Source organism: Streptomyces sp. NPDC044921, from assembly GCF_056432865.1.
Map to the genome: position 1 here is coordinate 113,945 of NZ_JBWKIF010000008.1, position 57,671 is coordinate 171,615.

Here is a 57,671-nt window from a genome sequence, read left to right on the forward strand (position 1 = left end):
GGCAGACAGCGGTACGTCACCCTCCGCGCCGTCACCGCCCGCGACGCCCTGATCGAGTCCGTGAGGTCCCGCCGGCCCCGGCCGTCACCACCCGCCCGGCGTCTCCTCCCCGCCACCGCGGTCGCGGCCTTGGCCGGCATCCAGCTCTGGGCCCTCACCCTGTCCCCCTTCGCCGACCTCGTCCTGGCCCACCGCGCCTACCACCTGCGGGACTTCGCGAGCCTCTGCGCCCACCGCGGCACCTCGTTCCCCGAGTCGGCCCCGCGCACCCCGACCGGCCCCCACCCCGCGGCCCTCTTCGCCGAGGAGCACGGCAGCGACCCGGTCGCCACGTCCACGGGCGGCGCCGCCAGGACGACGACGGCCCGGCCGGACCCCGGCGACATCCAACTGGTGGCGTGCAGCCGACTGGTCCGACGCCAGGTCGACATGGTCTGCACCTACGACGGCGGCGAGTCGAAGCTGACCTCCTACCGGGCCCGCTACCGCATCGACGTCTACGAGGCGCGGACCGGCCGCAGAACCGCCGGCCACACCGTGGACGCCGACGACGACGAACCCTGCCCGTACTGGCTGGCGCTCGACCGGGAGCGCGGCCGTGAGGAAGTGACCGCCGCTCCGGCCGAGGAGGAGTACCAGGCCCTCATCGACCGCATCGCCGCCGGCCGGTCCCCGTAGCCGCGTGCGGCGCGAGCACCCGGGCAGGTCCCGGAACGGGAACACCGAGCGGCCGGGGAAGTTGGGTCTCGTTTTGGGGCCACGGACCCATCCCGCCCCGTGGGCCCCTCCCTACCCTCGGGCCGAGTCGTAGACCGAGTGCGGAGGTGGGGGCATGGCCTCGATCGGGGGAGCGCCGGGTGGTCCGGGCGCGTCGGGTGCGGCGGGCGCCGGCCGCATACCCGGCGGCGGAGGGCGCTTGCCCCTGCCCGGCTCGCTCGCCACCGCACTGGCCCTGATCCACGCCCTCTTCGCGGTCACCGTCCTGGGCGGGCTCGGCGTCCTGCTCACCGCCTCCTCGTACGACGCCGTCGACGGCGGCGTCATCGCCCTCACCGCCTACGCGGCCGCCCCCGGCACGCTCGGCTGGTGGCTCGCCCGGCGCACCTGGCAGGGCGGCACCGGAGTCAGGGCGGGCCTGATCGCCGTGCAGGCCTGGCTGATCGCCGGCGCCGTGTCCTCCCTCATCGACGGATCACCGCGCGGTTTCACCCAGCTCTTCCTCCCCCTCCTCGTCCTGTACTTCCTCACCCGCGAGGACAGCAGCGCCTGGTACCGCCTCCCCGTCCCGGACCGTGCCGGACGGCGCCCGTTCTCCCTGCCCCGGATGATCCGCTGGCGTCGCGACGAGGGCCAGACGGCGGTGGAGTACGCGGGCCTGATCGCGATCGTCGTGGCGATCGTCGCCGCCCTCCTGGTCAGTGGCCTGGGCACCCGGATCCAGAGCGGCCTCCAGTCGGCGGTCTGCGAGGTCACCGGCACGGCCTGCCCGTCCCCGGCCGCCGACAGCGGCACGGACACCTCCGCCGCCCGTCCCGACACGGCGGGCGGTCCGCGGAACGGGCCGGGTGCCGACGCGCACGACCGGCCTGCGGACCGCCCACAGCCCGAGGCGGACGGCAGCCGGGACAACGCCGGGAAGGAGGACAACGGCGGCGGCCAGGACGATGACCAGAGCCAGAACGAGGGCGAGAACGAGGGCGAGAACGAGGGCGAGGACGGGGGCGGGAACGGAGGCGACGACGGGTGTTTCTCCGGCGTTGGCGCCTTCTTCGGCTGCGCCGGTGACCAGCTGAAGCAGGTCGGCGAAGGCCTCGTCGTCGACGGCATCGGCGGCGATCTCAAGGGCGTCTGGGACACCGTCACCAACCCGCTCGACTCCCTGAAGGGCCTGCGGGACTACGGCGGCGTCATAGCCGACCAGTGGTCCCGGGACGCCAAGGACGCGGGCGACAAGTGGGCCAGGGGCGACTACTTCGACGCGCTCACCGACTGGGGCGGCGCCACTCTCGGCTCGGGCGGCAAGGTCCTGGACGACCTGTTCATCGGGGACGAGGTCCGCGACCAGTGGAACCAGGGCAACGAGACCCGCGCGGTCACCACGGTCGTATGGAACGTCGGCTCGCTGTTCATTCCCGGCTACGGCGAGGCCAAGCTCGTCGGGAAAGCCGGCAGGCTGGGCAGACTCGGGAAGCTGGGCGACCTGGGCAAGCTCACGGAGAGGGCGGCCGACGCGGCGGCGGACGCCGGCAAGGCCGCCCGGGCGGGTGACGTCAAGGGCGCCGAGAAGGCCGCGAAGGAGGCCGACGAGGCGGCGGACGAAGCCGAGGAGAAGGCCCGCGAAACCGGCTGCACCATCGCCGCCCCGCCCCGCCGAGTCCCCTACGGCGGCCCCCGGCACCAGCCGGCGCCTCTCACCGGCTCCTCCGGCACCGGCACCACGGTACTGGCGGCCGGCCGCTCCGCCGCACAGGCCGTCGCACGGGCTGAGGAAGGCTGCGACGAGGAGGCCGGGCAACAGGCGCAGGAGGCCCGGAAGAAGGCCGACGAGGCGGAACGGCTGACACTCGAAGCCCGCGCCGAGGCCGCGAAGGCCGCGCTCCGCGAGCAGGGCTCCTCCGTCCCCGGCGACCAGATCGACGGGCTCGTCGACCGTGCCAAGGACGACCCGGATCCGGCCAAGGCCGAGATCGGCAGGCAGGACGCGGCCGACGCGCTCGACGAGATCACCGACCTGGCCCGCCGCGACAACGTCAACCCCGACGCCGCCGCGGCCCTGCAGGGCAAGGTCGTGAACGCGTCGGACGCCAACAAGCTGGCCGAGGCGCGTGCGGAGGTGAACGCCGTGCGCCGCGCCGCCGACGACGCGGCCCCCGGCACCCGCGTGGACGCCGGCGTCGGCGGCAAGATGAACCGGCAGGAGGCCGACCTGGGCAACGGGGAGAAGGTCGACCTGGACGGGATCCCCGACGCCGACGTGGTCTACCGGGACCGCGACGGCACCGTCCACGTCAAGGAGGTCAAGAACGCCGGCTCCGCCACACGCAAGGCCGACTTCGCCCACCAGGTCGAACGGCTGAAGAAGTGGGCCGGCAAGGAGCCCGGCCGCAAGGCCACCGTGGAGATCGAGACGACGGATCGCTGGACGTCGATCTTCAGCGAGTTCAAGCCCGCCCGCAACGGCGGACCGGCGAAGGACACCAGGACCGCGGCCGGGGAGATGGCCAGGAACGACGTCGACGTGCGCGTGGCCGGCCAGGACCTGTCCGCCGACCAGCTGGGCAGGATGCAGCGCGCCATCGACGAACGCACCGCGAACGGCACGATGGACTGGTCGAGGATGAAGGACCCGGAGAGCGCCAAGGCGTACCTGGGCATCAGCTGAACGGACGACGGAGGCACGAGCATGGCGGGACGGCGGGGATGAGCGAGCCGGGCGGGGAGCCGAGCAGCGAGGAGACGTGGGACCCGCGGGTCGCGCGCTGGCACGATCCGGAGGGCGACTACGTCCTGCCCCGCGCCCTGCGGACCCTGCCGCCGCCCTGGGACGCGTACGACTGGAGCCGGATCGCGCGACTGCCGCGTACGGAGGAGCACCTGGCGGAGGCCCGGCGGGTGCTGACCGTCCTCCTGGAGGACCCGGACCTGTCCCCGTCCGTGCCCCGGCCCCCGTCGCCCGGGCTGCTGCGGCACGCCTGGGAGGAGTTCCACCGGGCCGTGGGGGAGCGCATGCCCCGCACCGGCGACGTGACCTGGTCCGGTGTGGACGAGGTGGTCCGCGCCTGGCGGGACCGGCCCGGGCTGTACCCGCTGCAACGGCACGTCGTACGGCACGTCGAGGCGGCGATGCTGGCCCTGATCCCGTCCCTGCGCGACGACATCGCCGACTCGGTGTTCCGCTGGCTGGCCCTCGACGCGGATCCGGGCCGTTTCGCCGGCTGGGCGGTGGGACTGGCCGAGCGTTGCGTGACGGAGGACATCGGCGCCGACTCGGCCATCGGACTCCTGGGCGCCATGCGCACCCGGGAGGCCAGAGCGGCCTTGCGGCGCCTGTCGGCGAAGCCGGACGGCCCGGCCGGCTGGGACAACGCGGAAGCGGCGCAGAGCATGCTCTCCGACCTGGACAGCGAGGAAACACCCCCCGGGAGCGCAACGTGATCGCGAACCTCTTCACCGTCGCGCAGCCGCCCCCGGCGACCCTGCGCCGGGCCTGACCGACGTGCCGGCGATCCCACCCGAGGCCGTCGACGTCGCCGACCCGGACGGCGACCAGGCAGGACGGCACTGGAACGCCCCGGTCTCACAGAGGAGGACCTGGCCTCGCCCTGGCCGCCGGAACGCGCGGTACCGTCCTCCACCCCGCGCTCCATCCGCACCTGCCGAGCGCCTACCGGGCCGCCCCGCCGGACGGACGCTCCGTCCGATGCCGCCTGGAGGCGGTCGACGTCCCCGACGGCACGGCCTGCCGGGTGGACGCGGCCGAGGACGAGATCCCGGGCCTGCCCCGGGCGGGACGGGGAGCACCGAAGGCCGCGTGCACCACGCCCTGCGCGTGTGGGAGCGCCTGGTCCGCCGGCTGGAGAAGGACTGGGCCCCCACGGGGCGGTACGGACACCGCTGGTGGTGGCACCGGCCCCCCGCCACACGCCCTGGTGACCCCCGGCCGCGAGTCCTACTCGGTGACAGCCGAGGTGACGACCTCCACCCGCACCCCTTCCCGCACCCCCCACTCAGCCATCACCCCGGCCTGCGCCTCCACCACGTGCCGCGCCCGCAGCCGGGGCATCCCCAACCGGCCCGGCCGCATGGTCCGCACGGCGAGGACCCTCAACTCACGGTCGAGATAGGCGACGTCGATCGGCATGCGCATCCGGAAGGTGTGCACACTGTTGGCGGGGGAGAGCAGAATCGCCCCGTCGATCGAGTCCCGCCCCAACAGCCCCCTGGTCCGCGCCCGGTAGGAACCGGCGATCTCCAACGCCACACGGACACCGCCGACCGCCCCGGACCCCCCGGGCACGACCAACTCCCCACGTCCGTCCCGCCACTTCCGCGCCACCCCGGGCCCCTTCCACCGCGCGACGGCGACACGCCACCGCAGACCACCGGACGGAACCGAACGTAACCCCGCGCGAGGGAGCCCCACATGGGCCCACGGACCCATGTGCTCCTGAAAACGGACGGGCGTGTTATGCAACCGTTACGGCCCACACCTGCGGCCGGGACACCGATTCCTCCCCATACACCCCGCCCGTTCCCAAGCTTCACCCTGGTGTGGCCCCACCCCGCTGGATAGCGTTGGTTCGCTCAAGAGAAGCCTCGCCTCTGACCGGGAGCCGACCGTGAACCGCCGCCCCACCCTCCTCGCAGCGCTCACGCTGACCGCCGCCGCGGCCCTGACGCTGTCCGCGTGCGGGAGCGACGACAGCCCCAAGGGCAAGGACAGCGACAGGATCGCGGGAGCCGATACGGCAGACGGGGTCTCGGCGTCCGCGTCCGCGACCGCGTCGGCCTCCGCCGGACGGCCAAAGATCGAGCTGCCGTCCGACCTGTCCTACACCTTCGACTGGCCCAGGACCGGCGACAAGGAGAAGGACGCGATCCTGGCCGACAGCGAGCAGTCGATCAAGGCCGTCGACCTGGCGATCGTCAACCAGAACGCGCTCGACAAGCCCTACCTCTACTACTACGAGGGTGAGGCGGCCGCCTCCACGCAGAAGTTCATCCAGAACTACGTCGACCACAAGGCCGCCATCACCGGCACCTACCGCTTCTACGCGCCCGAGGTCGCCGTCGACAAGGACGGCACGGCGTCCTTCAGCTACTGCGAGGACCAAGGCAAGGCCTACGTGAAGTACCTCAAGAACGACGAGGTCAAGAAGACCCGGGTGACCGCCAAGAGCTACGTCGTCTACCACACGTCGCTCAAGAAGAACGACAAGGGCGTCTGGGTGGTCCGGAAGATGGTCTCGCAGAGTGGGAGCCCCAAGTGCCAGCCGTGATACGTCCGTCGGACAGGGCCTGGACGGTGGTCACCGCCACCGTGTGCTGCTCGCTCCTCATGCTCCCCGGAGGCGTGGCGCGAGCCGACGACACCCTGGGCGGCGCCACACAGGGCACCAACCAGGGTGCCCGCACCGGCGAGGACGGCACGGTTTCCGTGACCGTCGGCGGTGTCGTCTTCGACCGTTCCAAGAACGGCGGCGGCGACTCCGCGGGCGCGCTCACGTCGGCCACGTCCTGGACGCCCCCGCCGTGCTGGTACGCCCCCAAGTACACGCCGGAGCAGCTCCAGAAGGAGATGGAGCCCATCTGGGAGGCCGGTTCGACGGGCCACGAATGGGACGCACGACAGCGCGACCGCTACGTCAACGGCCACCCGTACGAGGACTTCAACAAGGACAAGACCGGCAAGGGCTACTTCTGGGACTCGTTCGTCAACGAGGACTTCCCGCCCGGCTGGGACTCCTGCGACGAGGAGCCCTTCTGGGTGGACCAGGGCGCCCCGCCTCCCGCCGGCATCGAGAACGCGGTGACGCCCGAGATCCTCGCCGAACTGGCCTACGCCGAGATCCGCGTCCCCGCCACGAAGGTGACCCTGGCCCCGGCCGCCGCGACCAAGGTCAACCTGCCGACCTGGGCCTGGCTGGACGCCGCCGACTTCAAGCCGGTCTCCGTCACCGCGTCCGTACCGGTGATCGGCATCAGCGCGACCGCGACGGCCGAACCGGTGTCGCTCAGGATCCGGCCCGGCACCGAGGACGCCGTGACCTACCCGGCGTCCGGCGTCTGCGAGATCGTCGACGGCCGCATCGGCGAGCCCTACGCCAAGGGCAAGGCCGACCGCACGCCGCCCTGCGGAGTGCGCTACCTGCGCTCCTCGGGCGACGGCACGTACCCCCTCCAGGCCACCGTCACCTGGAAGATCCAGTGGACCGGCACGGGCGGCGCGGGCGGCGACCTCCCCGACGGCACGTTCGGCGCGACCCAGGACGTCGTCGTGCAGGAGATCCAGGCCGTCAACCGCTGAGCCGAGCCCCACGCCCCGCTGAGGCGGTGGAGCGGGTGTCATCAGGGTCGGCCGGTGGAGGCGGAGTTGGGTGCCTGCCGGTCTGGGTAGGAAGCCCTCCGTGACCACACTCGGCGCCGTCTTCCGTCCCCAACTCGCCCCCGAGCGGCTGCGGTCGGTCTGTGAGGTGGCGGACGCCGCGGGACTCGAACAGCTCTGGCTCTGGGAGGACTGTTTCCGGGAAGGCGGTGTCTCCACCGCCGCCGCTGCCCTCGCCTGGACCGAGCGGGTACGGGTCGGGGTCGGACTGTTGCCGGTGCCTTTGCGCAACGTGGCCGTGACCGCCATGGAGGTCGCCTCGCTGCACCGGATGTTCCCGGGCCGGGCCGTTGTCGGTGTCGGGCACGGTGTGCAGGACTGGATGGGGCAGGTCGGCGCCCGGGCCGAGTCGCCGGTCACGCTGTTGCGGGAGTATCTCGTCGCGCTGCGGGCCCTGCTCGCCGGGGAGCGGGTCACCACCGACGGGCGGTACGTCCGGCTCGACGACGTCGCCCTCGACTGGCCCCCGGGGCAGGGCGAGGCCGGGGTGTTCGCGGGGGCCACCGGGCCGCGTTCGGTGCGGCTCAGTGGCGAGGCCGCCGACGGCACCATCCTCACCGCCGCCACCCACGCCGACGGTGTGCGCAAGGCGCGGCAGCTCGTCGAGGAGGGGCGTGCGGCCGCCGGCCGGCACGGCGGAACGGCGCATCACATCGTGGTCTACCTCCTCACCGCCACCGGGCCGGACGCCACCGCCCGGCTGCGCGCGGAACTGGCGGCCGAAGGGCTGGGATCCGTCCCGGACCTGGGCGTCGCCGGGGACGCCGGCGCCGTCGCCAAGGCCGTGCGGCGACTGGCCGAGGCCGGAGCCGACACGGTGGTGCTGCAGCCGACCGGGGACGAGCCCGACCCGGAGGGGTTCGTCCGGTTCGCGGCCGAGGAGGTGCGTCCGCTGGTGGTGTGAGCGCCGATGGTCAGTGGCGCCTGCCACACTCCGGGGCATGCGGGATTCACCCCCAGGCCGCGCGAGGCGTTGCTGCGGCACTGGAAGACCAACGTCCTCGGCGACGCCGCCCATCCCGGGGAGAAGGCCGGATTCCGGCGGTCCGGCACCGTCCGCCACGGCGACGACGAGCACGTTCTGATGGTCCTCCCGTGACGCCTCCGGCAGACGCTCCCTCCCAGGCGCGCCCGGAAATGCCGCGCGTGCCGGATCGCGCCCTGCCACCATTCCGCCATGGCCACCGACCACCGCACCAGGCTCCCCGCCCGGGACACCACCTACGAGGCCCTCGTCGCTGAAGGCGCCCGCGTACCCGTCGAAGGCTGGGACTTCTCCTGGTTCGCGGGACGGGCCACCGAGGCGCGGCCCTCGTGGGGGTACGCCGTGTCGATGGCCGAGCGGCTGGGCCGGGCGAGTGCCGCGCTCGACGTGCAGACCGGGGGCGGGGAAGTACTCGACTTCGCCCTGAGCGAGGCCGGTCCGCGCCGGCCTCCGCTCACCGTCGCCACCGAGGGCTGGCCGCCGAACGTCGCCAAGGCCACCGCCCTGCTCGCACCGCAGGGCGTCGCCGTGGTGGCCGCCGCCGAGGACGCCCCGCTGCCCTTCGCCGACGACGCCTTCGACCTGGTCGTGAGCCGTCACCCCGTCCGGCCTCAGTGGGAGGAGATCGCCCGCGTGCTGCGGCCGGGTGGGACGTACTTCGCCCAGCACGTCGGCCCGGCCAGCGTCTTCGAACTCGTCGAGTACTTCCTCGGACCCCAGCCGGAGGAGGTCCGCGGGGCGCGTGACCCCCGGCGCGAACGGGCCGACGCCGAGGCCGCCGGGCTGGACGTCGTCGACCTGCGGGCGGAGCGGCTGCGGATGGAGTTCCACGACATCGGCGCGGTCGTGCACTTCCTGCGCAAGGTGGTGTGGATGGTCCCGGGCTTCACCGTCGAGGCGTACGAGCCGCGGCTGCGGGCGCTGCACGAACGGATCCGGGCCGAGGGACCCTTCGCCGCGCACAGCACCCGCCACCTGTTCGAGGCCCGCAAGCCGACCGCACCGACCCGAGGTGGACGTGCCTGACAGGGAGGTCGACCTGCCTGCGGTCAGATGCGCCGCACGGCGGTGGGCCGCCGCGGGGCGACACCTCGGCGGCGGAGTGCACTGCGCGCGGGCTCCCCTCATCGCCGCCCCCGCGGCCGGAAACTGCCGCTCCGCTCGCCGCGCGCTCGCCGCTTCCCGGGTGATGCGCACCGTGCTCGCCATGAGCCGACCGTAGGGAAACGAGGACAGATCCCGTCCTCTACGGCTCGCCGTGGGCGCCTCTCGGCTCGCTCCGCGCAGCTCCGCGGCGCACTCGGGGCGCGTCGGCCGTCACCGGCTTCCCTCACTCCCCTTCCGCATCTTCCGTCGAGGGTTTTCACATCGTTATCCTGCTGGCTCGCTTCCGGGCCGCCCCATCACGTAAGTTCGGACCAAGGTAATTCGCGTGAGCAAAGCTGCGCGGGCGGTACCGCGCAGTGGAGGGGGCTGCGCGGTGCCGGAGCCTCCCTTCGGGGGAGTGGCGGGGCGGCCTCGGCGGTCAAGCGGGCGTTCGCCGTCCGGTTCACCCGTCAGGGGGACAGCCGGACAAGTCGCCGAGCGGGCCCCAAGGTGCGGCAAATCCTCCGGATCCTGCCCCAGGTCGCCCGATTCCCCTGCGTACAGGCCTTCTTTCGGCCACGCGCCGACCGTGAACGACGGGTTCCGCGGTCATCGCCGCGTCGCCGGACGGCTCCGGAGAGTAGTTGTGGCCCGCCGATGCGCGCAGCATCACTTACAAAGGGTTATGGTGGAAGCCCCCCCTCGGGCCGGTCCGTCTCCCCCCCACGGACCGGCCCGTTTTTTCTTGCCGGGCGAGGCGGCCCGAACCAGCGGCCGGAACCTTACGTTCCGCACCCGTGGGCGGCCCAGGGCGGCAGCGGGGGTAGGCTTCGCCTCCGGGGAACTGCCATACGGGCAGGGACCGCCCGCGGCCACGACCGGGCCGCACGCCGCGGCCTGTCCGATCCGCACGGAGGGGCTGACGATCACGTGAACCTGCGCGACAAGCTGCGTGGCCTGCTGGTCAGGCTGTACGCACGCCGGGTGGAAGGCCACCTGGACCACGCTCAGGTGCCCAAGCACATCGGCGTCATCATGGACGGCAACCGGCGCTGGGCGAAGGCCGCCGGATCCAGCACCGTCCACGGACACCGGGCCGGTGCCGAGAAGATCGAGGAGTTCCTCGGCTGGTGCTCCGAGACCGACGTCGAGGTCGTCACCCTCTGGCTGCTGTCCACGGACAACTTCGACCGTCCGCAGGAGGAGCTCGTCCCACTGCTCGGCATCATCGAGGACGTGGTGCGCACGCTCGCCGCCGACGGCCGCTGGCGCGTCCACCACGTGGGCACGCCCGACCTGCTGCCCGCCGGGATGCAGACGGTCCTCAAGGAGGCCGAGGAATCCACCGCGCACATCGACGGGATACTGGTCAACGTCGCCATCGGCTACGGCGGCCGTCAGGAGATCGCCGACGCCGTGCGCTCCATGCTGCTCGAGGCGCAGGACAAGGGCACCTCGATGGAGGAGCTCGCCGACGCCGTCGACATCGACATGATCGGGCGTCACCTCTACACGAGCGACCAGCCCGACCCCGACCTGGTGATCCGCACCAGCGGCGAGCAGCGGCTGTCCGGATTCATGCTCTGGCAGACCGCGCACTCCGAGTACTACTTCTGCGACGTGTTCTGGCCGGCCTTCCGCAAGGTGGACTTCCTGCGCGCCATGCGCGACTACGCCGCCCGCCACCGCCGCTACGGCGGCTGAACACGCCTCACCGGCGGCATCGGGGGCAGCACCGCGGCGACGCCCTCCCCTTGGCGCACCCACCGACGGGCTGACGCGACACCTCGGGACTCACCGCGACCGCGCGGTGGAGCGCGGCGCCGGACGCAGGCGCCGACCGCACCGGCGCCGAGAACCGCTTGCGGGCCCCGGACGTCCCACGTCGGGCCTCTCCCCGGAACCACACCGAAGACGCACGTCACACGGAGTTCACCGGCCCGCCGTCATATGCCGTGGCATGGCGACGCTCGTTCGAGGGCATAACCCAGTCAGGTCGACGCCCGAACCACGGGTGTCGGATCTCAGCGGACGGCACGGGGCCGTCCGCCCGGGAGGCCCTTTGCACCAGCCCGATCGTGCGGTCACAGCACGGACGCAGGCGGAGGGCCGGTTCTCGGCCCATGCAGGGCGGCCGACAACCGGTCCAGCTCCACTCCGTCGCTCCCCGACCTCATCCGAGGGGGTACGTCCTTCCGTGGTGACCAGCACAAAGCGCCACAAGCCCGACCGGCGCACCTATGTCCTCGACACCAGCGTCCTGCTGGCCGACCCGAACGCCCTGCACCGCTTCGACGAGCACGAGGTCGTGCTCCCCATCGTCGTGGTGACGGAGCTGGAGGCGAAGAGGCACCATCCCGAACTCGGCTACTTCGCCCGGCAGGCCCTGCGCCTGCTCGACGACCTCCGGGTGCGGTACGGCCGCCTCGACGCCCCCATCCCCACGGGGGACCTGGGCGGGACCGTGCGTGTCGAGCTCAACCACTCGGACCCCAGCGTGCTGCCCAGCGGCTACCGCCTGGGGGACAACGACTCCCGCATCCTCGCGGTCGCCCGCAACCTGCAGGCCGAGGGGTTCGACGTCACCGTCGTCTCCAAGGACCTCCCGCTCAGGATCAAGGCGTCCTCCGTCGGACTCCTCGCCGAGGAGTACCGCGCGGAGCTCGCCATCACGGACTCCTCCGGCTGGACCGGCATGTCCGAACTGACCCTGCCCGGCGAGCAGGTGGACATCCTCTTCGAGGAGGGTCAGGTCCACGTCCCCGAGGCCGCCGACCTGCCGGTGCACACGGGTCTGATGATCCAGTCGGAGCGCGGCAAGGCCCTCGGGCGGGTCACGCCCGAGGGCAACATCCGGGTCGTGCGCGGGGACCGGGAGGCGTTCGGCATCAAGGGCCGCAGCGCCGAGCAGCGGATCGCGCTGGACCTGCTGCTCGACCCGGACGTCGGGATCGTGTCGATGGGCGGCCGGGCCGGCACCGGCAAGTCGGCGCTGGCGCTGTGCGCGGGGCTGGAGGCGGTGCTGGAGCGCCGTCAGCACCAGAAGGTGATGGTCTTCCGCCCGCTGTACGCGGTGGGCGGGCAGGAGCTCGGTTATCTGCCCGGCACCGAGGCGGAGAAGATGAGCCCTTGGGCGCAGGCGGTGTTCGACACGCTGTCCGCGGTCACCAGCCGGGAGGTCATCGAGGAGGTCACGGCGCGCGGGATGCTGGAGGTCCTGCCGCTGACGCACATCCGCGGACGCTCGCTGCACGACGCGTTCGTCATCGTGGACGAGGCGCAGTCCCTGGAGAAGAACGTCCTTCTCACCGTTCTGTCCCGGATCGGGGCCAATTCACGCGTGGTCCTCACCCACGACGTGGCCCAGCGGGACAATCTGCGGGTCGGCCGCTACGACGGTGTCGTCGCCGTCGTGGAGAAGCTGAAGGGGCATCCGCTCTTCGCGCACGTGACCCTGACCCGGTCCGAGCGGTCCCAGATCGCCGCCCTTGTGACCGAAATGCTCGAAGACGGGCAGATGTGACCGTCACGCCGCAATAAGGGGTGATTGCGCAGGAGTTGGCGCCGTCCGGAAAGGCGAAGAGCCTAGCCGGGCGGCGCCTTCGTGTGGGGACTTTCCTGTGAATCTCCCGCGCCAAACGGGATGTGAGCTTTCACACGCAACTCGGAATTGCCTTGCCCCGTCGGGTTACGGCAGAGTCTCACTCCTGTCAGGCCCCGCATACGACACAGCTGTACCCCCAGCGGTACGGCACCCCGTAGAGCACACGCCAACTCCATAGCGATGTCGTATGCCGCCCGAGCACCACGCGGCACTCCCCTCGCGGGAGTTGCCCACCGGGCCCGCGCCTCCCGTGACCCCGCAGTTGGGGAGGCCAGTGCCAGGGGCACGATTGCGTCCGCGAGGGTCACCGAAGCGGGCGATGCTGGAAGGAAACCGTGTGAGCCGGATCTCGGTCCGGGGATTCGCAGTGGCCTCGGCCACGGCGGTCACCGCTGTCGGAAGCGTCGTCGGCGTTGCCTCGGGCAGCACCGCGCAGAACAACGACGCCGAAGCGACGGCAAGCGGCGCCACGCTGCTCGCGGACATCCCCGCGGGCCAGCAGGCCCAGGTGCAGACCGCGTCCCTGACGCAGCAGGCCGACGCGCAGGCCATCGCAGCGGACGCGAGCGCGAAGAAGGACGCCGAGGAGGCCGCCCGCAAGGCAGCCGCCGAGACGGCCATCGCCAAGAAGAAGGCCGCCGAGGAGGCAGCCGAGAAGGCCGCCAAGGAGGCCAAGGAGCGCGCGGAGGCCAAGGAAGCCGCCAGCCGCTCCAAGGACATCTCCGACTTCCCCGTCGCGTCCTCCTACAGCATCGCCCAGATCCAGGCGATGGCGCGGCAGATGGTGCCGGCGGGCCAGTTCCAGTGCTTCAGCAACATCGTGGACCACGAGTCCGACTGGAACTACAAGGCGGTCAACCCCTCCTCGGGCGCCTACGGCCTCTTTCAGGCGCTGCCCGGTTCCAAGATGTCGTCCGTCGGCGCCGACTGGCGGACCAACCCGGCCACCCAGATCAAGTGGGGCCTGAACTACATGAACGACCGCTACGGCAGCCCCTGTGAGGCCTGGTCGTTCTGGCAGGCCAACCACTGGTACTGAGCCGACCGGCCGACCTTTCGGCCCTCTCCTCCCACGCGAGCCCCGCACCGTCGTACGGTGCGGGGCTCGCGCGATGTACGGTCGGACGCGGACGACTCCGGGGGAGTGATGCGCCAGGACGGGGGAAAAGGACGGATCATGTCGCGAGTGCCAGGGTGGCTCGGCCGGCTCGGTGCCGGACTGACCGAGATGAGCGAGCGGTACAACGAACGCCGCGCCGCCGCGGAGCGGGAGCAGGACGATCCCGACTCCGTCCCGCGGCCCGACGAACTGGTGCCGCCGCCCCCCGACTACGCTCCCGACGTCCCGGCCCGGCCCGACCCGGCGCTCGCCGTGCCGTGGGGCGTGCGGGTCGCGGCGGAGGCCGGCTGGCGGCTGCTCGTCCTCGCGGGCACGCTGTGGGTGCTGATGCGGGTCATCAGCGCCGTCCAGCTCGTGGTGCTCTCGTTCGTCATCGCGCTGCTCATCACGGCCATGCTGCAGCCGACGGTGGCGCGGCTGCGGCGCCACGGGGTGCCGCGCGGCCCGGCCACCGCGCTGACGGCGATCCTCGGGTTCGTCGTCATGGGCCTCATGGGCTGGTTCGTGACCTGGCAGGTCATGGAGAACATCGACGACCTCTCCAGCCAGATCCAGGACGGCATCGACGAGTTGCGGAACTGGCTGCTGAACAGCCCCTTCCACGTCACCGACAAGCAGATCAACGAGATCGCCAAGAACCTGCGCGAGGCCGTCGGGGCCAACACCGACCAGATCACCTCCGCCGGACTGGAGGGCGTCACGGTCGTCGTCGAGGCGCTGACCGGCATCCTGCTCGCCGTGTTCTGCACGCTGTTCCTGCTCTACGACGGCAAGCGGATCTGGGAGTGGACGCTGAAGCTGGTGCCGGCGGCGGCGCGGCCGGGTGTGGCCGGGGCCGGTCCGGCGGCCTGGCGGACGCTGACGGCGTACGTACGGGGCACGGTGATCGTGGCGCTGATCGACGCGATCTTCATCGGGCTCGGGATCTACTTCCTCGACGTTCCGATGGCCGTGCCGCTGGCGGTGTTCATCTTCCTGTTCGCGTTCATCCCGCTGGTGGGCGCGGTGGTGTCCGGGGCGCTCGCGGTGGTCGTCGCGCTCGTCACGCAGGGGGTGTTCACGGCCGTCATGACACTGGTGGTGGTGCTGGCGGTGCAGCAGATCGAGGGGCACATCCTGCAGCCGTTCATCCTGGGCCGGGCCGTACGGGTGCATCCGCTGGCGGTGGTGCTGGCGGTGGCCTGCGGCGGGATGGTGGCCGGGATCGGCGGCGCGGTGGTCGCCGTACCGCTGGTGGCCGTGACGAACACCGTCGCCGGCTATCTGCGGGCGTACTCGCGCAAGGCCGCGGTGCGGCACGCCGTGCCGCCGCGCGGGGCCACGGCGGTGAGCGCGGAGCCCGCCCCCGAGGCGCCGCCGGAGTAGCACCGGAGACGCGGACAGGGCCCCGTCCACCGGTGGGTGGACGGGGCCCTGCCACGACGGGCGTACGGCCGGGGACTACTCGGCCAGGACCGCCTCGGCGTCCAGCGTCACGCCGACCGCCTGGATCACGGACGCGATCTTGAACGCTTCCTGGACGACCTCACGGTCGAGGCCCGCCTTGCGCAGGACCTGCTCGTGGGAGTCGAGGCACATGCCGCAGCCGTTGATCGCCGAGACGGCGAAGGACCACAGCTCGAAGTCGACCTTGTCGACGCCGGGGTTGCCGATGACGTTCATCCGCAGACCCGCGCGCAGCGTGCCGTACTCGTGGTCCGACAGCAGGTGCCGCGTGCGGTAGAAGACGTTGTTCATCGCCATCACCGCGGCGGCGGCCTTGGCCGCCGTGTACGCCTCCGGCGACAGGTTCGCCTTCGCCTCGGGCTCCAGCTCGCGCAGCACGATCGGGGAGCGCGAGGCGATGGCGGTCGCCAGCACCGTGCCCCACAGCTGCTGGGCCGGGAGGTCCGAGTTGCCGATGACCGAGCCCAGGTTGAGCTTCAGGTCCTTGGCGTAGTCCGGTATGCGGGACTTCAGGGAGTCGAGGGACATGCCTCACTCACCAGCCAGCAGCTTGACCGGGTCCAGGGTCTCGTCGCCCTTGGACCAGTTGCAGGGGCACAGCTCGTCCGTCTGCAGCGCGTCCAGGACCCGCAGGACCTCCTTCGGGTTCCGGCCGACGGAACCGGCGGTCACCATGGAGAACTGGATCTCGTTGTTCTGGTCCACGATGAAGACCGCGCGCTTGGCGAAGCCGTCCTCGTCCTCGATGCCCAGCTCGCGCATCAGCTCGTGCTTGGAGTCGGCCATCATCGGGAAGGGCAGGTCACGCAGGTCGTCGTGGTCCTTGCGCCAGGCGTGGTGGACGAACTCGGAGTCGCCGGAGAAGCCGAGGACCTGGGCGTCGCGGTCGGCGAACTCGTCGTTCAGCTTGCCGAACGCGGCGATCTCGGTCGGGCACACGAAGGTGAAGTCCTTGGGCCACGCGAAGATGACCTTCCACTGACCCTCGTAGGTCTTGTGGTTGATCTGCTGGAACTCCTTGCCCTTCTCCAGCGAGACGCAGGCGGTCAGGTCGAACTCGGGGAACTTGTCACCGACAGTGAGCACAGGCTCTCCTTGCAGCGAAGAAACTCCCGGATTGCGGGCGTTTCCCATGGGTTGGACGGTGTTGATGTTGGCACAGCGTCGATTGATTACGGAAATAGCTACACTCGGTCGGGTTGATCGGAGGTAGTTATCAGTGACGGTGGGTAGTAAGCGCAGGCAGCCGAGCCTGGCCCAGCTGCGGGCGTTCGCGGCCGTCGCCGAGCACCTGCATTTCCGGGACGCCGCCGGGGCGATCGGCATGAGCCAGCCCGCGCTCTCGGGCGCGGTCTCGGCGCTGGAGGAGACACTCGGAGTGACGCTCCTCGAGCGTACGACGCGCAAGGTGCTGCTCTCGCCCGAGGGTGAACGGATCGCCGCGCGGGCCAAGTCGGTGCTGGGCGAGGTCGAGGCGCTCATGGAGGAGGCCGAGGCGGTCCGGGCGCCCTTCACCGGCGTGCTGCGGCTCGGGGTGATCCCGACGGTGGCGCCCTATCTGCTGCCGACCGTGCTGCGGCTCGTCCACGAGCGGTACCCGCACCTCGATCTGCAGGTGCACGAGGAGCAGACCGCCAACCTGCTCGACGGCCTCGCCGCCGGGCGGCTCGACCTGCTGCTGCTCGCCGTACCGCTGGGCGTGCCGGGGGTGGTCGAACTGCCCCTTTTCGACGAGGACTTCGTGCTCGTCACGCCGCTCGACCACTGGCTCGGCGGCCGCGAGGGCATCCCGCGGGAGGCGCTGCGCGAGCTGAACCTGCTCCTGCTGGACGAGGGGCACTGCCTGCGCGACCAGGCCCTCGACATCTGCCGGGAGGCCGGCCGCGACGACGTGCCGGTCACCACGACCGCCGCCGGGCTGTCCACGCTGGTGCAGCTGGTGGCCGGCGGACTCGGGGTCACCCTGCTGCCGCGCACCGCCGTCAAGGTCGAGACGTCCCGCAGCAACCAGCTCCTCACCGGGTACTTCGCCGACCCGGCCCCCTCCCGCCGGGTCGCCCTGGCCATGCGGGCGGGGGCCGTACGCGGCGCGGAGTACGAGGAACTGGCAACCGCCCTGCGCGAGGCGCTGCGACCACTGCCCGTACGCGTCCTGGACCGGGACGCTTGACACGGCCCCGGCCCGGCATGCGTGCCCTGGCCGGTTAGGCCGACGGTGCCCTGGCCCGGAGCGCGTGACGCCTCCCGGGCCGGACGCCCGACACCGCCCCGGGCCGGGATGTGCGGCCCTGTCTTGGCTCGGGATCCTTGAGGCGGCGGGACGCTTGAGACGGCCGGCGCCGAGCCGGGCCGGGCGGCGTGGCACTGCCCCGGGCCGGGATGCGTGACGCGGCCCTGCCCCGGGACGCCTGACGCCGCTCCGGTCCACGTGGTCCCCGCCCGGGACGCCTGACGCAGCCCGGTGCACGGGGGCCTTGACCTGGAGCGACCGAAGCCGCCCCGGTACGGGCCCCGGCCCGGGAGCCTGAAGTAGCCCGGTGCACGGGCCCTTCGCCCAGGACGTCTGAAGTCGCCCCGGTATGGGGCCCCGGTCAGGGGAAACTGACGCAGCCCGGTCCTCGCGACCCTGGCCCGGGATGTCCGAAGCCACTCCGGTAGGGGCTCCTGGCCCGGGACGCGTGACGCTGCCCGGTGCCCGGTGCCCGGTGCCCGGTGCCCGGTGCCCGGTGCCCTGGCCCGGAACGCCGCACTCAGCCCGGTGCACGGGCCTTCGCCCGGGGTGATCGAAGTCGCCCTGGTCCGGTGTCCTGGCCCGGGAAGCCTGAGTAGCCCGGTCCATGGGGCCTTGGCCCGGGGCGAGCGAAGTCGCCAAGGTGCGGGGCCCCGGCCCGGGACGACTGACGTAGCCGCCCCGGTACGAGGCCCCGGCCCGGGAGGCATGTCGCACCCCGGTGCACGGGGCCCCGGGCCGGGGCGGCCGGAGTCGAGCAGGTCGGGGGTCTACTCCGTGCGGAGGCCGTCCGGGCGCATCAGTTTCAGCAGTGGTGGCAGGCTCAGCAGTGTCACCACCAGGACGACCCCCGCGCCGATCCCGGTCATCGACAGCACGCTCGGCCAGTCCACCCGGACGGACAGGTTCACCATCCGCAGCAGGACCGCGCCCAGGGCCATGCCCACCGCCGCGGCCAGCAGCAGGCCCAGCCCGATGGGGATCGCCGTCTGCCACAGCACCGACAGGCCGAGGGTGCGGCGCCGGGTGCCGAAGGCGACCAGGGCCGACAGCAGCCTGCGGCGTTCGCGCAACTGCTCCAGCTGCGAGACCAGCAGACTCGCCCCGATCAGCGCCAGCACGGCCGCGGCGCCGACGAACAGGCCGGTGCGGATGTTGGCGTAGCGCTCGTTGCGCTCGACGGCGTGCCAGACCGTGGGATCGACCGTGGGGTCGATGCGCGCCGCCGTGTTGCGCACGTACTCGTACGCGTCGGGCTCGTCGGGGCTCAGGCTCAGGTAGAGCTCCTTGCGCGCGAGCGAGGCGAGCCCGACGGAGTCCGCGCCCGGTGTGATCAGGATGCCGCCGCGTTCGGTACCGGTCGGGTCCTCGCGGGACTCGGCCTGCCGGATGCCCCGCGGCAGGGTGAAGGAGATCCGCTTCCCGGACCGGTCGGCGTCCGCCTCGTCCATCCACAGCGTCCTGCCCGGCTTGCCCAGCTTGATCGTGTCGGCGTCGTACTCCGCACCGCGGACGGCGAAGACGTCACCGTCGCGGCAGGAGGGCAGGGTGGCCACCTCGCGCAGCGAGGCACAGTCGCCGAGGGTGATCTGGACGATGGACTCCGCGTCGGCGCCGCCGCCGCGGAGGTAGGTCTCCGACAGCGCGGTGACCTTGCGGACGCCCTTGGTCTCGCGGAACCTCTCGGCGGCGGAGGCGGCGTCGAGGCGGTCGGGCACGCGCACCTGCATCTGGGCGCGCGCCACGTCGTACTGCGACGCGGTGGTGTAGTTGCCCTCCACACCGGCGAACAGCATCTGCAGCGCGATCGCACCGGCCACCGCCACCGCGATGCCGTTGACCATGCGGGCCGCCGCGCCGCTGCTCAACTGCAACCGGCGCACGGCCAGCTGCCAGGCGACGCCGCCCGCACCGAGCCGGGACACGACCGTCTCGACGACCCAGGGCAGCAGGGCCGTGACGCCGACGAGCAGCAGCATCACACCGCCGACCACCAGGTACTGGTTGAAGGTCCCCCCGTCCTCGCCCTGCCCGATCATCGGGGCGAGCATCGCTAGCCCGCCCAGCGGCAGCAGCAGCCGCCACCACAGCCTCCGCCGCGCGGGCCTGGCCGTGCGCACCACACCGAGCGGCTCGATGACCACCCCGCGCAGTGCGAACAGGGTCACCAGCACGGCGGCCGTCGGCACCGCCAGCACCACCAGCGCGGCCAGCAGGGGAGAGGGGTTCAGATAGCTCGGGAAGACACTGACGTGGAACACCTCGAAGCTGGCCGCCAGTTCGCGTCCGAGCAGGAAGAACCCGGTGCCGAACACGAGCCCCAGCACGGACCCGGCCAGTGCCTCACCGGCGGCGATCCGCCGGGTCATGCGGCTGTCGGAGCCCACCAGCCGCAGCGCCGCGAGCCGGCGGTCGCGCCGCTCGCCGCCGAACCGCACGGCGGCCGCGATGAACACGGCGACCGGCATCAGCAGCACCACGAAGACGACCAGGACCAGCAGGAGCAGCACCGGGTCCCAGGGTTCGGACGCCCCCAGGTCCGGGTTGCCGAAGCTGTCGATGCGCGCGCCCGCGGTGGAGGAGCCGAGCCGGTCGGCCAGCCCCTTGCCGCCCGCGAAGTAGGCCAGTTCCTGGGAGCCGATGAGCCCCTGCTCGCCGATGGTGCCGGTGATCCGGTAGGGCAGCCGCTCCCGCAGCAGCTTCCCGTCGTCGGACGCCAGCACCTCCTTCAGCGCGGGCGAGACGACCATGTCGCCGTCGGCGGGGAACGCCGAGAGGCCCGGCGGCAGCGGGGCTTCGGGGCCTTCCGGCTCCAGCAGGCGCCCGCGCACGTCCCGGTCGTGGAACATGGTGTCCGCGTCCAGCACGACCAGGGTGTCGTCGGCCTTCGGGATCTTCTGCTGGCTGAAGGTGTGGTCGCTGCGGGCCTCCTCGCGCCGGTCGCGTTCGGCCAGCGCGTTCGGCAGGGCGGTGGTGAGCAGCAGCAGCGCCACGCCCAGCCCGACGCCGACGGCCGTCAGCAGCGCCCGCGTCCACCCCTCGCGCCCGCCCGCGACGGCGAACCGCCCGCCCATGCCCAGGTCCCGCACCCACGGCCGGAGGCTCATACGACGCGCTCCATGTCCCGCGACTTGCCGTCCCGTACGACGATCTCGCGGTCGGAGTACGCGGCCACCCGGGCCTCGTGCGTGACAAGCACCACGGCCGTGCTGGCCGACCGGGCGGCGTCCGTGAGCAGTTCCATCACGCGCTCGCCGTTGAAGGAGTCGAGCGCGCCGGTCGGCTCGTCGGCGAAGACGACCCGGGGGTTGGTCACCAGGGCCCGGGCGACGGCGACCCGCTGCCCCTGGCCGCCGGAGACCTCGCCGGGGCGCTTGCCGCGCAGGTCGTCCACCTCGAGCCGCTCCATCCACGCGAGGGCGGCCCGCTCGGCCTCCTTGCGGGACGAGCCGTTCAGCCGCAGCGGCAGGGCCACGTTCTCCACGCAGGTCAGTTCCGGCACGAGCTGGCCGAACTGGAACACGAACCCGAACTCCGAGCGCCGCAGCGCGCTGCGCTCGGCATCGCTCATCGAGCTGACCTCGCGCCCGTCGTACGTGATCGAGCCCGAGTCGGGCGTGACGATCCCGGCGAGGCAGTGCAGCAGGGTCGACTTGCCGGACCCGGACGGGCCCATCACGGCGACGACCTCGCCCGGGTGGATGGAGAACTCGGCACCGTCGAGCGCGGTGGTCGGCCCGTACGCCTTGCGCAGGTCCTGGGCGGTGAGCAGCGAACCGGCGGGGATCGTCATCGGGTCACCGCCTCGCGGAGCTTGTCCAGGCGCGCCGCGGTCAGCTCCAGCCAGCGCAGGTCCGCCTCCAGGTGGAACAGCGCGTGGTCGCAGATGAGCTGGTCGGCGAGATCGCCCTTGCGCTTGCGGTCGGTGAGGATGCGCATGCTGCGCAGGTGCTCCGAGCGCTGGGTGTCGAGGATGTCGGCGGCCTCGCGGTGGGTGAGCAGCGCGAGGACGACCTTGGTGTAGAGGGTCGACTGCAGGTACGGCTCCGGCTTCTCCGGCGTCGCGAGCCAGCGCTCGACGTCGGTGACGCCGGCCTCGGTGATGGCGTACCGCTTGCGCTCGGGACCGCCGCCCGCCTCGATGCCGTCGACCTGGACGAGCCCGTTCTTCAGCAGCCGGGACATCGTCGAGTAGACCTGGCCGTAGTGGAGCGGCCGGTCGTGACCGAACTTCTCGTCGAAGGCCCGCTTCAGGTCGTAACCGTGCCGCGGGCCGGACTCAAGGAGCCCCAGGAGAGTGTGACCGATGGACATGCCGAGGACTGTACACGGTGTGTATACGCGGCATGTATACGTCGCGTGTGCAGATCATGGCGGGGTGTGGGGGAGCGCAGGTCGGGGGATGTTGTCACGGTTCCGCAACAGCCCCTGAGCTGCTCAGTCCGGCGGGGGCTCGGAGCCGGAACCGCTCCCGGAGCCGGGCGGCCGGCCCCGCCGGGGCAGCGGGCCGGCGTCCCGCGGCAGCCGCCCCGCCTCGGCCAGGGCCCTGCGCAGCAGGAACTCGATCTGGGCGTTCGCCGACCGCAGCTCGTCCCCGGCCCACCGGGCCAGCGCCTCGTACACCGCGGGGTCCAGCCGCAGCAGCACCTGCTTGCGCTGCCGCGGCGGCCGCCGCCGGGGTGCGGAACCCTCGGAAGGAGCCGTCACTGGTAGAGCGTCCCGGCGTTGAGGACCGGCTGCGGGGCCCGGTCGCCGCACAGCACCACCATGAGGTTGGAGACCATGGCGGCCTTGCGCTCCTCGTCGAGCGTGACGAGGTCCTGCTCGGTGATCCGGGCGAGCGCCGACTCGACCATGCCCACGGCGCCTTCCACGATCTGCCGCCGGGCGGCGACCACCGCTCCGGCCTGCTGCCGCTGGAGCATCGCCGAGGCGATCTCGGGTGCGTAGGCGAGGTGCGTGAAGCGCGACTCGATGATCTGCACGCCGGCCGCCTCCACGCGCGCGTGCAGTTCGACCGCGAGCTTCTCGGTGATCTCCTCGGCGTTGCCGCGCAGCGACAGGCCGTCCTCCTCGTGGGCGTCGTAGGGGTACTCGATGGCGATGTGCCGCACGGCCGCCTCGGTCTGCGTGGAGACGAACTCGATGTAGTCGTCCACCTCGAACGTCGCCTGCGCGGTGTCCTCGACGCGCCAGACCACGACCGCGGCGAGCTCGATGGGGTTGCCGTAGGCGTCGTTGACCTTCAGCACGGCCGTCTCGTGGTTGCGGACGCGGGTGGAGATCTTCGTGCGGGAGGTGAAGGGGTTCACCCAGCGCAGGCCGTCCTGCCGGATCGTCCCCCGGTACCGGCCGAAGAGCTGGACGACCCGGGCCTCGCCCGGCGCCACCATGTTCAGCCCGCACATGGCGAGGAACGCCGCGAGCGCGACCAGGATGCCGGCGACGATCAGGCCGGCCTTGGCGCCGGTCGCGGACACCGTCGTGGCCGCCGCGATCAGTCCGGCGCCGGCCAGCAGCCCGAGCAGGCCGAGCAGCAGGGCGAGCCCGCCGCCGATGCTGTGCGCGGCGAACTCCCGGACGCGGGGCGCCGGCATCTCCGGCACATCGGGTGTGACCTGCGCGTCGTGTGTGGTCATGGGTGATCCCCCGGTTCTCTGCGGAACAACGCAAGCTTAGCTTCCAAATAGCTAAGTGATATCACTTTACCCCGTCGTGGCAACCTCACACGTGTCACGTACGTCGGTTCCGGTGGGATGGGTGCTGATTGTCACGTCCGCAAAGACCCGGATCGGCAGCCCTTTCTCTTATCTCCCGGTGTTAGCTTTCTGAGCTGACCTGAGCGGCGACCCTGTGTGACACGTGAGCACACATGAACGAAGCGGAGCGGATCGGACCCATGGGACGAGCGGATGAGAGACGCGCCCGACAGCGCGGTGGGCGCCGGGCGGCACCCAAGCGCCGCCGTTCGTCGGGCGCGGCCGGGAAGAGCGGCATACGCAGGCTCTTCACCTGGAAGAAGATCCTCGGCACCTTCCTCGGCCTGTGCCTGCTCGGAATGGGCGCCTTCATCGTGCTGTACATGGTGATCGACATCCCCGAGGGGAACGCCGACGCCAAGCGGCAGAGCAACATCTACAAGTACAGCGACGGCACCATCATGGCCCGCGACGGCAAGGTCAACCGCGAGGTCGTCGACCTGGCCCGGGTCCCCAAGGAGGTCCGTCTCACCTTCGTCGCCGCGGAGAACAAGACCTTCTACAAGGACGCCGGCGTCGACCTCAAGGGCACCGCCCGCGGCCTGTTCAACACCCTGGCCGGGCGCGGCGCGCAGGGCGGTTCGACGATCACGCAGCAGTACGTCAAGAACTACTACCTCACGCAGGAACAGACCGTCTCGCGCAAGCTGAAGGAACTGGTCATCTCCCTGAAGCTGGACCGGGAGAAGTCCAAGGACTACATCCTCGCCGGCTACATCAACACCAGTTACTACGGCCGCAACGCCTACGGCATCCAGGCCGCCGCCCAGGCCTACTACCGCACCGACGCCGAGAAGCTCACCGTCGCGCAGGGCGCCTACCTCGCCGCGCTGCTCCAGGCCCCCAGCCAGTACGACTGGGCCGTCGCCTCGGAGACCGGTAAGAAGCTGGTGAAGGCGCGCTGGAACTACGTCCTGGACAACATGGTCGAGGAGGGCTGGCTCAGCCGGTCCGAGCGGTCCGGGATGGAGTTCCCGGTGCCGAAGGACCCCAAGCCCGCCCCCGGCATGGAGGGCCAGAAGGGCTACCTCGTCAACGCGGCCAACGCCGCCCTGGAGAGGCAGCTCGTCGCGGACGGAGCGGCCGGCAGCGCGAAGGAGGCCGAGGCCATGGTCAACGCCGGCGGCTGGACCCTCACGCTGAACATCGAGAAGAAGAAGCAGGCGGCACTCGAGAAGTCCGTCCGCCGGCAGCTCACCAGCAAGCTCGACCCCGACAAGCGCAAGGTCGACGGGGACGTCCAGGCCGGAGCGGTGTCCGTCAACCCGAAGACCGGCGCGGTGGTCGCGATGTACGGCGGTGAGGACTACTTCAAGCACTACACCAACAACGCCACCCGCTCCGACTACCAGCCCGCCTCCACGTTCAAGCCGGTCATCCTGGCCGCGGCCCTGGAGGAGCGGGCCAGGACGCAGGACGGCAAGCCCATCACCGCCGACACGATCTACGACGGCACGAGCAAGCGCCCGGTCGTCGACAACGGCAGGAAGGTCGGCTTCGCCCCCGAGAACGAGGACGACGCGGACTACGGCCCGATCTCCGTGCAGACGGCCATGAACAAGTCCGTCAACTCCGTCTTCGCGCAGATGGGCGTCGACGTCGGCATGTCCGAGGTCGTGAAGGTGGCCGGCAAGCTCGGCATGGACACCGAGAACATGGAGGCCGTGCCCGCGCAGACCCTCGGCAGCATGGGCGCGAGCCCGCTGGAGATGGCCGGGGTCTACGCGACCCTCGACAACCACGGCAAGAAGGTCACCCCGGCCCTCGTGAAGTCGGCCGAGCACCTGAACAGGACCGTGACCATGCCCGACCCGGTCGGCGACCAGGTCATCAGCCGCGAGGCCGCCGACTCGGTGACCTCGGTGCTGACCGGCGTGGTCGACGACGGCACCGCCCGGGCGTCCGTGCGCGACAACCCGCTGCGCGACGGCCAGCAGGTCGCCGGCAAGACCGGCACGTCCGACAACAACAAGTCGGCCTGGTTCATCGGCTACACACCGAAGCTGGTCACCTCGGTGGGCCTGTTCGGCGAGGACGCCAAGACCCACGCCCAAGTGCCGATGTACAAGGCGGGCGGCCAGCCCCGGGTCAACGGCGGCGGCTTCCCCGCGCAGATCTGGGCGGCGTACACCTTCGGCGTGATGGACGGCGTCAGCAGGTTCGACCTGGAGACGCGGCAGGGCGCGGCCGTCGAGCCGACGTGGACGCCGACGCCGTCGCAGTCGCCCACCCAGGAGCCGACGCGGGAGCCGACCACCGAGGCGCCGTCGTCGTCCCCGCCGCCGACCACGCAGGAGCCGTCCACGACCCCGCCGACGCAGCCGTCGTCGTCCCCGCCCACCTCCACCTCACCGAGCGCCCCGCAGACGACCCCGCCGGAGGACGGCGGCGGTCCGCTCGATCCGATCAAGCCGGACGACGAGTAGGGCACGACGAAGGGCGCCCGGTGCACACCGGGCGCCCTTCGCTCGTTTTGTCGGCGGTTCAGCCGCGGTTGAGCTCGAACCACACCACCTTGCCCGTGCTGAGCCGGGTCGCACCCCATCGCCGGGCCAGCCGGTTCACCAGGTACAGGCCCCGCCCGCCCTCGTCGGTGGCCCGGGCCTGGCGCAGCCGCGGCAGCTGCGGGACGTCGTCGCCTACTTCGCAGCGCAGCACGTCCGTGCGCAGCAGCCGCAGGGTCACCGGCCGGGACGCGTACCGCACGGCGTTCGTCACCACCTCGCTGACCAGCAGCTCCACCGAGTCGCTGAGCTCCTCCAGGCCCCAGCGCTGCAACGCGCGCCGGGCCAGCCGGCGGGCCCGGCCGGGAGCGGCGTCCTCCGGCTCCAGGAACCAGTACGCCACGTCACTGGGCGCGATCCCGTCGAAGCGGGCGGCGAGCAGCGCGATGTCGTCGTCCCGGTCGCCCGGGCCGAGCATGTCGAGCACCTCGTCGCACAGCGCCTCCAGGGGCGGCGGGTGGTCGGGGCCGGTGAGCTGCGCGGTCGCGGCGAGCTTCTCCCGCAGCTGCTCGATGCCGGTCCACACGTCGCGCAGGCGCGACTCGACCAGGCCGTCGGTGTACAGCAGCAGCGTCGCCCCGGCGGGCGCGTCCAGCTCCACCGCCTCGAAGTCGACGCCGCCGACCCCGATGGGCGCGCCGGCCGGGACGCGCAGCACCTCGGCACGGCCGCCCAGGTGGAGCAGGACGGGCGGCGGATGACCGGCGTTGGCGATGGTGATGCGGTGCGATACCGGGTCGTAGACGGCGTACAGGCAGGTCGCCATGCGGTCCACGCCCAGGCGCTGGGCCTGTTCGTCGAGGTGGTGCAGGACCTCCTGCGGCGGCAGGTCGAGGCCGGCGAGCGTCTGGGCCGTGGTGCGCAGCTGGCCCATGATGGCGGCCGACGTCATGGAGTGGCCCATGACGTCACCGACGACCAGGGCGACGCGGCTGCCGGGCAGCGGGATCGCGTCGTACCAGTCACCGCCGACCCGGGCGGTCTCCGCCGCGGGCAGGTAGCGCGAGGCGAGCCGCACGCCCGTCGGGCGGGGCAGCGTCTCGGGCAGCATGGTGCGCTGCAGCTCGTCCGCGATGTAGGCCTCGCGGCCGTACAGCACCGCCTTGTCGATGCCGAGGGCGCTGTGCGTGGCGAGCTGGGCGGCCACCAGCAGGTCGTCCGGTTCGAAGGCGATGCGCTCGGGGCGGCGCAGGAACAGGGCGGCGCCGATCACCCGGCGCCGGCCGCGCAGCGGCGCGAGGATCGCGCGCTGCCCGCCCGGTACGGCGAACTCGCCTCCCTCGCCGAGCAGTTCCGGCAGCGCGGCATGGGCGGCGGGGGCGTCGGTGAACACCGGGCGCACCCCGCGCAGCACCTCGGCGAGCGCGCTGCCGGGCCGGACCTCGCACAGCTCGGCACCGACCGAGTCCAGCTCGTTCGGCTCGGGCTGGGCGGCCGGCAGGAAGCCGTTCTCCGTGTCGCGCTCGGCCGGTATCCGGTCGGTGCGGCGCAGCCGCAGCACCAGCGGGCCGGTGGGGCGCTCGTCGCCGACGGGCAGCGGGTCGCGCAGGTAGACGAGGATCGCGTCGGAGAAGGTCGGCACGGTCGCCCGGCACAGCCCCATCACGATCTCGTCGAGGTCGATGCCGCGGGCGATCCGCCGCGTGGCGGCCCCGACGAACCGCAGCCGGTCGCCGTCCCGCCGCATGGGCGTGGGCCGGCCGGGCGGCAGGCTCTGGCCGGTGCGCCGCTCCGGCCCCTCGGCGGTCGCGGCCTGCCGGTCCTGTTCGTCGGCCGGCTGGAGCGGAATACCCTCGGGGGCGGGACGCGGCCGGGGGGTGTCGCGCTCGGCGGTCTGCTCGGCACCCGGCTGGGAGTGCTCGGAGGCGGGGTCGCTCACGGTGTCCTTGCCCTTGCCGAACGGCGTGGAGGTGTCCGGCTGAGACGTGCCCGGCGGAGTGTGGGCCGTCGTGACCGGAACGGTGACGTCGCCGCCGCAGCGGCCCTGGACCGGTAAGGCCCCGGCGCCGGGCGCACGCGCCGGTGCCGAGGTATGCACGAGCGCCCCGCGGGGGTCCGCGGGGTCGACGCCCGGCTGGGGGCGTTCGAAGGAGGTCGGCTGCTCCGTCACGCGTGTCGCATCCATCCGTCCGGGGCTGCACGCCAGGTGTGCAGCTGGTCCCGCCGAAACTCCGATACCCGGAATACGTGCCCCAGGAACGGAATTCCCGCGTGGTCAGAGGTTGTTCCTGTGCCACCGGCGGGCCGTCGGCGGCCCGTGGAGCCCGCGGCGCAGGCCCTGCCGGTGTTGCCCTCGTACCCCTCGCTCACGTCCTGCCGCCCCTCGGTGACGATCGGTCAAGCCCTGCGCGTGCTCCGGTAGTTGTCTGCCGCGCGCCCTTGCGGAGGACGATCCTACGTTTCTTGCCCGGGGGCGCATCAAGGGTCTCATGAGGACACGTGCGCGGGCGTACGATCCCAGTCCTCCGGCAGTGACGGTACCTCCCAGGAGGGATCCGGGCGCCAGTGCTGCCAGCCTTCCGAGAACGGCGGCCCCCAGGCGCGGATCACCGCCACCGCGGCGTGCCCCGCCGTCCGTACCTTTTCCGCCTGTTGGTCGTCCATCAGCCCGTCCCGCCGGGCCTGGGCGAACTCGTCCTCGTCACGCCAGTGCCAACTGCGGTCGGGATGGACGGAGATGTCCAGGAAATGGTCCTCCGAGTCGACGCCGCCCTCCCAACGGGCCAGCGGCTCCTCCAGGTTCACGTACCAGTTCTTGAACTGCCAGCCCGGCTCCCAGAACAGCCAGACCGACCAGGGCTCGCCGGGCCGGGCGAGCTTCAGCACGCCCGTGCCGAACCACCGGTCGCGCTGCACGGTCCGCGGCTTGGTGTAGCGCGACTCCAGCGGCTCCTGGTGCACCGGGGTGCCGTCGGCCAGCACGGGCCTCACGCACTCCGTGCCGGGCGCCAGCCACACGGCGAGCACGTCCGCGTCGTCCCGGACGACGGTGACCGGGCGGGCGATGTGGATGCGCGCGCCGCCGTTCTCCCGGTACCGCCACAGGATCCGGCTGCCGGGCGCCCAGTAGCCCCTCGCACCGCCCTTTGCCACGCGTCTCACCGCTCCGCCCTCCGCCATGGACAGATATTAGGTGCCACAGGCATACGACGCTGCGGCGCGTGTCACGGTTCACGCGCCGGGCGTACGTCCGTCACCTGTCGTCACGGGTGCGTCATCCGCAGGACGTCCAGGGCCTCGTCGAGCTGCTCCAGGGTCAGGTCCCCGCGCTCCACGTACCCGCCGTCCAGCACGGCCTGACGGATCGTCTTCCGCTCGGCCAGGGCCTTCTTGGCGACCTTCGCGGCCTCCTCGTAGCCGATGTACTTGTTGAGCGGTGTGACGACCGAGGGCGAGGACTCGGCGTACTCCCGCGCCCGCTCGCGGTTGGCGGTGATGCCGTCCACGGTCCGGTCGGCGAGCAGCCGGGAGACGTTGGCGAGCAGCCGGATCGACTCCAGCACGTTCTTCGCGATGACCGGCAGCATCACGTTGAGCTCGAAGTTGCCCGCGGCGCCGGCGGTGGCGACGGTGGTGTCGTTGCCCATGACCTGGGCGGCGACCATGAGGACGGCCTCGGGGATGACCGGGTTCACCTTGCCCGGCATGATCGAGGAGCCGGGCTGGAGGTCGGGCAGGGCGATCTCGGCGAGGCCGGTGCGCGGCCCGGAGGCCATCCAGCGCAGATCGTTGGCGATCTTCGTCAGTCCGACGGCGATGGTCCGCAGCTGTCCGCTGGTCTCGACGATGCCGTCCCGGGCGCCCTGGGCCTCGAAGTGGTCCCGCGCCTCGGTCAGCGGCAGCCCGGTGGTGCGGGCGACCTCCTCGATGACGGCGGCGGAGAACCCGGGCGGGGTGTTGATGCCGGTGCCGACGGCCGTGCCGCCGAGGGGCAGTTCGGCGAGCCGGGGGAGGGAGGCGTGCAGCCGCTCGACCCCGTAGCGCACCTGGGCGGCGTACCCGCCGAACTCCTGCCCCAGCGTCACGGGCGTGGCGTCCATCAGGTGGGTCCGCCCCGACTTCACGACGTCGGCGAACTCCTCGGCCTTGCGCTCCAGGGAGGCGGCGAGCTGCTCCAGCGCCGGGATCAGGTCCCGCGTCACGGCGGCGGTGGCGGCGATGTGGATGGCGGAGGGGAAGACGTCGTTGGACGACTGGGAGGCGTTGACGTGGTCGTTCGGGTGCACGGGGCGTCCGAGCCGCTCACTGGCCAGGGTGGCGATGACCTCGTTGGTGTTCATGTTGGACGAGGTCCCGGACCCCGTCTGGAACACGTCGACGGGAAAGTGCTCGTCCCACCGGCCCTCGGCGACCTCCCCGGCCGCGTCCCGGATCGCCTCGGCGACGTCCTCGTCCAGGACCCCCAGCTCGGCGTTGACCTTGGCCGCCGCGCCCTTGATCCGGGCGAGGGCCTCGATGTGGGCGCGCTCGATGCGCTGCCCGGAGACGGGGAAGTTCTCCACGGCCCGCTGGGTCTGGGCCCGCCACTTGGCGTGGACCGGCACCCGCACCTCGCCCATGGAGTCGTGCTCGGTGCGGTACTCGGTCCTGTCCTGCTCGTCGGTCATCGACGATCACCTCCACGTGTCACAGCGTCAGCGCCGCGACCACTGTTCCCCGTGGAGGCGATTCGTCACCGTCCTTCTCAGGCGAGTCCGGGACCGCGTACCGGAATGGACGTGAACGTCGGCGCCGGGGCCGGGTCCTGGAAGAAGTCGTTGCCCTTGTCGTCCACGACGATGAACGCCGGGAAGTCCTCGACCTCGATCTTCCAGACCGCCTCCATGCCGAGCTCCTCGTACTCGACGACCTCGACCTTCTTGATGCAGTCCTGGGCCAGGCGCGCGGCCGGGCCGCCGATGGAACCGAGGTAGAAGCCGCCGTGGGCGTGGCACGCGTCGGTGACCTGCTTGCTGCGGTTGCCCTTGGCGAGCATCACCTTGGAGCCGCCCGCCGCCTGGAACTGCTCCACGTAGGAGTCCATGCGGCCGGCCGTGGTCGGGCCGAACGAGCCCGAAGCGTAGCCCTCGGGCGTCTTGGCGGGGCCGGCGTAGTACACCGGGTGGTCCTTCAGGTACTGCGGCATCTCCTCGCCCGCGTCCAGCCGCTCCTTGATCTTGGCGTGCGCGATGTCGCGCGCCACGACCAGGGGACCGGTCAGGGACAGGCGGGTCTTCACCGGGTACTTGGTGAGCTCGGCGAGGATCGTCTCCATCGGCTGGTTGAGGTCGATCTTCACGACGTCGCCGCTGTCGTCGAGCTGCTCGTCGGTGGTCTCCGGCAGGAAGCGCGCCGGGTCCGTCTCCAGCTGCTCCAGGAAGACGCCCTCAGCGGTGATCTTCGCGACGGCCTGGCGGTCCGCGGAGCAGGAGACGGCGATGGCGACCGGGCAGGACGCGCCGTGCCGGGGCAGGCGCACCACGCGCACGTCGTGGCAGAAGTACTTGCCGCCGAACTGCGCGCCGATGCCGATCCTCTGCGTCAGTTCGAAGACCTTCTGCTCCAGCTCCTTGTCCCGGAAGCCGTGCCCGAGCTCGGAACCCTCGGCCGGGATCTCGTCCAGGTAGTGCGCGGAGGCGTACTTCGCCGTCTTCAGCGCGTACTCGGCGCTCGTGCCGCCGACCACGATCGCCAGGTGGTACGGCGGGCAGGCGGCGGTGCCCAGCGAACGGATCTTCTCCTCCAGGAACCTCATCATGGAGGACTCGTTCAGCACGGCCTTCGTCTCCTGGTACAGGAACGACTTGTTGGCCGAGCCGCCGCCCTTGGCCATGAAGAGGAACTTGTAGGCGCCGCCGTCGGTCGCGTACAGCTCGATCTGCGCGGGGAGGTTGGAGCCGGTGTTCTTCTCCTCCCACATGGTGAGCGGGGCCATCTGCGAGTAGCGCAGGTTCAGGTTCTGGTACGCGTCGTAGATGCCGCGGCTGAGGGCCTCCTCGTCACGGCCGCGCGTCAGCACGTTCTGCCCGCGCTTGCCCATCACGATCGCCGTGCCGGTGTCCTGGCACATGGGGAGCACGCCGGCCGCCGCGATGTTGGCGTTCTTCAGCAGGTCCAGCGCCACGAACTTGTCGTTGGCCGACGCCTCGGGGTCGTCGATGATCCGGCGCAGCTGCGCGAGATGGGCCGGGCGCAGGTAGTGCTGGATGTCGTGGATGGCCTCCTCGGCGAGCTTGCGCAGCGCCTCCGGCTCCACCTGCAGGAAGGTCCGCCCGTCCGGCCCCTCGACCGTGGAGACGCCCTCGGAGGTCACCAGCCGGTACGGGGTGGTGTCCTCTCCCTGGGGGAGCAGATCGGTGTACGCGAACTCAGGCATCTCAGCCCATTCCTCACTCTGCGGACGGCGGCTCGCCCCCTTTGGCGAGCGCCCTCCAGCGTAGGACCTGCCGCTGACGGCGAGCTTGTGAGGTAAGGCTCAGTTCGTCACCTACGCGCCCGGCAGGAACACGGCCGGAGGGGTGTCGCGATCTATCGTGTGTGGGTACGCTGCTGCCGTGGACCTTCAGAAGCAGGACCCTCACCCGCAGGCCGGCCCCGCCGACGCCGAGTTGCGCGCCTCCGACGCCGAACGCGACCGGGTCGCCGACATCCTGCACGACGCTCTCGCCGAGGGCCGTCTCACCGCCGACGAGCACGCCGAGCGCGTCGAGGGGGTGCTGCGCGCCAAGACGGTGGGCGAACTGGAGGTCTTCATCCGGGACCTGCCCGCCGCCCACGGCCTCCGCCCCGGCCCCGCGCACGCCCCGGCCCCGCACCGCCCCACGGCAGGCGCCATCCCGGTCGAGCCGGACGACAACGTGGTCGCGGTCTTCAGCAGCGCCGTCCGCAAGGGGCGCTGGCGCGCGGGCCGCCGGATCCACGCCTACGCGATCTTCGGCAGCGTCGAGATCGACCTCAGCGAGGCGCTCTACGACCACCAGCAGGTCGTGGTCAAGTCGTTCGCGATCTTCGGCAGCGTCGACATCCGCGTCCCGGAGAACGTGTCACTGCGCGGCATGGGCGGCGGCGTCCTCGGCAGCTTCGAGGTCGCCACCCTGGACTCGGGCGACCCGGAGGCCCCCATCGTCTACGTCGACGGCTGGGCCGTCCTGGGCAGCGTCGAGGCGCGAGCCAGGCGCGGCAAGATCGTCGCGGACATCCTGGACCGGGTGCACCGCAAGGTGGACCGGAGTTTGCGCAAACACCTGGGGCATTGACGGTCGCGAACCAACCGGAAGTGGCGGTTCGGAACTCAGTGCATAGGCGCGCGCACAGCGGGTAGGCCTTGCTGCATCGTCTCTCGCTCGCGAAGCCGTCGTCAGGAGTAGACCGTGCTGCAACCGCCGCATTCGTCCCTGCAGGTAGCTGCCGTTCCGGCCCCGCGGGTGCCAGCGCGAGACAGGGACCAGGACGCCCCGTGGCACACCGAAGCGGTGTGCCGGCGCGACGAGGCGGGCCTGTTCTTCGCCCCCTCCAAGGAGCCCACCGCCGCCCGGCTCTCCCGGGAGGAGGCGGCCAAGCGGGTCTGCGCACGCTGTCCGGTCATGGTCGAGTGCCGCGAGCACGCCCTGCTCCAGCCCGAGCCCTACGGCGTCTGGGGCGGCCTCACCGCGGCCGAGCGCCGCGTGGTCCTGGCCCGGCGCCGCCGCCGCGACCTCGAACTGAAGAAGGCGGCCCGCTCGGCGAACCGGATAGCGGCCGCCGGCTAGCGGCCGAGCAGCGCGCAGAAGGGGCGTCCCCACCGCACCGGGGACGCCCCTTCTTTCCGCGCGCTTTCCGCGCGCGGCGTGCTACTTCCCCTTGTCGAAGTCGATCGCGCTGTACGCCCGCAGCTTGGACAGCCGGTGCTCCGAATCGATCCTGCGCACCGTGCCCGAGCGGGACCGCATCACGATCGAGTCGGTCGTCGCCGTCTCCGCCCGGTACCGGACGCCCCGCAGCAGCTCGCCGTCCGTGATGCCGGTCGCCACGAAGAACACGTTCTCGCCGGTGACCAGGTCCTCGGTCGTCAGCACCCGGTCGAGGTCGTGGCCCGCGTCGATCGCCCGCTGCCGCTCCTCGTCGTCCTTCGGCCACAGCTTGCCCTGGATCGTGCCGCCCAGGCACTTGACCGCGCAGGCCGAGATGATGCCCTCGGGCGTGCCGCCGATGCCGAGCAGCAGATCGACCCCGGTGCCCTCCCGCAGGGCCAGGATCGAGCCGGCCACGTCACCGTCGGAGATCAGCTTGATGCGCGCCCCGGTGTCCCGGATCTCCTTGATGATGCCCTCGTGCCGCGGCCGGTCCAGGATCACCACGGTGACGTCCTCGGGCGCGGACCGCTTGGCCTTCGCGACCCGCCGGATGTTCACCGACACCGGTGCGTTGATGTCGACGAAGTCCGCCGCCTCGGGGCCGGTGACGAGCTTGTCCATGTAGAAGACCGCGGACGGGTCGAACATCGACCCGCGTTCGGCGGCCGCCAGCACCGCGATGGCGTTCGTCATGCCCTTGGCGGTCAGCGTGGTGCCGTCGATGGGGTCCACGGCGATGTCGCACTCGGGCCCGGTCCCGTCACCCACCCGCTCCCCGTTGAACAGCATCGGGGCCTCGTCCTTCTCGCCCTCGCCGATGACGACGACGCCGTTCATCGAGACGGTGGAGACGAGGGTCCGCATGGCGCGGACCGCGGCGCCGTCGGCGCCGTTCTTGTCACCGCGTCCGACCCAGCGGCCCGCGGCCATCGCCGCCGCCTCGGTCACCCGGACCAGTTCCAGGGCGAGGTTGCGGTCGGGGGCCTCGGAGGGCACATCGAGTTCGGACGGCAAGTGATGATGCTCGGTCATCGGAGCGCACCTTTCTGTACGACGACGGCCGGATGAGGGCTTTGTCGCCCGACTCTATCTCCGAGCCCGCAAAATGAGCAGGGCCCCCCACGGATGAGCGCAGCACAGACCTGCGACGATAGGGGGCGTGGCAGGCACCAACGGCAAGCAGAAGACCGCGCGGGACATGATCCTCTCCCTCGGGGTCATCGTCCTCGTGGCGGGCGTCATCTACCTCTTCATCCCGCACGACGACACCGAGCCCGACCTCAAGCGCGTCGACTACCGGGTCGAACTGCTCACGGCACGCCGCGCCGCCCCGTACCCCGTCGCCGCGCCCGAGAACCTGCCCGGCGCGTGGAAGGCCACCTCCGTCCGCTACCAGGCCGACGACTTCGACACCTGGCACCTCGGGTTCCACGATCCCGAGGGGGAGTACGTGGCGGTCCGGCAGTCCACTCAGCGCCGTCCCGTCTTCCTCGACGAGGCGACGCAGGGCGCGCGGGAGACCGGGAAGACCGAGCGGATCGACGGCCGGACCTGGACCCGCTGGGAGGGCGGCCGGTACGACGCGCTGGTCCTGGAGGACACGAAGGGCTCGACGACGGTCGTGACCGGCACCGCCTCGTTCGCGCGGCTGACGGAGATGGCGCGGGCGCTGCGGACGAAGTGAACGCGCACGAGGAAGGCCCCCGGCGGCTCGCCGGGGGCCTTCCTCGTATCCGTGACCCGGGGGGTGCCGTGACCCGGGGGGTGCCGGTGGCTCGGACGGTGGCGCGGCTCAGACGGTCGTGACGACCTGGTCGAACTCCAGGCGCGGGGAGCGCGGGTACCAGGCGTCCGGGCCCGGGCGGCCGATGTTGACGACCATCAGCGGGGTGTGGTCGTCGTCCAGGAACTCCTTGCGCACGCCCTCGAAGTCGAAGCCGGTCATCGGGCCGGCGGCCAGGCCGGCGGCGCGGACGCCGACGATGAAGTACGCGGCCTGCAGGGAGGCGTTCATCGCGGCCGCGCTCTCGCGCACCGGGCGCTCGGCGAAGAAGGCGTCCTTGGCCTGGGGGAAGGCCGGGAACAGGTGCGGCAGCTCCTCGTGGAACTCGTTGTCCGCGGAGAGGATCGCGACCAGCGGGGCGCTCGCGGTCTTGGCCCGGTTGCCCTCGGCCATGTGCGCGACCAGGCGCTCGCGGGCCTCGGGGGAGCGGACCAGGGTGATGCGCAGCGGGGTCTGGTTGAAGGCGGTCGGGCCGTACTTGACCAGGTCGTAGATCGCCTGCACCTGCTCGTCCGTCACCGGTTCGTCGGTGAAGGTGCTGGCGGTGCGGGCCTCGCGGAACAGGAGGTCCTGGGCTGCGGGGTCAAGAACGAGAGACATGAACGGAACCTTCTCGGGGTGTACGTCGGGTCCGGGGTGCCGGACCGGCTGACGTCCGCGACAGTACGCCAATGAAGTTCAACATTCAATCAAATCTGGGGCGCGGTGATCCACTTCACAGTGAGTCACCCTGTGGTCGTCGCTGTCGTCGCTGTCGTCGCTGTCGTCCCTGACGCAGTGACGCCGCGGTCCCCGTCGCCCCGGTGCGGCTACTCGGCGTCCTCGTCCGCCGCGGCCTCCTCGGCCAGCGCCGCGTCCAGCCGCGCCCGTGCCCCCTCCAGCCAGCGCCGGCACACCCGGGCCAGCTCCTCGCCCCGCTCCCAGAGCGCCAGGGACTCCTCCAGCGTCGTACCGCCCGCCTCCAGACGGCGGACGACCTCGATCAGCTCGTCCCGTGCCTGTTCGTACCCGAGCGCCTCGTCCGTGCCCGGCGCCTGCTCCACCTCGCTGGTCATCCACCCACCCTATGCGTCGACTCGGACGGAGAACTCACCCTCGGAGACCCGTGCGCGCAGGGCCTCCCCGGCCGCCACCTCGCCGGGGTCGCGGACGGCGTGCCCGTCCGCCTTCTGCAGCACGGCGTACCCGCGCTTCAGGGTCGCGGCGGGCGAGAGGGCCACCACGCGCGCGTGCGTGTGCGTCAGCTCGGAGTCGGCGCGGTCCAGCTGGTGCCGCAGACAGCGGCGGCCGCGGTCGAGCAGATCCGCGACGTGGTCGGCCCGCTCGTCGATCATCCGGTGCGGGTCCTGTATCGACGGCCGCGCGAGCGCGTGCGCCAGGCCCCGCTCCTCCCGGTCCAGCAGCGCCGCCACGCACCGCCGCGCCCGGTCCCGCAGCAGCCGCACGCGCTCGAACTCCTCGCCGACGTCCGGCACGACCTTCTTGGCGGCGTCGGTCGGGGTCGAGGCGCGCAGGTCGGCGACGTGGTCCAGCAGCGGATTGTCCGGCTCGTGGCCGATGGCCGACACCACGGGCGTACGGCACTGCGCGACCGTGCGGACCAGCTGCTCGTCGGAGAACGGCAGCAGGTCCTCGACGCTGCCGCCGCCGCGCGCGACGATGATCACGTCCACGTCGTCCAGCGCGTCGAGTTCCTTCACGGCCTGCACGACCTGCGGCACGGCGTGCACGCCCTGCACGGCGACGTTGCGCACCTCGAAGCGGACGGCGGGCCAGCGGTGCCGGGCGTTCTCCAGCACGTCCCGCTCCGCGGCCGAGGCCCGGCCGCAGACCAGCCCGATCAGCTGCGGCAGGAAGGGCAGCGGCTTCTTCCGCTCCGGCGCGAACAGCCCCTCGCGCGCGAGGGCCTTCTTCAGCTGCTCCAGCCGCGCCAGCAGCTCCCCGACCCCGACGGGCCGTATCTCGGCGGCCCGCAGCGACAGCTGCCCGCGCGGCGCGTACCACTCGGGCTTCGCCAGGACGACGACCCGGGCACCCTCGCTCACGACGTCCGCGACGGCGTCGAACACCTGCCGGTAGCAGGTGACGCCGACGGAGATGTCGTACGACGGGTCCCGCAGCGTCAGGAACACCACGCCGGCACCGGGCCGCCGCGACAACTGCGTGATCTGCCCCTCGACCCACACCGCTCCGAGCCGGTCGATCCACCCCCCGATGAGCCGCGACACCTCGCCGACGGGCAGCGGGGACTCCGGAGTCGTGTTCACAGCCATGCCGCGAGCGTAGTGGGCATCACCGACAACGCCGACCAGCCGCCGGGGGTCAGACCGCCGGAGGCGACGCGGACCTGCGGCGCTCCTGGACCAGCAGCACCACCAGCCCGGCCGCCAGCCACACCGCGCCGACCGCCTGGGCCGTGCCCGACGCCGCCACGATCACGGCGACGGTGATCGCCGCTCCCAGCACCGGCACCAGGATGTGCCGCCACCAGCTCACGGGCCCGCCCCGGCGCCTGACCGCGAACCAGCCCACCACGCTCGCGTGCAGCAGCGTGAACGCGGTCAGCGCGCCGATGTCGACCACCGACACCAACTGGTCCATCCCGTCGTCCCGGCGCGCCGCCCACACCGCCGCGACCAGCGTCACCACGGCCGCGCACAGCAGTGCCACGCGCGGCACCCCGGCACTGGTGCGGGACAGTGCGCGCGGCAGCCGCCGGTCCCGGCCCATGGCGAACAGCAGCCGGGCCGCGGCGGCCTGTCCGGCCAGCGCCGCGAACGCCGCGCCGATCGCCTTGCTCACCGCCACCAGGTCGTGCAGCCAGGTGCCGACCGAGGCGTCCACCGCGTCGTAGAACGCCGACCCCTGCCGCCCCGGCTCCGCCGCCAGCCGCGCCGACGACACCGGCTCCAGCAGCGCCACCAGGTACGTCTGCGCCACGAACAGCACACCCGCCAGCGCCAGGCAGAACAGCAGCGCCCGCGCGACCTTCGCCGAGCCTCCGGTGACCTCCTCCGCGAACGAGGCGATCGCGTCGAACCCCAGGTACGACAGCACCGCCACCGACACCGCCCCGAGCACCGCCGACACCGCGAACGCGCCCTGCGAGCCGTCCCCCGACAGCGGCGACAGCCAGCCCCGCTCGGCACCGTCACGGACCAGCACCACCACCGCGGCCACGACGAAGACGACCAGGACCACGACCTCCAGGAGCAGCACCAGGAAGCCGACCCGGGCCGCGGCCCGCACGCCCCACAGGTTCAGCAGCGTCGTCACGACCACCGCGAGCGCCGTCCAGACCCACCGCGACACCTCGGGGACCAGCGCGTTCATGGCGACCCCGCAGAACAGGTACGCCACCGCCGGGATCAGGACGTAGTCCAGCATCGCCATCCAGCCCGCCACGAACCCGGCCCCCTTCCCGAGCCCGGCGCGCGCGTAGGCGAAGACCGAGCCCGCCTGCGGGACGACCCGGACCATCTGGGCGTAGCTGAACGCGGTGAACGCCATCGCCACCGTCGCGACGACGTACACCAGCGCCACGGCCCCGTGCGACTTGGCGTCCAGCGTGCCGAACACGCCCACCGGGGCCATCGGCGCGATGAACAGCAGCCCGTAGACGACCAGGTCCCTGAAGCCCAGGGTGCGCCGCAGCGCGTGCTCCCCGTCGGCCGTGCGGGCCTCCGTCCCCGTCTCCGCCATCGTGGCCCGCCTCCGCTCCCGTCACCCGTGCCGCACCCGCGTTCGTCAGTCTTCCCGGGGACTCCGCACGGACGCGATCTTTGACCCGCCGAACGCGGCCTTACGATGGGACGCATGTCTGCTTCGCCTGGCCGCCGTGTCCTGCTCGCCGCCCCCCGTGGCTACTGCGCGGGCGTGGACCGCGCCGTGATCGCCGTAGAGAAAGCGCTGGAGCAGTACGGCGCTCCCGTCTACGTCCGCCACGAGATCGTCCACAACAAGTACGTCGTGCAGACCCTGGAGAAGAAGGGCGCGATCTTCGTCGAGCAGACGGAAGAGGTGCCGCCGGGCAACATCGTGATGTTCTCGGCCCACGGCGTGGCCCCCGTCGTCCACGAGGAGGCCGAGCGCGGCAGGCTCGCCACCATCGACGCCACCTGCCCGCTGGTCACCAAGGTCCACAAGGAAGCCGTCCGCTTCGCCAACGAGGACTACGACATCCTCCTGATCGGCCACGAGGGCCACGAGGAGGTCATCGGCACCTCCGGCGAGGCCCCCGACCACATCCAGCTCGTCGACGGCCCCGGCGACGTCGCCAAGGTGGAGGTCCGCGACCCGTCCAAGGTCGTCTGGCTCTCGCAGACCACCCTCTCCGTCGACGAGACCATGGAGACCGTCGACGCCCTGAAGGAGAAGTTCCCGCAGCTCGTCTCCCCGCCCAGCGACGACATCTGCTACGCCACGCAGAACCGCCAGCTGGCCGTGAAGCAGATGGGCGCCGAGTCCGACCTGGTGATCGTGGTCGGCTCGCGCAACTCCTCCAACTCCAAGCGCCTGGTCGAGGTCGCCAAGATCGCCGGTGCCCGCGCCGCCTACCTCGTGGACTTCGCCGACGAGATCGACGAGGCCTGGCTGGAGGGCGTCTCCACCGTCGGCGTCACCTCGGGCGCGTCCGTCCCCGAGGTGCTGGTCGAGCAGGTCCTGGAGTGGCTCTCCCAGCGCGGCTTCGAGGACGTCGAGATCGTCAAGGCGGCCGAGGAGTCCATCACGTTCTCCCTGCCCAAGGAGCTCCGCCGCGACCTGCGCGAGGAGGCGGCCGCGCTGGTCGCCGAGCGCGGCGGCACCGCGGCCGGTGAACGTTCCGCGCAGTGATCGCGGACCCTTCGCGCGGACGGTGCGAAGGGATCGGGGAGCCGTCGTGGACGGGCCGGGCGGGCACGCCGTCCGGTCTGTGACCGATCAGTCCCACGTCGTAACGTAGGGCCATGCAGATCTTCGGCGTGGACATCGGCGGTTCCGGGATCAAGGGTGCCCCGGTGGACCTGGACAAGGGCGACCTGGCGCAGGAGCGCCACAAGGTCCTCACCCCGCACCCGGCCACGCCCGACGGAGTGGCCGACGGCGTCAAGCAGGTCGTCGACCACTTCGGCTGGACCGGACCCGTCGGGGTCACGTTCCCGGGCGTGGTGACCGACGGAGCCATGATCCGCACGGCGGCGAACGTCGACGACAGCTGGATCGACACGGACGCGCGTGCGCTGCTCGGCGAGCGGCTGGGCGGGCTGCCGGTGACGGTGCTGAACGACGCCGACGCGGCGGGCGTCGCCGAGATGCACTTCGGCGCCGGACGCGGCCGCCGGGGCACGGTGATCCTGCTGACGTTCGGCACGGGCATCGGCAGCGCGCTCTTCGCCGACGGCGTCCTCGTGCCGAACACGGAGCTGGGCCACCTGGAGCTGGACGGGCACGACGCGGAGAAGCGCGCCTCCAGCAAGGCGCGCGAGGACCACGACATGACGTGGGAGCACTGGGCCGCGCACCGGGTGCGCCCGTACCTCGCGCACGTGGAGATGCTGTTCTCGCCGGAGCTGTTCATCATCGGCGGCGGCGTCAGCCGCAAGGCCCACAAGTTCCTGCCCCACATCGAGGGCATCAAGGCCCAGATCGTCCCGGCGCAGCTGCAGAACAACGCGGGCATCGTGGGAGCGGCGATGCGGGCGGCGGGGCATTAGGACCGGCGGGGGCGGGGACGCCAGTCGTACGGCAGGAGGCCCCGCTGCCGGGCGCCGTCCGGGCACGGCCACATCGCCGGAGCCGGTCCGGGCACGGGTCACATCGCCGGAGCCGGTCCGGGCACGGGTCACATCGCCGGACGTCCCCCGGCTGCCGCTGCCGCCCTCCTGCGCCGCACCAGCCGGATCCGGCGGACGATCACGATCAGCCCGGCGACGAGCGTCCCGCCGTACAGCCACCCGGCCTGCGTCGCGAGCGCCGTCACCAGCCCCATCAGCCTGCTCCCGCCGCCCTCGGCCACCGGCAGCAGCCCCACGGCGAACGCGATCGGCACGACCACGGGCGCCGTCATCAGGTCCCCGGGGCGCACCCACACGGCGGTCAGCACGCACACCGGCAGGAACAGCACGCCGTACGCCGTCAGGGACGCCCCGAACAGCGCCGCGCACAGCGCACCCAGCAGGAACATCACCGCCCCGCAGAACAACCCGCTGCCCAGCCCGGTCAGCCGCGGGTTGGGCAGCCGCCCGGCGGGCGCCGCGGGCGCGGGCGCGGGCCGGCGCACCGGTGCCGGACGGCGCTGCGCCCCCGGTGGCCGGGCCGCGCGCGCGGGGCCGCCGCCCGCGTGCACGGGACCGGCCCCCGCGCCCCGTTTCACCTGCGGCGGCAGGGGTGGCCTCGGCCGGTCGCGTCGCGGTCCGTACTGGGCAGGTCGCGTCCTGTATCGCTCCACTGCACCAACTTAGGTCGTTCAATATGCCGAATAGCCCGTCAGACACGCCGTGGACCGAGGCTTGGCCAAGCGTTCGATACGCCTCCCGGGGCGGTACCGGGTACGCCGTAGACTGGTGGATCGGCCGGTCCCCTGGCCCCCTGGCCCTCTCCACTCACGGGAAGTCGCAACGTGTCGCTCACGATCGGAATCGTCGGCCTGCCCAACGTCGGCAAGTCGACCCTGTTCAACGCCCTGACCAAGAACGACGTGCTGGCGGCCAACTACCCGTTCGCCACGATCGAGCCCAACGTCGGCGTGGTCGGCGTCCCCGACCCCCGGCTGACGAAGCTGGCGGAGATCTTCAACTCGCAGCGGGTGCTCCCGGCGACGGTCGACTTCGTCGACATCGCGGGCATCGTGCGCGGCGCGAGCGAGGGCGAGGGCCTGGGCAACAAGTTCCTGGCGAACATCCGCGAGTCCGACGCGATCTGCCAGGTCATCCGGGCCTTCAAGGACGAGAACGTCGTCCACGTCGACGGCAAGGTCTCACCCAAGGACGACATCGAGACGATCAACACCGAGCTGATCCTCGCCGACCTGCAGACCATCGAGAAGGTCCTGCCGCGCCTGCAGAAGGAGTCGCGGATCAAGAAGGACGTCGCGCCGAAGGTCAAGGCCGTCGAGGAGGCCAAGGAGATCCTGGAGAAGGGCGACACCCTCTTCTCCCAGGGCATCGTCCAGGGCACCGAGCGCGCCGAGCTGCTGCACGACCTGCACCTGCTCACCACCAAGCCGTTCCTCTACGTCTTCAACGTCGACGAGGACGAGCTGACCGACGAGGACTTCAAGAACGAGCAGCGCGCCCTGGTCGCCCCGGCCGAGGCGATCTTCCTCAACGCCAAGCTGGAGGCGGACCTCGCCGAGCTCGACGAGGACGAGGCCCTGGAACTGCTCCAGTCCGTCGGCCAGGAGGAGCCCGGCCTCGCCACGCTGGCCCACGTCGGCTTCCGCACGCTCGGCCTGCAGACCTACCTCACGGCCGGCCCGAAGGAGTCCCGCGCCTGGACGATCAAGAAGGGCGCCACGGCCCCCGAGGCCGCCGGCGTCATCCACACGGACTTCCAGAAGGGCTTCATCAAGGCGGAGGTCATCTCCTTCGACGACCTGGTGGAGACGGGGTCGGTGGCGGAGGCCCGCGCCAAGGGCAAGGCGCGCATGGAGGGCAAGGACTATGTGATGCAGGACGGGGACGTGGTGGAGTTCCGGTTCAACGTCTAGCCGGTGACGTAGTACCACTTCGTTGATCTGGCAAACGTGCAGGTCAAACGGGGTCTGACTCTTCGGGGTCAGGCCCCTTGATTTTTACCGTGCTGGATAGGTGCTGGATGCCGACGGGCCGCGATGGCACCACGAGCACGCGCGCCGTGAGGCGGAGGGCGTAGCCCCGAGCGGCCGGACCACCAGCGCACCTCTTCACACGTCTAGCGCGTGTCTCTTTGCGCGGCCGTCGCCCCACCCGGAGAGCTCGGTGGTCAGGGTGACGCCGTCGTCGACTTCCTCGGTCCGCCATCCGTGGATGTTCAGCGGCAAGCCGATGCCGATTTCGACCAGGCCACCTGGAGGGTGCTCTGCTCGCACTCGGCATCGCTGAACTCCCAGCCCGGGGCTCGCGAGGTCGGCCACGAGGTCCGTCCGCAGGAGACTGGGCCTCTACCCGATGAGGGCCACCGGAGCGTCCCAGGCGTTGCGGTCGACGGTGATGGTGTGGCCTCCGCGGCTCTCCTTGCTGTTGACCATGTACTGATGGGCGCGGCTGTGGTTGGTGTACAACTTGGGGTCCCAGGGCCAGTCAGCGGTGGTGGTGTTCTTGTTGTTCCACAGCGCGTACCAGAGGTTGCCGGGCAGGTCGGTCCGGTCGGTGGCCGTGGCGATGGCCTTGGCGCTGGAGCTGCTGAAGCCGTAGAGTCCGGCGCGGTAGGTCTTGGCCCGCAGGGTCTTCGAGAAGGAGCGCACGTACGTCAGAGTGGCGTCGTTGCACGCCTTGTTCGTGGTGTCGTACGACTCCATGTTGAGGTAGATCGGGCTGCCTGGCTTCATGCCGAGTGCGGACGCCTTCGCGACGGCGTCCTCGGCGTTGCTCTTGCCGATTGCGGCTGCCGTGGAGGCGGTGAACCTCTCCGGGTTTCTGCTGGTCTGGCAGGGCGGCTGGGCGCCGACGTAGAGCGGGATGAGCTTCCAGCCGGTGGCGCTGACCGACTTCACCCAGGACGCGGTGAGGTTGGGCTGGGCGCAGCCGCGGTTCTTGCCGCCGATGTAGACCGCGGCGGCCCCGTAGAAACCGGTGTTCCACGCCTTCATCGCGGCGAGGGAGGGCGCCGTGCAGGTGTCGAAGGCCCGGCCCGTGTATGTCTTCTGCGCGGGCCAGGTCGTGGCAGCCATGGAGGTCTGCGCCGCGATCCCGGCGCCGGCGAGTACGACGACGCCTGTCGTGGCCCACGCGATGTAACGGCCTCTCTTGGAGAGCCTGTGCTTGGTCATTCCCCACCCCATTCGGATCGCGGTCGGCGGCCACACGTGATGCATCGGTGAAGGCTCCCGAACGCAGCGACACGCCAGAGGGCGCGGCTGCAGCGCTCGTGGCCTTCTGCGGCAGTGTGGTTGAGCTCCGGGCGTCGGAGCGCTCCGCACCTTATCCAAGCCCTCGCTGGTTGGTGGTGGAGGGTGTTGATGCCGGGCTCATGGCTCCGTACAGACGGAGGCGGCCCGGGGAACGCGGGTCTCGGGGGCCGCCGCCAGGGCCCATGACAGCTCGCTGGCCTGCTGCGGTCGGGGCTTGGGGTCAGGGTGTGTCGCCTGGGCAGCAGAAGCGGCAGCTCGCGCCCGGGCCGGGCTTGCGCTGTTCGCCGGGTGGGGCGGCCTGGTCGGAGAGCGCCGCTTGACGCAGGCGGCGCTCGCGTGCCTGGAGGCGGCGGTTATTTGAGGTGGACGAGGCCGTCGGTGGTGATGGTCGGCCGGCCGGAGGTGCCGACCACGACGATCTTGACGGTGTGCTTGGCGCTGGTGGCCCAGGTCTTGGTCCAGATCGCGTCGCGGTACTTGGTGGTGGAGGACTTCAGGTCGACTGTCGTGGCCTTCACGCCGTCGACGTAGATGTGTGCCTGGCCGGAGGTGGTGGCGCGGGAGACGATCCATGCCGCGGACTTGCCGGTGAAGGTCCAGGTCAGGCTCGCGTTGGCGGATGTGCTGGAGTAGGACTTGCCGCCGAGGTAGCTGGTGGAGGTCTTGGTGGCCCAGGTGCCGGTCTTGACGGCGGCGGTCTCCTGGAGGATCACGGGGGTGTGGGTGACGGACGCGGTGGCGGTGTTGCCTGCCTGGTCGTAGGCGGTCATGGACCAGGTGGTCGCTGTGCCCGCTTTGGCGGTGTGTGCGGCGCTGTTGGTGGTGGCGCCGTAGGTCACGGCCGTGGGGGTGGTGAGGCGTACGTGCTTCAGTGCCGCGCTGTCGGTGGCCTTCCAGGCGAGGGTGAGCGGGACGGCGGTGGTGTTCACGGTGCCGGTCCGCAGGGAGAGGGCGGGCTTGGCGGTGAAGGTGGGGGCGGTGGTCTCGGCGATCACGGTCGCGGCCGGGGTGGTGGACGTCTTGCCGGACTGGTGGACCGCGCGCACGGCGATCGTGTGGGTCCCCGTGGTCAGGGTGGCCGGGGCGGAGGTCGTGCTGCCCGCCACGGTGGCGGCGGTCTTGCCGTCTATGAGCAGTTCGTACCGCTTGACCAGCGAGGCGGGAGTGGTGGCCGCCCAGTTCACCGTGACGGCGCCCTTGGTGTAGTACGTCGGGCCCGATGTGCCGGTGCCGACGAGGGACTTGAGGGTGAGGCCGGTGACGGGGCCGCCGGCCCAGGAGCGGATGGCCGCGAGCTGGCTGTAGAAGGCGTCGCCGGGGCACTGGGTGTTGTAGCCGTCCCGGTGGCCGTGGATCACCGGGAAGGGCAGCTGCGCGCCCTTGGCCCAGGTCCTGCCGAAGTAGTTACGGCCGTTGTCCCCGGCGGTCAGGGTGGTGGTGCCGGCCGGGTCCACACCGTACTGGCCGAGCTTCCACGCGGCGATCCGTGCGACCGAGACCATCGCGGCGTGCGGCGGCGCGGCGTCGGTGTACGTGCCCAGCACGGAGATGCCGGTGGTCTCGGCGTTGAAGCCGTAGGCGTGTGCGCCCTGCACGGGGAGGTCGACGCCTCCCTTGCGGCCCTCGTAGACCGTGCCGCACTTGTCGACGAGGAAGTTGTAGCCGATGTCCTTCCAGCCCAACTGCTTGACATGGTACGTGTAAATCCCGCGTACCACCGCCGGGGCGTCGGCGCAGCTGTAGCTGTTGGACTCGGCGGTGTGGTGGACCACGACCGCCTTGACCTTCCCGCCGGGCAGATATCCGGGGGCCTCGGGGCTGAGCGACTCGTCCGCGCCCCAGCCTGCCCGGGAGGTGATCTCCGGGCGTGGCGCGGTGGAGGGCGGCGCGGTCGGTGCCGTCGACGACGGCGTGGGTGTGGGGTTCGCGGTCAGGGTCGGTGGAGCGGACGCGGATGGCGTACTGCTCGGTGACGCGGTCTCGCCCGGCGTCTGGCTCACCGACGGCCCTGGGGACGGCTCGTCACTGGTGGTCGGCTCGGCGGTCGCGGTGGCGCTCTGCTCCGGCTCCGCGGTATCCGACGTCGGCGAGGGCTGCTCGCTCTCCTCGACGTCGAACGCCGCGGGCTCCATGGCCGTCACGCCGCCCTTGCCGGGGTCGATCATGTCCAGGCGCAGCCCCGCGGGCAGTCCGGCGGACGTAGCCCCGCCCGAACTGACGCGTACCTCGACCCCGTTGGACGGTCCTACCCACGCCGGCTCGGTTCCGCCACGGGCGGCCCCGCTCTCGCCCTGGCCGCTGTCACCGTCCAGCCGCAGCCACGCCGACCACCGTCCGGACTCCACAGCACGGGTCCGGACCTGGACCGTGCCCAGCGCGCGGGCGCCCGGATCCGTCCAGGTCACCCCCAGCATGCTGAACGGCTTCACGTCCTCCTGCTGCAGTGATGCGCTGCGGCCGTCGCCACTCGCCCGCAACGCGACCGTACGCGTATCGGCCTTCACCGGCCCGGACTTGGCGCCCGTGCCAGTGCTTGCCGCGGGGCTGCCGGACACCGACTGGAACACCAGCACCCCGGATATCCCCGCCGCCACGGCAGCTGCCGCGCCCCCCACGATTCGTCGCCGCCGCACGCAGCCCCCACCCCTTCAACCGATCTGTCCGCACGCAGAGGCAGCCAGCCTCCTGCCCGCCCACTACGCATGCCTGAAGGGAACGTACAACCTCTCCACAACTTCCCCTCACGCAGGGCCGCGACAGGCTGAGACACCTCTTGCCCGGGCTCGTCTGGGATCCAGCCGACGAGAAGCGTTCACCGATCCAGCACAGGAGAGAGAAGGATCACGTCGTAATTGCGAACTGTGCGGACGATCTTGTCCTCCTTGCCAGAGTTTCCGATCTTTTATTTCTCGATACCGTCACATCGGCATCACACAGGTGATGTCCATGTGCACATGTGAGACCGAGGAATGACGATGATTCACATACCCGCGCCGGGGGAGCGCGGGCGGCCTTGGTCCGGGGGGAGTCTGCGCTACATAGCGGGGAGTCTTGTCCTGGCCTTGTCCGTCACGCTGCTCGACGGCACCGTCGCGATGGCCACGCCATCCCAGGCGCCTGCCGCGCCGAAGAAGCCGGCCGTCACGCAAGCGGCGGACATCCCGTCCGCGCGTGTGGCCGCCCGCTTGTCGGGCAAGCGGGTGGAGGCGCTGTCGGAGCGCACGGAGACCTCCACGACCTGGGCGAACAAGGATGGTTCGCTCACCACCGAGCTGACCGCCGGTCCCATTCGCTTCGAGGACGAGGCCACCGGTGACTGGCGTGACGTCGACCTCGACCTCGTCACATCGGATGACGGGGGTGTCGAGCCGAAGGCCCACCCCCGCGGTCTGGAACTGGCCGGCAAGACCGGTGCCCCGGCAGCGTCGTTGAAGGCGGCGCAGTCGGCCAAGGCCACTGATCTGGTGACGCTCGGCGAGGGCGACGAGCAAGTCACCTTGCAGTGGAAGGGCGGTCTGCCCGCACCGAAACTGGACGGCAACCGGGCCGAGTACGTCAACGCGGTGCCCGGCGCGGACGTGGTCGTGGAAGCGACCCGTACCGGGTTCGAGCAGTTCGTCGAGATCAAGCAGAGGCCCGCCACCGACGGCTACAGCTACACGCTGCCGCTGAAGACCAAGGGTCTGAAGGCGAAGCAGCAAGCCGACGGCAGCGTGCTGTTCACCGACAAGAAGTCCAAGAAGACCGCGGTCATGCCCGCCCCGGTGATGTGGGACGCGACCGTCGACCCGGTCTCCGGCAAGCACACGCGTCAAGTCAAGGTCGGCATGAAGGTCGTCAAGACCAAGGGCGGCGCGGACCTGGTCCTCACCCCGGACGCGAAGTTCCTCGCCGATCCGGAGACGAAGTACCCGGTGACGGTCGACCCGTCGACCTCGTCCATGTCGAACGTGTTCGACACCTATGTGCAGCAGGGCACGACGGTCGACTGGTCCACGGACACCGAGCTGGACCTGGGCAACCCGGGCACGAAGAACGCCGACGGCACCTTCCGCACAGCGCGTTCGTTCATCTCGTGGAACACCGCTCCGATCGCGGACGCGCTGGTGATGGACGCCAAGCTGTCGCTGTGGAACTTCCACTCCGGGAACTACACGGGCTCCTCCTGCCCCACCCAGCCGTGGGAGGTCTGGTCGACCGGCGCAGCGTCGACGTCGTCGCGGTGGACGGCCCAGCCGTCGTGGACCGCGAAGAAGGCCACCTCATCGGAAACCCGCGGTAATCCATCCTGCTCGACCCAGCCGGACGGCTGGATCAACGCCGACGTCACGACGCTGGTGCAGGAGTGGGCCTCCGCGAAGGCGGCCCGGTCGCACATGGGCCTGCGTGCCTCTGACGAGGACGTCACAGGTCAGTGGAAGCGGGTCAACTCCGCCAACGCCGCCACCAACCCGCCCAAGCTGGTCGTCACCTACAACTACCGGCCGCGTACCGGGACCAAGCAGGAAGCCGGCCCACCGTACTTCTCCTACGGCGGCGCCTACACCGTCAACACCCTCACCCCGACACTGCGCGACACGTTCGTCGACGCCGACGGCGACAAGGTCAACGGCACCTTCCAGGTCTTCGACAACGCCACCAACACCCAGGTCGGAAACGTCCTCGTCTCGAAGTACGTGCCCTCCGGGCAGGTCGCCTCGGTGACCCTCCCCGCCGGCATGCTCACGGACGGCAAGACGTACAAGTTTCGCACCTCGCCTTACGACGGCAACCACTACAACGTGGGCTGGTCCGCGTGGAAGACGTTCACGGTCGACACCAAGGCACCCTCCGCGCCCACGAAGATTGCCTCGACGGACTATCCGTCGGACAAGTGGGTCAAGGGCACAGGGCAGGCCGGCACGTTCACCGTCACACCGCCCGCCGGCAGCGACCACAACTGGCTCGAATGGTCCCTCGACGGTGTGACCTGGACCAAGGTCGCCACCAATGGCGCCAGCGCCGACAAGGGCATCAGCATCGCTCCGCCGAAGGACGGCACCCACACCCTTCAGGTTCGGGCCGTCGACAAGGCCGACAACAAGTCGGAAGCCATCGACTACACCTTCCACGCGGGCCCCGGCGGGTTCATCCAGCCCGGCGAGGGCGAGCGCACAGCACGCCGCTTGCCTCTGGTCGCCGAAGCGGACGCCGGCAAGTACAACTCGGTGTCGTTCTCCTGGCGTCGCTCCGAGGCCGACCCCTGGGTGAGGATTCCCGCTGCCGACGTCACCTCCGGCGGCACCCCTCTGGCCGCGTGGCCCGTACCGATGACCAACGGCAGGAACGCCGCCCTGGTCTGGAATGCCACCAGCACCGTTGACCCTGACGGCAGCGTGCAGATCAAGGCCGACTTCACCGGGCCCAACTCCGCATCGGGCAGCACCGAGCCGCTGACCGTCGTCGTGGACCGCAGCGCGACCGGAGCATCCTCGGAGAACGTCGGCCCCGGATCGGTGAACCTGCTCACCGGCGACTACACCCTCTCCGCCACCGACGCCTCCGCCTTCGACCTCTCGGTGTCGCGTACGGCTTCGTCACGGACACCGGACAAGGGTGTGAAGCAGGAAGGCCAGGCGCCGATCTTCGGTAAGGAGTGGGTGACCGGCACCGCCGCGGAGATGACGGATTCGGACTTCTCCCACATCCGCAGAGTGTCCGACACGGCCGTGGCCGTTGTCGACTCCGAGGGCGAGGAGACCCACTTCACTGCCAACGCGGGCAAGACCAGCTGGATCGCCGAGCCAGGATCGGAGGACCTCACCCTCAAGGGCAGCGTGACCGGCTCGTTCACACTCTCCGACACCGAGGGCACGGTGACCGAGTTCACCAAGCCCGACGCGGCGGCCACCACCTGGCAGGTCTCCAGCACCCTGCTGGACGGGTTGTCCAACTCCACCACCACCGTTATTTCCGAGACGGTCACGGTGGACGGCAAGAAGCTGGCCCGCCCCAAGCGGATCATCGGCGCTACGTCGGCCACGACCGCCGCCGCCTGCACCACTGATCCGGCCACCAAGGGCTGCCGCGTGGTGGAGTTCCTCTACGCCACCTCCACCACCGCCACCGACTCGGTGTTCGGCGACTACAGCGGGCAGGTCAAGGAGATCCGTCTGTGGTCCACAGCCCCCGGCGCGGCAGCAGCGACCTCCAAGTCCGTCCAGTCGTACGCGTACGACGGCTCGGGCCGCCTGCGTCAGGCGTGGAACCCGCAGATCAGCCCTGCGCAGAAGTCCGAGTACGGCTACGACAGTGCCGGACGGGTCACCAAGTTCACGCCGCCCGGTGAACTGCCCTGGACGTTCACCTACGGCAAGGCCGGCAACGCCGCGACCGCCGGTGACGGCATGCTCCTCAAGGCATCCCGCCCGGGGCTGAAGCAGGGCACCGTCGACACCATCGAGGGCGAGGCCCACTCGAGCGTCGTCTACGACGTGCCACTGACCGGCGCCGCCGCTCCGTACAAGATGGGCGCGGCGGATGTGAAGGCATGGGGCCAGCTGGACACGCCCACCGATGCCGCCGCTGTCTTCCCCGCCGACGCCGTCCCCTCGTCTCACACCGGCAGCTCGCTCACCCCGGGCGATTACAAGCGGGCCGATGTGCACTACCTCGGCGTGTCCGGCCGTGAGATCAACTCCGCCACCCCCGGTGGACACATCTCCACCACTGAATACGACCAGTTCGGAAACACCGTCCGTGAACTGACGGCCGCCAACCGGGCACTCGCCCTCGGGCTCACCGCGGACGACAGGGCCGTCCAGGCCGACCTGGGCATCGCCCAGCTCACCGCGGGCGAACGCGCCGACCTGCTGGCCACCCGCTCGGTCTACAACAAGGCCGGTACCCGGGAACTCGAAGAGTTCGGGCCGCTGCGCCGGATCGACCTCACCACGGACCTGAAGTCCGGCACCACCACCCTCGTCCCGGCCGGCACCTCCGTGACCGCCCGGGCCTGGACGGTCAACGAGTACGACGCCGGGCGCCCGACCGACGGCACCGCCAAGGTCAAGGACCAGGTCACCAAGGTCACCACGGGCGCACAGGTGCGTGAACACCCCGGTGTGCAGGGTGAGCCCCGCGTGTCACAGACGATCTACGACTGGGCCAAGGGCCTGCCCACTCAGAGCATTCAGGACCCGGGCGGACTGGCGATCACCACCACAACCGAGTACGACGCCCAGGGTCGCACGATCAAGCAGCTCCTGCCCGGTGCGAGCGGTACGGACGCCGCCACCAGGGTGACCACGTACTGGTCCGCCACCGGCACCGGCGCCTGCGCCGGGCGTCCGGAGTGGGCCGACCTGGTCTGCTCCACCGGCCCGGCCGGCGCCATCACGGGCGGCGGCAGCAACCCGACAGGACTGCCGACCATCGTCACCGAGTACGACTGGTGGGGCAACCCGGGCAAGGTCACCGAAACCGCCAACGGCGTCACCCGCACCACCACGACCACCTACGACGATGCGGGCCGTCAGACCAAGGTCGCCATCACCGGCGGCATCGGGCAGGCGGTCCCCGAGTCCACCACCGACTACGACCCGGCCACCGGCCAGGCCGTGAAGACCACCTCGCCGACCGGCGGCACCATCACCAAGGCGTACGACAAGCTCGGCCGCCAGATCTCCTACACCGACGCCGACGGGGGCACCACCACCACCGAGTACGACCTGCTCGGACGGCCGGTCAAGGTCACCGACAACGTTCCCTCCACCGTCACCTTCACCTACGACACGGCCATCGAGCCGCGGGGCCTGGCCACGAAGACCACCGACTCCGTCGCCGGCACCTTCCAGGCCACCTACGATGCCGACGGCTCGGTGTCGAGCGAGAAACTGCCCGGCGGCTACACCCTCAAGCAGACCGAGGACACCACCGGCGCGGCCATCGACCGCACCTACACCCGCGACAGCGACGGCACTCTCGTCTACTCCGACACCGTGACCGAGTCCATCCACGGCCAGGTCACATCCCACGCGGGCTGGTCCGGCCAGACCTACCGCTATGACGCCACCGGCCGGCTCACCACGGTCGAGGACACCTGGAACACCGAGTGCACGCGCCGCACCTACACCTTCGACGCGCGCACCAACCGCAAGTCCCTCACCTCCGCTACCGGCACCCCCGGCACCGACTGCCCCACCACAGGAGGCTCCACCACCAGCCACACCTACGACAGCGCCGACCGCATCGTCGACACCGGTTACAGCTACGACGCGTTCGGCCGTACCACCGCCGTTCCGGGCCACGGCACCATCGGCTACTACGCCAACGACCTCGTCCACCAGCAGACCGCCGACGGCAGACGCCAGACCTGGCAGCTCGACGCCGGCCTGCGCTTCCGCTCATGGAAGGTCGAAGCCGGCAGCGGAAGCACCTGGACGCAGGAACAGTCAAAGATCAACCACTACGACAGCGACGGCGACAACCCCCGCTGGGTCACCGAGGACACCACCACCGGTGCACTGACGCGCAACGTCGACTCCGCCTCCGGAGACCTCGCCGCCACCACCAGCAAGACCGGCGGAACCGTTCTGCAGCTCACCACGATCCACGGTGACGTGGCCCTCCAGCTCCCGCTGGACACCTCCAAGGCTCCCGTCGCCCTGGACAGCGACGAGTACGGCAACCCTCGCACCGGCCAGGCAGCCACCCGTTACAACTGGCTGGGAGGCAAGCAGCGTTCCACCGAGACGCTCACCGGGCTCACCCTCATGGGCGTGCGCCTCTACAACCCCGCCACCGGACGGTTCCTGTCCACCGACCCCGTCTACGGCGGCGGAGCCAACGCCTACGAGTACGTCAACGGAGACCCGCTCAACCGCTATGACCTGGACGGCAAGTGGTGGAGCTGGAAGAAGGTCAAGCGCGGGTTCAACAAGGTGCGCCGCAATGTCCGCAGGAACTGGCGCACCTACGCCGGCTACGGCGCCACCGCCGCCTGCATCGTCGCATCAGCCGGAGCGTGTGCCGTCGCCAGCGTGGCCGTCTTCGCCGCCACGTCCTACGCAGACGTCCGTCGGCACGGCTGGCGCAAGTCGCGCAGGTCGATCCTCAAGAACGCAGCGTGGACAGCAGTCGGCGTCGGAGCCGGCCGCTTCGCTGCGGGCTCCTGGTGGAAATCCAGCCGGGGATTCACGCGCGGCGGCCGTCACGCGAGGGGGCGCAGCTCTCACGCGAAGCGGGTTTCCTACCGGCGCACCGCGTGGAGCTACGCTGGCAACGCCTGGACCGGAACGCTCACCTGCGGGATGAGCTGGAAGATGCGCTACTGCTGATCCGCACACGCTCAAAGCACGGTGCGCCGCACCGGATCCAGACCGGTCGGCGCACCGCGCTACAGTCAAAGGAGTCACATGAAGTACCGGAACAGGCTCACCTTTTCCGCAGCGATCCTGGGAATAGTCACGCAGCCGTGCGTCTTTCTGTACTTCGCCCTCTTCGATCAGACCTTCTCTGGAGACACTCTGGACTTGATCGCGGTGGCTTCGATCGGATCGCTGGCGGTTTGGCTCTTCGCCAGGGTCGGCATTCAGCCGATGATCCGCAGCGATGGGAGAACCCTGTTGATCCGTAACCCGCTTCTCTCGTACGAAGCCCCGATGGAGAGCGTGGCGCTGGTGGCGAGGGACGGGGCGGCAGCCTTCCGCATAGAGGGAGTCGGCGTCGTCCACCCGTGGGTTCTTTCACGCTCTGTCTTCGACGGCAAGCGCGTCCGTGCCGCGAAAGATGTACTGCGTGACCAGGTCCGGTCAGCGGCGGGCGCAAGCGCCGGGCCGTCCGGCCGCACTGCGAGAAAGTTCCTCAGGGTCGGCGTACTTGAGGTGTTTCTTCTTCTCCCGGTCGCGTTCCTCATCTGGAACGTCTTCGACATCGCGATGGGGAACTGATCGGGGCTTCACGCGCGGCGGCCGTCATGCGAGAGGACGCAGGGCTCACGCGAAGCGCGTTTCCTACCGCCGTACCGCGTGGAGCTACGTCGGCAACGCCTGGACCGGGACGCTCACGTGCAGAATGAGCTGGAAGAAAAGGAAGAACGCCTCTCGGCAGGCAATCCGGGCATGCCCACTTGAGGAATGCGCAATGCGCGACAGGAACAGGGTCGTCTTCTCGACCTCCATCGCAATGATCGCGGCAATGGCGGCTGTATCCGTCTATTTCCTCTTCTTCGATTCCGGTGCACCAGAGGGCGTCTGGGAGGTATCCCTTGCCCTCTCTCTGCCGTGCGGGGTCAGCTGGATACTTGTCCGGCTCGGTATCATGCCATTCACTGAATGGAATGATACCGAAGTAAAGGTCTGCAACCCCTTCTTCTGCGGTGCATTCGAGCTGGACGGAATCGGGATGGTAATGCCGTGGTCCATGACGCGCTCCATCTTCGACGGCAAGAGGGCAAACGGAGCACGGCGGGATCTCAGGCATGCAGTGCTTCGGGCACAGAAGACCGTGGAAACGGATGCAGCAACACCGACGACCAGAATTCTCCGCTACGGCTGGTTCGATGTACTTATCATCCCGCTGCTGTTGGCTTTTGTCTGGACACACTCCGGACCTGATCGCGGTGGTTTCGATCGGATCGCTGGCGATTTGGCTCTTCGCCAGGGTCGGCGTCCAGCCGGCGATCCGCAGCGATGGCAAGACCCTGTTCATCCGTAACCCCCTTCTCTGTGCGAAGCCGCTGGTGGCTAGGAATGGGGCGACAGACCTTCAGGCATTTTCGCAGGTTAGAGCCTTATTGAGGAATTCCGCTTCAACGTGTGACCGGTGACGGGTGGCGCGGGAGTCTGGGATGGCGCCCACCACCGAGCCGCCGAGGGCGCTCGCACCCTATGCGGCCATGGCTGAGCTCTTCGTCTCCGGGCAGATCGACGCGCTGGAGTTCAAGTCGAGGTTCTGGTCCGAGTTCCGGGGGCTGCGGGATGTTTCCGAGGAGGACGCCGCCATCCTGAACAAACTGCTCCGCGTCATGGAGGACTTCGTGGCGGATGAGACCGCGCGGGACCCCGGAGACGTGACGGAAGTCGAACTGCTGGCCGGAGCGAAGCATTGCCTCGACGCGTGCCGGCGGTGGTGAAACGCCAGGTCGCTCTGAACATGTGGCCCCCTGCTCACGTCTCGCTCGAGTCTTCTGCTCTCGATGGGCTGGTGGGCAGACGGCATTCGGCCTCGGAGCGCGCAGACGTGTCGGGCTCGGTTCGGGTTACTGGCACGTAAGGCAGCGAGGCTCTTGAGCAGCGCGTTGTGCCAAACGTCGACGCCGGGAGCAGCGCGTGGTGGTGACGGCGGCGGCTGTCGCGAGGGTCAGCAGGGCGAGGAGGGCGCGCTTCCGGCGGTCCGGGGTTCGTCGGGGGCGTTCGGGTGGCGCCGGTTCTGCGGACAGGTCCCGGGTGATGCGGTGCCAGACGTGTGCCGGGGGTGTGGTCGGGAGGTCGATCAGCTCCGCCGTGCGGGCCGCCTCGATCACGCGGGTCATCGCGTGGAGGTCGTCGCGGCAGCGGGCGCAGTGGTCGACGTGGTGGAGCGCCTCGGTGTCCGCGGCGGTGCGGGGGGCGCTGCCCAGGGCCAGTTCGACCAGGTGTGACGGGTCCACGTGGGTCACTGCGGCCTCCCGGACGCGGTGGGCTCCGCCGTGACGACCAGGTTGGACAGGTAGCCGCCCCGGTCGGGGACGTACGGGGGCGCGCAGGTGATGAGGGTGAGGACGGGCGCGCCCGAGCGGCGGAAGGCCGAGGAGGGCAGGTCGTCCTTCGGGACCGTGGTGCGGGAGACGATCCGGTAGTGCACCGGGTCCGTGCCCGCTCGGCGTACCTCCACCCGTTGGCCTCGCCGCACCTCGTACAGGGCGGCGAACTCTCCCAGGTCGCCGGAGTCCGTGTCGGCGTGACCGACGAGCACGGCCGAACCTTCGGCGCTGCCCGGGGACGGGCCGTAGCGGTACCAGCCGGCCTTGGCCGGGTCGTCGGGGACGGTCATGTCGCCCTGCTTCGTGACGCCCACGGGGGTGACGCGGGCGTCGAGGTCCACGTCGTCGATCAGGATCCGTCGCGGGGGGCGTTCGTCCGCCCCTGGCTGTTGCGGTGCGGCGGCCGTGGGGACCGCGGGTTCCGCCGGGGCCGCCGCGAAGTCCTTGGGCGCTGTGGGCCGTTCGGGCGGCGGGGCCGTGAGGCCGAGGGCGGCTGCCAGTGCGGCAGCCGCCATGATCCGACCCGGGCGCCGTCCCCTGCCGTCACCCACGCCGGCCGGCGAAGCGGCGGGCCGTCAGGACGCCCGTGACCGTGACCACTCCGGCCGCGGCGGCCCAGGCGGGCCACGTGCCGGAGGAGTTCGGGGTGACGGCGGCGCCGCTGCCGCCCGCGTGGACGGCCTTGGGGGTCGAGGCCATGCCGCTGAACGACTGGGTCGCCAACGCCAGGTTCTTGTCGTTCGCGCTGCCCCAGGCGTAGACGACGTTGCTGGTGCCCTCCTTCAGAGGCAGGTCGGCCGGGCCTATGGCCACGGTGTCCGTGCCGGCCAGGACCACATCGGCGTTGACCGTGCCGGCGTCGACCTCGGCGGTGTCCTCCTTCGGGTTGGTCAGGCCGGTGAAGACGGGCTGACCGCCGGCCCGGACGTCCACCGCGGGAGCGGCCGCGACATGGCGGACCGTCAGGCGCGTCGTGCCCGCGTCGACCGCGGCGATGTCCTCGGTGAAGGCCGTCAGCCGGGGCTTGCCGTCGGCGGTCAGGTGCGCGGCGACCGTGGCGTTGCCGCCCTCGGGCACCTCGACCTTCTTCTCCAGGGCGGGGGTGCCCTCGGGGCCCTTGCCCGCTTCGAAGATCTTGATGTCGTAGGTGCCGGCGTCGAGGGACTGCGGGTCCGTCACCGTGCCGGGCTCGAAGTCGCTGAGCAGTTCGTCGCCGTTGGCGTACACGTCCACGGTCAGTCCGGGGATGCCGTGGAAGACGGACACCATCGCCTTGTCCTGCTGGTCGGCCAGGGCCGGAGCGGCCGCCCCGAGGGCCAGGGCGCAGGCGCCGGCGGAGGCTGCGAGGGCGAGGGGGAATCGGGAGTTCATGGGGATCGTCCCTTCGAAAGGAGTCTCCGTACGGTGCGGAGTCTCGGTCCCGTTTCGGGGGTGGGGGCCGCCTTGGATGCGCGGCCGGGCGGGCCGGTGCGCGGCGGTCACGCGCCC

Annotated in this window: 48 protein-coding genes (2 of these 48 running past the window's edge); 24 read left to right on the top strand and 24 right to left on the bottom strand. The window is 71.0% G+C overall.

Features of this window, described 5'->3' with window-relative positions:
• The 3 genes from AC07DA_RS14855 to AC07DA_RS14865 all read left to right on the top strand — a co-directional run.
• On the top strand, nt 1–678 hold the 3' portion of the coding sequence (locus AC07DA_RS14855; RefSeq protein ID WP_479128057.1) for a hypothetical protein. It extends 438 nt beyond the left edge of the window; the window shows 678 of its 1,116 coding nt (coding positions 439–1,116); the start codon falls outside the window, past its left edge; its stop codon occupies nt 676–678.
• A 238-nt stretch (nt 679–916) separates the two neighbouring features.
• Nucleotides 917–3,382 carry a hypothetical protein gene (locus tag AC07DA_RS14860; protein WP_479128059.1) on the top strand — a complete coding sequence of 822 codons (2,466 nt, stop codon included), beginning with the start codon at nt 917–919 and terminating at the stop codon, nt 3,380–3,382.
• 38 nt (nt 3,383–3,420) lie between these two features.
• Nucleotides 3,421–4,155, top strand: coding sequence for a hypothetical protein (locus AC07DA_RS14865; RefSeq protein WP_479128061.1), 735 nt, complete (start codon nt 3,421–3,423; stop codon nt 4,153–4,155).
• Between the two features lie 514 nt (nt 4,156–4,669).
• On the opposite strand, the gene AC07DA_RS14870 is transcribed toward AC07DA_RS14865, so the two are convergent.
• Nucleotides 4,670–5,056: a DUF192 domain-containing protein gene (locus tag AC07DA_RS14870; protein WP_479128063.1), complete on the bottom strand. Its 387-nt coding sequence runs from the start codon at nt 5,054–5,056 to the stop codon at nt 4,670–4,672.
• Between the two features lie 283 nt (nt 5,057–5,339).
• On the opposite strand from AC07DA_RS14870, the gene AC07DA_RS14875 reads away from it, so the two are divergent.
• The 9 genes from AC07DA_RS14875 (at nt 5,340) to AC07DA_RS14915 (ending at nt 15,265) form a co-directional block, all read left to right on the top strand.
• Nucleotides 5,340–5,999, top strand: coding sequence for a hypothetical protein (locus AC07DA_RS14875; protein WP_479128065.1), 660 nt, complete (start codon nt 5,340–5,342; stop codon nt 5,997–5,999).
• Complete coding sequence (locus AC07DA_RS14880) at nt 5,987–7,027, top strand: hypothetical protein (protein WP_479128067.1); 1,041 nt, start codon at nt 5,987–5,989, stop codon at nt 7,025–7,027. The genes AC07DA_RS14875 and AC07DA_RS14880 overlap by 13 nt, the downstream gene beginning before the upstream one ends.
• Before the next feature lie 100 nt (nt 7,028–7,127).
• Nucleotides 7,128–8,009, top strand: a complete 882-nt coding sequence (locus tag AC07DA_RS14885) for an LLM class flavin-dependent oxidoreductase (RefSeq protein WP_479128069.1) — start codon at nt 7,128–7,130, stop codon at nt 8,007–8,009.
• A 6-nt stretch (nt 8,010–8,015) separates the two neighbouring features.
• On the top strand, nt 8,016–8,204 hold the full coding sequence (locus tag AC07DA_RS14890) for a hypothetical protein (RefSeq protein ID WP_479128071.1): 189 nt from the start codon (nt 8,016–8,018) through the stop codon (nt 8,202–8,204).
• 78 nt (nt 8,205–8,282) lie between these two features.
• Nucleotides 8,283–9,116, top strand: coding sequence for a methyltransferase domain-containing protein (locus AC07DA_RS14895; protein ID WP_479128073.1), 834 nt, complete (start codon nt 8,283–8,285; stop codon nt 9,114–9,116).
• Between the two features lie 990 nt (nt 9,117–10,106).
• The gene (locus tag AC07DA_RS14900) at nt 10,107–10,880 is read left to right on the top strand and encodes an isoprenyl transferase (protein WP_479128075.1); all 774 of its coding nucleotides are present in this window, start codon (nt 10,107–10,109) and stop codon (nt 10,878–10,880) included.
• 493 nt (nt 10,881–11,373) lie between these two features.
• Nucleotides 11,374–12,699, top strand: a complete 1,326-nt coding sequence (locus tag AC07DA_RS14905) for a PhoH family protein (RefSeq protein WP_479128078.1) — start codon at nt 11,374–11,376, stop codon at nt 12,697–12,699.
• 418 nt (nt 12,700–13,117) lie between these two features.
• The gene (locus AC07DA_RS14910) at nt 13,118–13,819 is read left to right on the top strand and encodes an aggregation-promoting factor C-terminal-like domain-containing protein (RefSeq protein WP_479128080.1); all 702 of its coding nucleotides are present in this window, start codon (nt 13,118–13,120) and stop codon (nt 13,817–13,819) included.
• Nucleotides 13,820–13,957: 138 nt separating this feature from the next.
• On the top strand, nt 13,958–15,265 hold the full coding sequence (locus tag AC07DA_RS14915; protein WP_479128082.1) for an AI-2E family transporter: 1,308 nt from the start codon (nt 13,958–13,960) through the stop codon (nt 15,263–15,265).
• 75 nt (nt 15,266–15,340) lie between these two features.
• Here AC07DA_RS14915 and AC07DA_RS14920 read toward each other — a convergent pair whose 3' ends face one another.
• Both AC07DA_RS14920 and AC07DA_RS14925 read right to left on the bottom strand, forming a co-directional pair.
• Nucleotides 15,341–15,874: an alkyl hydroperoxide reductase gene (locus tag AC07DA_RS14920; protein ID WP_479128084.1), complete on the bottom strand. Its 534-nt coding sequence runs from the start codon at nt 15,872–15,874 to the stop codon at nt 15,341–15,343.
• A 3-nt stretch (nt 15,875–15,877) separates the two neighbouring features.
• Entirely contained in the window at nt 15,878–16,432 is a 555-nt protein-coding gene (locus AC07DA_RS14925; protein WP_383324387.1) for a peroxiredoxin, read from the bottom strand.
• Nucleotides 16,433–16,565: 133 nt separating this feature from the next.
• Here AC07DA_RS14925 and AC07DA_RS14930 point away from each other — a divergent pair, with 133 nt between their 5' ends.
• Nucleotides 16,566–17,516, top strand: coding sequence for a LysR substrate-binding domain-containing protein (locus AC07DA_RS14930; RefSeq protein ID WP_479128087.1), 951 nt, complete (start codon nt 16,566–16,568; stop codon nt 17,514–17,516).
• Nucleotides 17,517–18,346: 830 nt separating this feature from the next.
• Here the strand turns inward: AC07DA_RS14930 and AC07DA_RS14935 are convergent.
• The 5 genes from AC07DA_RS14935 to AC07DA_RS14955 form a co-directional block, all read right to left on the bottom strand.
• Nucleotides 18,347–20,683: an ABC transporter permease gene (locus AC07DA_RS14935; RefSeq protein WP_479128089.1), complete on the bottom strand. Its 2,337-nt coding sequence runs from the start codon at nt 20,681–20,683 to the stop codon at nt 18,347–18,349.
• Nucleotides 20,680–21,369 (bottom strand): ABC transporter ATP-binding protein, encoded by a 690-nt coding sequence (locus AC07DA_RS14940; RefSeq protein WP_479128091.1) that lies wholly within the window; start codon nt 21,367–21,369, stop codon nt 20,680–20,682. The genes AC07DA_RS14935 and AC07DA_RS14940 overlap by 4 nt, the downstream gene beginning before the upstream one ends.
• Nucleotides 21,366–21,890 carry a PadR family transcriptional regulator gene (locus AC07DA_RS14945; RefSeq protein ID WP_479128093.1) on the bottom strand — a complete coding sequence of 175 codons (525 nt, stop codon included), beginning with the start codon at nt 21,888–21,890 and terminating at the stop codon, nt 21,366–21,368. Before AC07DA_RS14945 ends, AC07DA_RS14940 begins: the two co-directional genes overlap by 4 nt.
• A 123-nt stretch (nt 21,891–22,013) precedes the next feature.
• Nucleotides 22,014–22,283 carry a type II toxin-antitoxin system antitoxin gene (locus AC07DA_RS14950; protein ID WP_479128095.1) on the bottom strand — a complete coding sequence of 90 codons (270 nt, stop codon included), beginning with the start codon at nt 22,281–22,283 and terminating at the stop codon, nt 22,014–22,016.
• Nucleotides 22,280–23,215, bottom strand: a complete 936-nt coding sequence (locus tag AC07DA_RS14955; protein ID WP_479128097.1) for an SPFH domain-containing protein — start codon at nt 23,213–23,215, stop codon at nt 22,280–22,282. Before AC07DA_RS14955 ends, AC07DA_RS14950 begins: the two co-directional genes overlap by 4 nt.
• Nucleotides 23,216–23,475: 260 nt before the next feature.
• Here AC07DA_RS14955 and AC07DA_RS14960 point away from each other — a divergent pair, with 260 nt between their 5' ends.
• Nucleotides 23,476–25,761 (top strand): transglycosylase domain-containing protein, encoded by a 2,286-nt coding sequence (locus AC07DA_RS14960; RefSeq protein ID WP_479128099.1) that lies wholly within the window; start codon nt 23,476–23,478, stop codon nt 25,759–25,761.
• Between the two features lie 58 nt (nt 25,762–25,819).
• Here AC07DA_RS14960 and AC07DA_RS14965 read toward each other — a convergent pair whose 3' ends face one another.
• The 4 genes from AC07DA_RS14965 to AC07DA_RS14980 form a co-directional block, all read right to left on the bottom strand.
• A complete protein-coding gene (locus AC07DA_RS14965; RefSeq protein WP_479128101.1) occupies nt 25,820–27,964 on the bottom strand; it encodes a SpoIIE family protein phosphatase in 2,145 nt (714 codons plus the stop codon).
• A gap of 302 nt (nt 27,965–28,266) precedes the next feature.
• On the bottom strand, nt 28,267–28,959 hold the full coding sequence (fomD, locus tag AC07DA_RS14970; protein WP_479128103.1) for a cytidylyl-2-hydroxypropylphosphonate hydrolase: 693 nt from the start codon (nt 28,957–28,959) through the stop codon (nt 28,267–28,269).
• An 83-nt stretch (nt 28,960–29,042) separates the two neighbouring features.
• Nucleotides 29,043–30,446, bottom strand: a complete 1,404-nt coding sequence (locus tag AC07DA_RS14975; RefSeq protein ID WP_479128106.1) for a class II fumarate hydratase — start codon at nt 30,444–30,446, stop codon at nt 29,043–29,045.
• 77 nt (nt 30,447–30,523) lie between these two features.
• Nucleotides 30,524–32,194, bottom strand: coding sequence for a fumarate hydratase (locus AC07DA_RS14980; RefSeq protein ID WP_479128108.1), 1,671 nt, complete (start codon nt 32,192–32,194; stop codon nt 30,524–30,526).
• Between the two features lie 178 nt (nt 32,195–32,372).
• On the opposite strand from AC07DA_RS14980, the gene AC07DA_RS14985 reads away from it, so the two are divergent.
• Together AC07DA_RS14985 and AC07DA_RS14990 are read left to right on the top strand one after the other, a co-directional pair.
• Complete coding sequence (locus AC07DA_RS14985; RefSeq protein WP_479128110.1) at nt 32,373–33,074, top strand: DUF1707 SHOCT-like domain-containing protein; 702 nt, start codon at nt 32,373–32,375, stop codon at nt 33,072–33,074.
• A 114-nt stretch (nt 33,075–33,188) separates the two neighbouring features.
• A complete protein-coding gene (locus AC07DA_RS14990; protein ID WP_479128113.1) occupies nt 33,189–33,566 on the top strand; it encodes a WhiB family transcriptional regulator in 378 nt (125 codons plus the stop codon).
• An 81-nt stretch (nt 33,567–33,647) separates the two neighbouring features.
• Here AC07DA_RS14990 and glpX read toward each other — a convergent pair whose 3' ends face one another.
• Nucleotides 33,648–34,682 (bottom strand): class II fructose-bisphosphatase, encoded by a 1,035-nt coding sequence (glpX, locus tag AC07DA_RS14995; RefSeq protein WP_031119677.1) that lies wholly within the window; start codon nt 34,680–34,682, stop codon nt 33,648–33,650.
• Between the two features lie 127 nt (nt 34,683–34,809).
• On the opposite strand from glpX, the gene AC07DA_RS15000 reads away from it, so the two are divergent.
• On the top strand, nt 34,810–35,334 hold the full coding sequence (locus AC07DA_RS15000) for a DUF4245 domain-containing protein (protein WP_479128115.1): 525 nt from the start codon (nt 34,810–34,812) through the stop codon (nt 35,332–35,334).
• Between the two features lie 108 nt (nt 35,335–35,442).
• Here AC07DA_RS15000 and AC07DA_RS15005 read toward each other — a convergent pair whose 3' ends face one another.
• The 4 genes from AC07DA_RS15005 to AC07DA_RS15020 form a co-directional block, all read right to left on the bottom strand.
• Nucleotides 35,443–36,033, bottom strand: a complete 591-nt coding sequence (locus AC07DA_RS15005) for a malonic semialdehyde reductase (RefSeq protein ID WP_479128117.1) — start codon at nt 36,031–36,033, stop codon at nt 35,443–35,445.
• A 209-nt stretch (nt 36,034–36,242) separates the two neighbouring features.
• On the bottom strand, nt 36,243–36,488 hold the full coding sequence (locus tag AC07DA_RS15010; RefSeq protein ID WP_479128119.1) for an exodeoxyribonuclease VII small subunit: 246 nt from the start codon (nt 36,486–36,488) through the stop codon (nt 36,243–36,245).
• Nucleotides 36,489–36,497: 9 nt separating this feature from the next.
• On the bottom strand, nt 36,498–37,706 hold the full coding sequence (gene xseA / locus AC07DA_RS15015; protein WP_479128120.1) for an exodeoxyribonuclease VII large subunit: 1,209 nt from the start codon (nt 37,704–37,706) through the stop codon (nt 36,498–36,500).
• Between the two features lie 49 nt (nt 37,707–37,755).
• The gene (locus AC07DA_RS15020; RefSeq protein ID WP_479128122.1) at nt 37,756–39,135 is read right to left on the bottom strand and encodes an APC family permease; all 1,380 of its coding nucleotides are present in this window, start codon (nt 39,133–39,135) and stop codon (nt 37,756–37,758) included.
• A gap of 105 nt (nt 39,136–39,240) precedes the next feature.
• On the opposite strand from AC07DA_RS15020, the gene AC07DA_RS15025 reads away from it, so the two are divergent.
• Both AC07DA_RS15025 and ppgK read left to right on the top strand, forming a co-directional pair.
• Complete coding sequence (locus tag AC07DA_RS15025; protein WP_479128124.1) at nt 39,241–40,266, top strand: 4-hydroxy-3-methylbut-2-enyl diphosphate reductase; 1,026 nt, start codon at nt 39,241–39,243, stop codon at nt 40,264–40,266.
• Nucleotides 40,267–40,379: 113 nt separating this feature from the next.
• Complete coding sequence (ppgK, locus tag AC07DA_RS15030; RefSeq protein WP_479128126.1) at nt 40,380–41,126, top strand: polyphosphate--glucose phosphotransferase; 747 nt, start codon at nt 40,380–40,382, stop codon at nt 41,124–41,126.
• Nucleotides 41,127–41,254: 128 nt separating this feature from the next.
• Here the strand turns inward: ppgK and AC07DA_RS15035 are convergent, their stop codons facing one another.
• Entirely contained in the window at nt 41,255–41,860 is a 606-nt protein-coding gene (locus AC07DA_RS15035) for a DUF6542 domain-containing protein (protein ID WP_479128128.1), read from the bottom strand.
• A gap of 171 nt (nt 41,861–42,031) precedes the next feature.
• Between AC07DA_RS15035 and ychF the strand changes: the two genes are divergently transcribed.
• Entirely contained in the window at nt 42,032–43,120 is a 1,089-nt protein-coding gene (gene ychF, locus AC07DA_RS15040; protein WP_479128130.1) for a redox-regulated ATPase YchF, read from the top strand.
• A gap of 432 nt (nt 43,121–43,552) precedes the next feature.
• On the opposite strand, the gene AC07DA_RS15045 is transcribed toward ychF, so the two are convergent.
• Nucleotides 43,553–44,380, bottom strand: coding sequence for a glycoside hydrolase domain-containing protein (locus AC07DA_RS15045; protein WP_479128132.1), 828 nt, complete (start codon nt 44,378–44,380; stop codon nt 43,553–43,555).
• A gap of 434 nt (nt 44,381–44,814) precedes the next feature.
• Nucleotides 44,815–47,094 (bottom strand): N-acetylmuramoyl-L-alanine amidase, encoded by a 2,280-nt coding sequence (locus AC07DA_RS15050; RefSeq protein WP_479128134.1) that lies wholly within the window; start codon nt 47,092–47,094, stop codon nt 44,815–44,817.
• A 429-nt stretch (nt 47,095–47,523) separates the two neighbouring features.
• On the opposite strand from AC07DA_RS15050, the gene AC07DA_RS15055 reads away from it, so the two are divergent.
• The 4 genes from AC07DA_RS15055 (at nt 47,524) to AC07DA_RS15070 (ending at nt 55,574) form a co-directional block, all read left to right on the top strand.
• Complete coding sequence (locus tag AC07DA_RS15055; RefSeq protein WP_479128136.1) at nt 47,524–53,778, top strand: DNRLRE domain-containing protein; 6,255 nt, start codon at nt 47,524–47,526, stop codon at nt 53,776–53,778.
• Between the two features lie 78 nt (nt 53,779–53,856).
• Nucleotides 53,857–54,390: a hypothetical protein gene (locus AC07DA_RS15060; RefSeq protein ID WP_479128138.1), complete on the top strand. Its 534-nt coding sequence runs from the start codon at nt 53,857–53,859 to the stop codon at nt 54,388–54,390.
• A 193-nt stretch (nt 54,391–54,583) separates the two neighbouring features.
• The gene (locus AC07DA_RS15065; protein ID WP_479128139.1) at nt 54,584–55,156 is read left to right on the top strand and encodes a hypothetical protein; all 573 of its coding nucleotides are present in this window, start codon (nt 54,584–54,586) and stop codon (nt 55,154–55,156) included.
• 181 nt (nt 55,157–55,337) lie between these two features.
• Nucleotides 55,338–55,574: a colicin immunity domain-containing protein gene (locus AC07DA_RS15070; protein WP_479128141.1), complete on the top strand. Its 237-nt coding sequence runs from the start codon at nt 55,338–55,340 to the stop codon at nt 55,572–55,574.
• Between the two features lie 126 nt (nt 55,575–55,700).
• Here AC07DA_RS15070 and AC07DA_RS15075 read toward each other — a convergent pair whose 3' ends face one another.
• From AC07DA_RS15075 to AC07DA_RS15090, 4 genes are all read right to left on the bottom strand, one after another.
• Nucleotides 55,701–56,090, bottom strand: coding sequence for a hypothetical protein (locus AC07DA_RS15075; RefSeq protein ID WP_479128143.1), 390 nt, complete (start codon nt 56,088–56,090; stop codon nt 55,701–55,703).
• A 5-nt stretch (nt 56,091–56,095) separates the two neighbouring features.
• Entirely contained in the window at nt 56,096–56,698 is a 603-nt protein-coding gene (locus tag AC07DA_RS15080; protein ID WP_479128145.1) for a class F sortase, read from the bottom strand.
• A gap of 28 nt (nt 56,699–56,726) precedes the next feature.
• The gene (locus AC07DA_RS15085) at nt 56,727–57,554 is read right to left on the bottom strand and encodes a DUF4397 domain-containing protein (protein ID WP_479128147.1); all 828 of its coding nucleotides are present in this window, start codon (nt 57,552–57,554) and stop codon (nt 56,727–56,729) included.
• Between the two features lie 107 nt (nt 57,555–57,661).
• Nucleotides 57,662–57,671 carry the 3' end of an RNA polymerase sigma factor gene (locus AC07DA_RS15090; protein WP_479128149.1) on the bottom strand. It continues 593 nt past the right edge of the window, so 10 of the gene's 603 nt are visible here — the last part of the coding sequence; the start codon falls outside the window, past its right edge — the gene reads right to left on this strand; its stop codon occupies nt 57,662–57,664.

What these genes read in the sequence shown, in the direction of transcription:
- AC07DA_RS14935 (WP_479128089.1), bottom strand. Translation starts at nt 20,683, where the DNA reads ATGAGCCTCCGGCCGTGGGTGCGGGACCTGGGCATGGGCGGGCGGTTC.
- AC07DA_RS14915 (WP_479128082.1), top strand. Translation starts at nt 13,958, where the DNA reads ATGTCGCGAGTGCCAGGGTGGCTCGGCCGGCTCGGTGCCGGACTGACC.
- AC07DA_RS15060 (WP_479128138.1), top strand. Translation starts at nt 53,857, where the DNA reads ATGAAGTACCGGAACAGGCTCACCTTTTCCGCAGCGATCCTGGGAATA.
- glpX (WP_031119677.1), bottom strand. Translation starts at nt 34,682, where the DNA reads ATGACCGAGCATCATCACTTGCCGTCCGAACTCGATGTGCCCTCCGAG.
- AC07DA_RS14940 (WP_479128091.1), bottom strand. Translation starts at nt 21,369, where the DNA reads ATGACGATCCCCGCCGGTTCGCTGCTCACCGCCCAGGACCTGCGCAAG.
- AC07DA_RS15045 (WP_479128132.1), bottom strand. Translation starts at nt 44,380, where the DNA reads ATGACCAAGCACAGGCTCTCCAAGAGAGGCCGTTACATCGCGTGGGCC.
- AC07DA_RS15085 (WP_479128147.1), bottom strand. Translation starts at nt 57,554, where the DNA reads ATGAACTCCCGATTCCCCCTCGCCCTCGCAGCCTCCGCCGGCGCCTGC.
- AC07DA_RS14865 (WP_479128061.1), top strand. Translation starts at nt 3,421, where the DNA reads ATGAGCGAGCCGGGCGGGGAGCCGAGCAGCGAGGAGACGTGGGACCCG.
- AC07DA_RS14955 (WP_479128097.1), bottom strand. Translation starts at nt 23,215, where the DNA reads ATGACCACACACGACGCGCAGGTCACACCCGATGTGCCGGAGATGCCG.
- AC07DA_RS14965 (WP_479128101.1), bottom strand. Translation starts at nt 27,964, where the DNA reads ATGGATGCGACACGCGTGACGGAGCAGCCGACCTCCTTCGAACGCCCC.
- ppgK (WP_479128126.1), top strand. Translation starts at nt 40,380, where the DNA reads ATGCAGATCTTCGGCGTGGACATCGGCGGTTCCGGGATCAAGGGTGCC.
- AC07DA_RS14945 (WP_479128093.1), bottom strand. Translation starts at nt 21,890, where the DNA reads ATGTCCATCGGTCACACTCTCCTGGGGCTCCTTGAGTCCGGCCCGCGG.
- AC07DA_RS14895 (WP_479128073.1), top strand. Translation starts at nt 8,283, where the DNA reads ATGGCCACCGACCACCGCACCAGGCTCCCCGCCCGGGACACCACCTAC.
- AC07DA_RS14890 (WP_479128071.1), top strand. Translation starts at nt 8,016, where the DNA reads ATGGTCAGTGGCGCCTGCCACACTCCGGGGCATGCGGGATTCACCCCC.
- xseA (WP_479128120.1), bottom strand. Translation starts at nt 37,706, where the DNA reads ATGGCTGTGAACACGACTCCGGAGTCCCCGCTGCCCGTCGGCGAGGTG.
- AC07DA_RS15065 (WP_479128139.1), top strand. Translation starts at nt 54,584, where the DNA reads ATGCGCGACAGGAACAGGGTCGTCTTCTCGACCTCCATCGCAATGATC.
- AC07DA_RS15070 (WP_479128141.1), top strand. Translation starts at nt 55,338, where the DNA reads ATGGCTGAGCTCTTCGTCTCCGGGCAGATCGACGCGCTGGAGTTCAAG.
- AC07DA_RS14960 (WP_479128099.1), top strand. Translation starts at nt 23,476, where the DNA reads ATGGGACGAGCGGATGAGAGACGCGCCCGACAGCGCGGTGGGCGCCGG.
- fomD (WP_479128103.1), bottom strand. Translation starts at nt 28,959, where the DNA reads ATGGCGGAGGGCGGAGCGGTGAGACGCGTGGCAAAGGGCGGTGCGAGG.
- AC07DA_RS14975 (WP_479128106.1), bottom strand. Translation starts at nt 30,446, where the DNA reads ATGACCGACGAGCAGGACAGGACCGAGTACCGCACCGAGCACGACTCC.
- AC07DA_RS15025 (WP_479128124.1), top strand. Translation starts at nt 39,241, where the DNA reads ATGGGACGCATGTCTGCTTCGCCTGGCCGCCGTGTCCTGCTCGCCGCC.
- AC07DA_RS14920 (WP_479128084.1), bottom strand. Translation starts at nt 15,874, where the DNA reads ATGTCCCTCGACTCCCTGAAGTCCCGCATACCGGACTACGCCAAGGAC.
- AC07DA_RS15010 (WP_479128119.1), bottom strand. Translation starts at nt 36,488, where the DNA reads ATGACCAGCGAGGTGGAGCAGGCGCCGGGCACGGACGAGGCGCTCGGG.
- AC07DA_RS15020 (WP_479128122.1), bottom strand. Translation starts at nt 39,135, where the DNA reads ATGGCGGAGACGGGGACGGAGGCCCGCACGGCCGACGGGGAGCACGCG.
- AC07DA_RS15005 (WP_479128117.1), bottom strand. Translation starts at nt 36,033, where the DNA reads ATGTCTCTCGTTCTTGACCCCGCAGCCCAGGACCTCCTGTTCCGCGAG.
- AC07DA_RS14980 (WP_479128108.1), bottom strand. Translation starts at nt 32,194, where the DNA reads ATGCCTGAGTTCGCGTACACCGATCTGCTCCCCCAGGGAGAGGACACC.
- AC07DA_RS15080 (WP_479128145.1), bottom strand. Translation starts at nt 56,698, where the DNA reads ATGGCGGCTGCCGCACTGGCAGCCGCCCTCGGCCTCACGGCCCCGCCG.